Raw genomic sequence first — 57671 nt, 5'->3', positions numbered from 1 at the left:
TCAGTTGGATAGTGACGACCTTTATTCCTCAGAGAAAACTTTGCAGACTATTGTCAATGCTTTCCACGAACAGAGGGCAGCGATGATAGTAGGCTCTTATCGTATGTGTGACTTCGATCTTAACACCCTTCCACCGGGCTTGATAAGCCATAATGAATGGACAGAGGATAATGGTTGCAACAACGCCCTACGTATCAATGGACTCGGTGCACCACGTGCTTTCTTCACTCCTTTGGTTCGTCAGCATCAGTTCCCGAACACAAGTTATGGCGAAGACTATGCGATGGGCTTGGCTTTTAGTCGTCGTTTTCGTATTGGAAGGATATACGATGAGCTTTATCTCTGCCGTCGATGGGGTGGAAATAGTGATGCCGTACTGAGCATTGATAAGGTTAATGCCAACAATCATTATAAAGATCAGCTGCGTACAGTTGAGATTCTTGCACGTCAAAAGCAGAATAGAGACAGAGAGAAAGGGCTAACTGATTTTTTTCATAACCAGCTGAACCAATGGAAAGACGTTGCAAAACGTTTTGAAGAGTTGGTGGGTGTGCAGACACGTGAGGTGGGTTCAGCCCTTGCGCAATTCAATCCTGCACGCTTGGTGAGTACAGGAGCGAAGATTGATAAGGCTACGCTGGCCAAGCGTCCTTGCTTCCTTTGTGAGAAGAATCGTCCAAAAGAACAGATTATTCTACCTTTTGGGGATGACTTCGATATCCTTGTCAACCCTTTCCCAATCCTTCCAGTACATTTTACGATACCTTCTCGTCATCATCAACTGCAGGCAATAGCCGAGAATTACGTACAGATGCATCGCTTGCTGAGAGCTTATCCGCAGCTAATGGTGTTCTATAACGGACCGAAGTGTGGAGCCAGTGCACCTGACCACCTGCACTTTCAGGCAGGAACAAGTGGTATTCTCCCTTTACAACGTGACTGGCAACGGCTTTATGAGACCTCTCTTCCACTCTTAAAACTGAATGGTACAGAGGGTATCTACGAGATAAAGGACTATATTTGCCCGGCTTTAGCTATCGTGAGCCATACTGAGAAACACGATGTTGAGCTATTCAGTCGTTTATATGAAGCACTTCCAATAAAGGAAGATGAGACTGAGCCGATGATGAATGTCGTGGCTTGGCGCAGTGGAGATGCGTTTATTTCAGTTGTATTCCCACGTGAGAAGCATCGCCCTGATTGCTATTCAGCAGAAGGAGAGGCACAGTGTTTGGCCAGTCCGGGTAGCTTGGATATGGCAGGATTGCTGATATTGCCCCGTCAGAGCGACTTTGAAGGGATGACGTCAGAGCGTGCTAAAGCCGTTTTGCGTGAGGTGTCACTGTCAGATGAGGCGCTGTCAGAAGTCGTTAAGCGGATTCGTAATAAGGCGGTTGACCTTGCTTTCGATGATTGGAAGTACGAACCTATAGTTTCTGTAGGTATCGTTAGCGGCGACGAAATTCGTTTCCAGCTGAATGGTACTTATACAATAGGAAACAAAGAGGTGACTGGTAAACAGATTGTAAAGTTCAAAGACGGACAGATTCTGTGGGATTCTGCGGTCTATCAGGAACTTTGCTTTACCCCACAAGATGATGAAATATCCTTTACTTTAGAAGATGTTACTATCGGAGTAGACTTCCATTGGGAGCGCAAAGAGGCACAAACCTTCCTCGGAAAGCTACGTTTTGTCGTCGATGGAGATAAACTTTGGGCTATTAATGAACTACCTGTAGAATGTTATTTAGCAAGTGTTATCTCAAGTGAGATGAGTGCAACATCTTCTCTTGAGCTTTTGAAGGCACATGCTGTAATCTCTCGCAGTTGGCTTTTGGTACAGATGAGAAGACGAAAAGCCATCGAAATGGGCGTTCAGACAGCATCTGCACCTGTAAAAGTGTCGGATGAAGAAGGCGTGGTATGGTATGATAGCGATGCACATACCTTGTTTGATGTCTGTGCAGACGACCATTGCCAACGTTATCAGGGTATTACGAAGGCAACGAGTCCTCATGTTGAAGAGGCAATAAAGGCTACCCGTGGACAGTTGTTGATGAATGGAAAGGAAATTTGCGACGCTCGTTTCAGTAAGTGTTGCGGAGGTGTTTCGGAGGAATATGAGTACTGTTGGGATAATATCCATAAACCTTACCTGCTCTCTGTAGTCGATAATGCACCTTTGGGAACAGCCCCTACGATTGATCTCACTGATGAGAAGACGGCACAGGAGTGGATTCTGTCGTCTCCAGAGGCTTTTTGCAATACAAAGGATGCGGCAGTCTTGGGTCAGGTGCTTAATAACTATGACCAAGAAACGCAAGACTTTTATCGCTGGACAGTAGACTTCACACAGTCAGAACTTGCTGAGCTAATCCGTCGTAAGAGTGGTCTTTATTTCGGAGAGATTATTGACCTCCAACCTTTAGAGCGTGGTAAGAGTGGTCGTATCACGCGTTTGAAGATTGTAGGGACAAAGCTCACACGTATTATAGGTAAGGAATTAGAGATAAGACGCACGTTAAGTGAGAGTCATCTCTACAGTTCTGCTTTCGTGGTAGAACGTAGTGAGGTCGTGAATGGTGTCCCACAGCACTTCCGTCTTATTGGTGCAGGGTGGGGACATGGTGTTGGCTTGTGTCAGATTGGTGCTTCTGTAATGGGCGAGAAAGGCTATCGATATGACGAAATCCTCCATCATTACTATCAGACAGCAGCTATTCAAGCACAATACAAATAACGCATACGAAGATGCACGAGGAGCAGAAGATAATCAATGGAATTCCTATTGTAGACCAGTGGCGTAGCTATTGGCTCTGGCTTCCTACGCTCTATTTGACACGTGGACTACCGTATGTTATCTTGTTGATGACTTCATTAGTCTATTTCAACAGAATGGGCTTGTCGAATGGTGCTATCACGCTGACGACATCGTGGTTAATACTGCCCTTTATCCTCCGACCTTTGTTAGGTAGATTGGTCGTTGGCTATTGGAGTAAGTATGCATGGGTAATTCTGACAGAGTTTGTTATGGCACTGAGTCTTGGTGGATTGGCGTTTATGGCATCATCTGTTGATTGGTTTGAGTGGACAGTCTTCTTCTTAATGATAATCGCAACGATGGCTGCCTTGCATGATGTGGCTATCGAAAGACTGTATAAGCGTGAAACGGCCTTGCATAATCGTCCTGCTTTTATTGGTACGCGTGCCATTTCTTATATGCTTTCTATCATTGTGGGAATGGCTATCCCTGTTACGATAGCAGGAAACTTAGAGGTCATTTATAGGACGGTAGCCCCTTCATGGGCAACTATTTTTAGGGTTTTGTCAGTCTTATTGGCCTGTTTGATGCTACTTCATGCTATCATACTTCCCAAAGATAATATTCATGAGAACCTCCCTATATGGACAGGGGTGACACGTCAATGGTGGCATGATGTCAAGGCTGCCTTTGTCCGCCGTCCTCATTATGTGGCAAACTTGTGTTTCCTTTTTGCCTTTCTCATACCCGAAGGGATGTTTTTTAGAATAGCACCACTCTTCTTGATAGACCCAGGAAGTAATGCAGGATTGGCTCTTTCACCACAGGAGTTAGGATTAGTCTTGGGAACAGTGGGTACGTTCTCGTTAATTGGAGGAAGTGCCTTAGGTGCTAATTTGGTACGTCGTGACGGCTTGAAGCGTTGGTTGTGGCTGTTTGTTATAGCCTTGACCTTGCCAAAGTTTGTTTTTGTTTATCTCAGTTATTACTTTGTCTCCACCTTATCAATTATCAATTTGTGTGTGATTATCGAACAGTTTGGAGCAGGTTTGGGATTAACGTTTTATGTTGTATGGCTCGCTCATTGTACGAAAGGGGAGCACTCCACATTTACTTATTCAATAGGTACGGCAATAACAGCCTTCTCGTTGGTGATGACAGGATGGTTTACAGGTTTCTTGCAGGAGTATGTGGGCTATCGTCTATTCTTCCTTCTTGTGGCAATGTTGGGTGTTATCAGTTTTATAGTGACCTACTTTCTCCCTGTAACAAAGGAGATAGGAAAACGAAAAAGGATGGTTTAAATCCATTTAAAACGATGGTTCTGATGTTTTGTTTTCAGCCGTTAACCTTTATAAAAAAGTCATGATTTTATTTGTACCTCACGAAAAATGTTGTACTTTCGCAAATAGATAGTTGTAAAAAACAGTAAATAAAATGAAGATTAAGTATTTCTTAATGGCAGCTGTTGTCGCTTTGATGACAGCCTGTGGTACGGCTTCTAAAGTTCCATTAACGGGTCGTACACATCGTATCAGTATTTCTGATGCGCAGCTTCTTAGCCTCAGTAATCAGGAATATACAAAGTTTATGGCATCTGCAAAACGTTCTACTGATGCAAAGAATACTGCTATGGTTCAGCGTGTAGGTCGCAACCTTGCCAATGCGGTGGAGACTTACTTACGTAATAATGGTTATGCTAATGAGATTAATAACTTCAAGTGGGAGTTTAATCTTGTTCAAGACAAGCAGGCTAACGCTTTTTGTATGCCTGGAGGTAAGATAGTTGTTTACGAAGGATTATTGCCTTACACACAGAATGAGGCAAGTCTGGCAATCGTTTTAGGTCATGAGATTGCGCATGCTGTGGCTAAGCACAGTGCTGAGCAGATTACGAAGCAGATGAATCAGCAGATGGGAACCAATATATTGGGTACTGTCTTGAACTCTACTGTTGGTAGTGGAGTAGGCGATATCGCTTCACAGGTAGCGGGAGGATACTTCTCTTTCCGTAACTTGAAGTACAGTCGCGATAATGAAAGTGAAGCTGACTACATGGGACTTATCTTTGCTGCGATGGCTGGATATGACCCTGCGAATGCCGTAACATTCTGGCAACGAATGGCTGCAGCAACGAATAGTAGCCGTTCTGAGATCCTGAGCGACCACCCTTCAGATGCTCGTCGTATTGAGAATATCAAGAAGTGGCTGCCAGAAGCAGAGAAATATTATCGTGGTCGTGGCTCTAATCGTGTTTCTTCTACGGGATATTCACAGTCATCAAGAACATTGCATATAGGTGGTTCTTCGTCTTCTAAACGTTCAAACAGACATTGATAATTTGAACGACCATCATTTTATGATACCTTATTACGGCTATTTGCCTTTTCAAGAACGAAGGCACATAGCCGTAATTTTTATATAGTCAATACTGTTTGATAAAAAATGTAATGACATTCTTTAGCATATGAAATTTCTATCAAATAAACTTAGTCGTTTTAGGCTCTGAAAAGTAATATTCTTCTGACCGAACAAGTCGTGCTGTTTTATGCTTGAATAACTCCCTTTTGACGGTATATTATAAGCTGATGAGTACTCCGCACCATTGGTGCTAAGCACTAACACGACATGTGCTAAGTATCAGCACGTCATGTGCTAAGCACAAATACGTTGGTTAGATATATGTAAATACAAGCATAATACTCATCACAAAGAATATCAAAAGCCACAAACGGCTATGTTATGCGAAATGTTTATTAGGCGTTATGATTTGTGTTATATCGTTATCTTCCAAAGAAATACTTTTCTGATAGTGGTAAGTAGCTGTTATAGTGTTATTTTTTCATTGAAAGATTTGATAGAATCATCTTTTTTATTATCTTTACAAGCGAATTTAAACCTTTATAGCTATGATGGATTATCTGATACAAAACCTGTGGTTAACATGGTTGTTAGTGGGTCTTGTTTGTCTGATTTTAGAGATGATGAACGGAGATTTCTACATTATGTGTTTTGCAATAGGCAGTTTCTGTGCTTCACTTGCTTCTGCATTTACGGATAGCATAGTTGTTCACGTGATAGTCTTTGTCATTTTTTCGGTATTGAGTATATTCTTAGTACGACCGATTGCGCTTAAATATCTTCATCAAGGTGCAGATAAAAGATTAAGTAATGCTGAAGCATTGATTGGTCGTGAAGGAAAGGTAACAGATACGATTGAGGCTGGTGGATACGGCAGAGTAAAGGTAGACGGTGACTCATGGAAGGCACAGTCTGTTGATGGAATGGAAATAGATTCGGGTGCTGCTGTGCGTATTTTACGACTTGACTCTATTATCGCAACGGTAGAACGTTGTTAAACAGTAATCTGAAAATAATTAAATAACAAATAATAACCTTCGGTTTCTTGCCTCATTAAGATAATAAAATACCTGGGGTGGGGAATTAAAAACTTTAATGCTTATGGATATAATAGCTTATGTGCTGATTGCATTTGTTGTGTTAGCACTCGTTTTTGCTAAGATGTCAATCGTGATTATCTCACAGAGTGAGACAAAGATTATCGAACGTCTTGGTAAGTATTATGCAACCCTTCAACCAGGTATCAATATCATTATCCCTTTTATTGACCATGCAAAGGATATTGTGGCATTGCGTGCAGGACGTTATACTTATACAAACTCAATTGACTTGCGTGAGCAGGTGTACGACTTTGATCGCCAGAATGTGATTACAAAGGATAATATTCAGATGCAGATAAATGCACTGCTTTATTTCCAAATCATCGATCCATTCAAGGCTGTGTATGAGATTAATAACTTGCCAAATGCTATTGAGAAGTTGACACAGACTACACTTCGTAATATCATTGGTGAGATGGAACTTGATCAAACACTGACTTCTCGTGATACGATTAATACTAAATTGCGTGCCGTTCTTGATGATGCTACAAATAAGTGGGGTATCAAGGTGAATCGCGTTGAGCTTCAGGATATTACTCCTCCAGCAAGTGTTTCTGAGGCAATGGAGAAGCAGATGCAGGCTGAACGTAACAAACGAGCAACTATTCTTACCAGTGAAGGACAGAAACAGTCAGCTATCTTACAGTCTGAGGGTGAGAAGGAGGCTGCCATCAACCGCGCTGAAGCCAAGAAGCAACAACAGATTCTTATAGCTGAAGGTGAGGCCGAGGCTCGTATCCGTAAGGCTAAGGCTGAGGCTATTGCAATTCAGAAGATAACGGAAGCTGTAGGGCAGAGTACCAACCCAGCGAACTATCTCATCGCTCAGAAGTATATTCAGATGCTTTCTGAACTGGCCCAGAACAACAACCAGAAGACTGTTTACCTACCATTCGAAGCAAGCAATTTGATGGGTTCTATTGGTGGAATTAAAGACATGTTTAAGTAAAGCCAAGGGTTATTTCTATTTCAAATAATAAATTTAAACACTAATATAGCTATCTACTCTGTAAGGTTCTCATGAATGATAGAGTCTTATAGAGTAGGTCTTTCAAGAAATGAAAAAGCTTTGTATCTTTTGTGGTGCACGTCCTAATTTCATAAAGGTAGCACCGATTATCAGGGTAATCGATAGACTTTCTGAGGGTAACAACCCTCATCAGGTTTCATATTCATTGGTTTATGCAGGTAGTGAGACTGACCCTACACTTGAGGACCAGCTCTTTGAGAATCTTTCTATACGTAAGCCAGATGTTTACCTTGGCGTTGAATGTGAGAACCTGAACGAGCTTACGGGTCAAGTAATGTCTAAGTTTGAGAAGTATCTACAAGAGAATCCATCGGATGTAGTCATCGTTGTGGATGATCTTGCCTCTACTATGGCAGCTGCTATAGTAACTAAGAAACAGGCGATAGCACTTGCCCACATTGCAGCAGGTACTCGTTCCTTTGATATAACGATGCCGAAGGAAATCAATCGATTGGTGATTGATGGTCTTTCTGATATACTCTTTACAGCAGGATTTAGTAATAACAGTATTGCTAACAAGGAGGGTGCCGAGCTGTCAAAGGTTTATATGGTGGGTAACATCCTCATTGACAATATCCGTTTCGACCGTGAGCGTATCAGCGGAATGACGTTATCTGATATTGACGAGTTGGCTGGCTTACCATTAAAAGAAGGTAACTACCTCGTCTTCACATTAAACCGTAAGGCTTTGTTGGCCGACCAAGATAATCTTGAACAGATGTTACGTGTGTTGAGTGAGACAGCAGGCGAGATGCCTATCATTGCTCCGCTTCGTGACTCAGCAGTGCAGGTTATCATGGCACTCAGCTTGAAGAAGAACATCAAACTCCATAACCTCCATATCGTAAAACCATTGGGTTATCTTGAGTTTGCCTATCTTACTGCCCAAGCTAAGGGTATCATTACTGATTCAGGCAATGTTGCAGAGGAAGCAACATTCAATGGTGTACCCTGTATCACGCTCAACAGCTATACAGAACATATAGAGACAGTAAAGGTGGGCTCCAACGTTTTGGTTGGTGAAGACCCTGAATTGCTTCGTTCTGCATTAACTGATATGGTGGCAGGAACGTGGAAGAAGTGTGGTGTACCAGAGCGTTGGGATGGTCGTTCGGCTGAACGTGTCATCCAAATCTTGCTTGAACGTCAGTAAGCACCTTATATATAGAGGGCAAGCGTAGACCTTCTAAAACAAGGACAGATAGTTTCGTTGTCTGCAAAGGTTATGTATTTGGCAGACTGGCGAAGCTATCTGTCCTTTTCGTTTCTATGCGATAACAGTATAAAAGGATAACGATTGTTTTAGTACTTAAACTCATCTGATATCAAGACAAAAACTACATTCCCACAAAGCACAGTTTGAGTATAATCCCTTTCATTGTTTTCTTTCAAAGAACATACCTTAGTCAAGAACTGTAATTATGATTTACTATTTTAGAATTACCACTTGATAGACGTTATAATTATGGTTATTAAAGACTCAATTCTGAATTATTTAGTACCTTTGCATGAGTCTTTTAAATAGCAAAGGTTTATGCACAAACATATAGATAACTATACTTATCTGACGCAGGCACCTGTCCATCATGTCATTATCACAATGGCCATACCGACAATCATCTCCATGCTTGTGACAGGATTATACAATATTGCCGATACATTCTTTGTCGGTAAGATTGACACTCAGGCTACAGCAGCAGTAGGAATTGTGTTTTCTCTGATGTTCTTTGTGCAAGCAATGGGCTTTTTCTTTGGGCATGGTTCGGGCAATTACATCTCTCGTGAGTTAGGAGCACGCCGTCATGAGAATGCGATAAAGATGGCATCAACAGGCTTCTTTAGTTCGTTCTTCGTAGGAGTCATTGTCCTTATCCTTGGCGAAATATTCCTCACTCCCCTCTCCTTGATGCTTGGTAGTACACCTACCATTCTCCCTTACACAGAAGACTATATGCAAGTCATCCTCCTTGGTGCACCCTTCTTAACATCTTCACTCACTCTGAACAACCAGATGCGACTGCAAGGAAATGCCAAGTTTGCCATGTTTGGAATTGTTACGGGAGCTATATTGAACGTGATACTCGACCCACTTCTTATCTTTACTTGCGGTCTGGGTGTCAGCGGAGCAGCGTGGGCAACGGTGATAGGACAGGCTGTGTCCTTCGTTATCCTTTTCTTAATGACACACAGAGGAGAGAATATAGCCATTCACTTTCGCAATTTCTCACCCTCATTACAGCGTTATAAGGAGATATTCTATGGCGGTAGTCCTTCCATGATGAGGCAAGGCTTAGCTTGTATCGCTACTATGTCATTGAACTTAGCAGCAGGTGTTTATGGCGATTCGGCTATTGCTGCGATGAGTATTGTGGGTCGTATCGCAATGCTTTGCTTTGCTGTTGTCATCGGATTGGGGCAGGGTTTTCAGCCAGTTTGCGGCTTTTGCTATGGTGCAGGATTATATGATAGACTGAAAGAGGCTTATAAGTTTACTGTAACTATTGGTACGATTTTTCTTATCGTGTTAGCTATTATTGGCTGGATGATAAGCGGAACGTTGATAGGTGTTTTCCGTGATGACCCCGAGGTGATTGCTATTGGTGTTGTAGCCTTGCGATGGCAGCTTTGTGTTTTTCCTGTTAATGCTCTTATTTTGGCAAGCAATATGCTTGCTCAGACCTGCCGCAAGCCGTGGCGTGCGAACATTTTGGCAGCAGCCCGACAAGGTTTGTTCTTTATTCCGCTGATATTTATTCTTCCATCTTATTTTGGGCTGTTAGGTGTTGAGATGTGTCAAGCCGTCAGTGATGTCCTCTCTTTCACGCTTACAGTACCTATTGTTATTTATACCTTCCGTGAGTTTTCACGTGAAGCAGCAGCAAAGAAAACAACAGTATGAGTACACTTTATATTAAAAATATGGTTTGTGATCGCTGTAAAATGGCTGTTAGCCAGACTTTGCAGCAGGTTGGACTACACCCCCAAAAGGTTGAATTAGGTGAGGTTAGTATTGAGGAAGACCCTTCTTCTGTCCAACTTTCTACCCTTCGGACAGCCCTTAAAGAGCTTGGTTTCGAACTTCTTGACGACCGTCGTCAGCAAACCATCGATCACATCAAGTCTGCTTTAATCAGACTTGTGCATTACCATGATAATCAAAGTTCAACTAATCTTAGTGATTATCTGTCATCTGAACTTCGTCAAGACTATAGTGCGCTTTCAAAACTCTTCTCTGAGGTCGAAGGAAAGACTATCGAAAGATATTATATTGAGTTGCGTATAGAACGAGTGAAAGAGTTCATTCGTTATGATGAGTTGACTTTGACGCAGATAGCGCTTCGTATGAATTATTCTTCTGTGGCTTATCTTTCCAGCCAGTTTAAGTCAGTAACTGGTATGACTCCCAGTCAGTTCAAGGGGATGAAAGATAATCTTCGAACGTCCTTAGATGAACTTTAGGCTGCTATTTATAAAGTTAAGTCTACTGCTTATAGGTGGAATATAATTTTTGTTCTTACTTTCGGGATGGGAAATAGACAGATGTTAGGAAGAAAGTGAGCATATGTTTAATGATGCAAAGAAGAATGTTTTGTTGTAATATTTTACTTGTCATATTTTAATAAAGCACTAATAGCGTTTCAATTAAGCCTTAATTGGCTTCTTAAAGACGCCCTTTAGGAAGTGAACTAACGCCCTTTTGAAGCCTTATTAAGCACCTTTTGAAATGCGATTTTGTAACTAATTGATTTGCTGTTGGTTATAAACTCGACTTTTATATCTATCTTTTAGCATTATTCTAAGGCTTTAGTTTGAAATTATGTAATAATTTTTCAACACTTGGATGATGATATTTCAGACTCTTTTCTTACCATGTTATGAATGAACCTCTTGTAGAACCGATGCGAGAAGTTATAATCTTTATCCATAATTCTATAAGACATGATAGATAATATATGTGTATCTTTGCAAGCGTTAAGAATAAAGCAGAATAGTAACAACATAATATTAATAGAAAGGAAAGACTTATGAAAAAGAATGTTTATGCAGTAAGCGGTATGAAGTGTGTACATTGTAAGGCAAATGTTGAGAATGCCTTAAAAGCACTCAATGGTGTAGTGTCTGCTGAAGCTAATCTTGATGATGCTAATGTCACAGTAGAATATGACGAAAGTAAGGTTAATCCTTCTGAAATCAAGGAAGCTGTAGACAACAGCGGACGCTATGAGCTGAGTTTGTAACAGCTTATTTATGCTCTTTTCATTTGTAGAATCATTCCCCTTCGTTGGTAAGGGGAAGATAAAAATAGTATTATTATGAAACAAACAATTCCAGTTATAGGTATGGCTTGTTCCTCCTGTTCAGCCAATATAGAGAAGAAGTTGAATACACTCAAGGGTGTTAATTCTGCTTCTGTTTCACTACCTGGTCGTTCAGCTTTGATAGATTTCGACCCTCAGGTGATTTCTCTTGAGAAGATGAAGGCTGAAATCAATGCGCTCGGATATGACTTAGTGATAGATAAGGAGACGTCGGTAGACGAGATAGAGAAGCGTGAGTATGTACTCTTAAAGCGTAAGACGGTGTTGTCATGGTTGTTCTCAATCGCTGTGATGTGTGTGTCTATGCGATGGATAGACTTGGGTTCACGTGATATAGCCAACCAGGTTGCGTTATTGATAGCCTTGGCAAACATGCTTTATTGCGGTCGCCAGTTCTATGTATCTTCGTTTAGACAGTTGCGTCATGGCAGTGCAAACATGGATACATTGGTGGCTTTGTCTACGGGTATTGCCTTTCTTTTCAGTGCGTTTAACACGTTTTGGGGAGACGCCGTATGGGCAAGTAGGGGAGTTGTATGGCACACCTACTTTGATGCTTCGGTAATGATTATAACCTTCGTTTTGACTGGTAGACTGTTAGAAGAGAAGGCTAAAGACGGTACGGCATCTTCTATTCGCCAGATGATGGGTATGGCTCCGAAGACAGCACATATCGTTGATGACGACAAGATAGAGGAGGTTCCACTCTCAACCATTGAGGTTGGGGATGTTTTGGAGGTTCGCCCTGGTGAGAAGGTACCTGTAGATGGTGAGGTGATGTGGGCAGAAAGCTTTATGACAGCTGATGCAGCCTACGTTGATGAGAGTATGATAACGGGTGAACCAACGCCTGCGGAGAAGAAAAAAGGCTCAAAGGTGTTGGCAGGAACAATACCAAGTCAAGGTAAGTTCCGCATGCGTGCTCGTCAAGTTGGTGAGGACACAGCCTTAGCTCACATAATTAAAATGGTGCAAGAAGCACAAGGTTCAAAGGCTCCAGTCCAACGAATCGTTGATAAGGCAGCCTTAGTATTTGTGCCAGTGGTAGCTTGTATTGCTCTTGCGACCTTCCTTTTATGGTGGTTGATAGGAGGGAATAGTGCTTTACCACAGGCAATCATGTCAGCTGTAGCCGTCTTAGTCATTGCTTGTCCATGTGCAATGGGATTGGCAACACCTACTGCCCTGATGGTTGGTATTGGTAAAGCTGCCCAGAAACAAATCCTTATTAAGGATGCTGCAGCCTTAGAGAGTCTGCGTAAGGTTGATGTGTTGGTGACCGATAAGACGGGTACTTTGACCATTCCAAATAAGAATATTGATTTTACAAAAGCTGATAACCTTCCTTTTGAAGAGCGTGAAACATTAAAACCTAATGCTCGTGAGGCAATGGATGAGCTGCAGAAGAAGGGGATTGAGGTCTATATGATGAGTGGAGATAAGGACGAGGCGGCTCGTTATTGGGCTGAAAAGGCTGGTATAAAACACTATCATAGTAAGGTGTTACCACAAGACAAGGAGAATCTTGTTAGACAGCTGCAAGCCGAAGGGAAGCGAGTCGCAATGGTAGGTGACGGTATTAACGATACACAAGCCTTGGCTTTGGCAGATGTAAGTATTGCTATTGGTAAGGGAACGGACGTAGCTATGGATGTAGCACAGGTGACACTCATGGGAGATGACTTGTCGGCTATACCTGAAGCAATACAGTTGAGTCGCAATACAGTACGTATGATTTGGGAGAATCTCTTCTGGGCTTTCATCTATAACATTGTCTGCATCCCGTTAGCAGCCGGTTTGCTGTATGCTTTTGGCATTGATTGGCAGATTACTCCATCGTGGGCAAGTGCCTTGATGGCCTTCTCCAGTGTTAGTGTTGTACTTAATAGTCTTCGCTTAAGATGGATGAAGTAAGACTGATTTAGGCTTATAAAAAATAGAGTTTACTAATTACTTGTTCTGCAATGAACGATAGTAAATAGTAAACTCTATTTGTTTTCTATGTATTTGTAATACCTCTTTATCTCACAGGATAATCATATCGACTGGTATTATAGAAGCCGTTATTTTGTGTTGGAAGACGGTCGAACTCTACGCTAACAGAAACTGAATTCTGATTATTAGAGCCCCATTGATAAGTCACACCACCACCAATTCTGTCCATGTAACGACTTACTCCAGTGCCGTAAGCCCATCCCATCGGTCCGTATCCGTATCCCATTGATGCATAACCATAACCGAAAGGAGAATAGCCGAAGCCACCGTAGCCTGCCCAATAAGGTGAACCGTAGGCTCCATAACCAAAGGCTTGACCGAAGTTGTTGGATGTGAAGGCCTTTTGAACAAATGCGTATGCACTCCAATGTTCATTGAACTGATAGCCAAAGACAGCATTGACACCACCGACGAAATAGTTGTCGCCACGATAGGTAAGATGGTTTACATATCCTCCAACAGCCAAGGTAGCTTTCTTAGAGAGGTTTGTCACATACATCAACGATACGTCCTGTGAGAAACCTGCACCATGATTGTTACCATGTCCAAAGCTCGCAAAGGCCGAAGCGCCAAGGTTGATGTTCAGACCCTTATGTAATCTCCATGGTCCAAGACCATACCCCCAAGCAGGATAATAGTAGTCGTTTGGCGTAACGGTCTGTCCGTTCTCCATAATAAGGGGTAGATTATTGTCGATTTGTGCCTGTTGTGCACGGTCTTCAGCCATTTGTCTGGCATATTCCTTCTCTGCCTCAGTGGCTTCACGTGGCCCTTGTAGACGTGCCGACTCGATGGGCTCCACTGTAGAAGTGTTCCCATTGTGATTCTCTTTAGTATTCTGTGCATGTAAAGGCATGCAGAGAATAGCCGCTATTATGAAACTATATTTCCTCATTTGGTTGCAAATATAAATATTTGAAGGCCAATCACCAAGTCTTTTAATGATAATTAGCGCTTTTTCAAGATGTTGATATAACGCTGAACTATGCTCATGACGTTAGCACATGTGTGTTATCTCGTACGCATAATCAGTGGTGGATCAGTTGTGAAGAAGAAGACTGTGGCACTGTGGAGTACCTGTCCAGGCTGTAGTTCATTACTTACTTTCTCCATACCGCTATTGTATCCCGTGTGAATCGGTTGTAATGTAATCCCCTGACTATCTTTTCCGTAGGTGTTGATGTTGAGGGTTGGTTCACTTGAATAGACTGTCATTGCACGCCCACTCTGTGCATCAAAGAGGATGGCAGCCGGCTTCTGCATATTATCAGGGTGTCGCAACTGATAGGCATTGTCGTATCCATTCCTTGTACTTCTAATTCTTTCGCCAATTTCTCTTGGTTTAGTAAAATCGAAAGGAGTATTTTTAATACGTTGAAGAACGCCTGTCAGCTGTCTTTGTGCATTGTATGTGTTCATCTGAACAGCATCAACCCAAAGATGTTGTTTGATGATGGAGCGGTGCATCTCACCTGAAAGGTTAAAGCAAATACCGTTTGTTACTTCCAAGTTAGTCTTAGCTGTCGTCGCAACTCGGTAGTCTATGTCAAGTGCGTTTTGGTCGGATAGGGTATAGGTAACGGTAACGTTTAACTTTCCATCTAATCCGTTCTCACCTTCTGAAGTCACATATCGTAGCGTAACCGATTGGTTGTCAGAACTAACAAGTTCCCACATCTTCCCAGACAGCGTCTCTTCATGATTCTTACCAAAGAAGAGGAGTGTTGCTCCCAAGGCTCTGTCTTTCATATACTCCTCCTTATTAGTATATGTCTTAACGACAGGCTCCAGTCTACCGTTCCAGTTATGAGCAGTAAGAGAGACAAGACGTGCACCATAGTTACTGATGACAGCCTCCATACCATTGCTATTCACAAGTCGAGTTTGAACCTGATCTTGTGCGTGTGAACAGAGAACAACGCTAAGCATTGCTACTGTCAGTATTGCATATAACTGTTTCATAGGTCATTCTATTATGTATGCAAAGATAGTGCAAACGAGTACAATGAATGCTTGCATTCGTATTGTCGAGTGCAGCCTATCTTATGCAAAGATAGTGCAAACGAGCACAAAGAGAGCTTGCTTTTATTTTGTCGAGTGCAGCCTATCTTATGCAAAGATAGTAAAAAAGTTTATATGTTGCTTAGAATTTCCTTATTTTAATAGAAGGGCATGACGTATTTAAGTGATGTTATATCCTAAGTCGATAGGAAATGCTTGTTTTAGTGTGTTAAGATAGATGTAAATAGATATGAGTTTGAGCGTTTTTTTTGTCAGAGAACGATAAGAAAGAAACAGCTAAAAACATAAGATAATGATGGAGAAAAAGTAATTTTTTCTCAAAATATTTGCTTGTAAAGAGTAAAAGTAATATATTTGCAGGCGAATATAAACGAAATCGAAGATATGAAAAAGCTTTATGTATCTTTCCGTTACTTCTATTTTTACTTTGCAGAAAAGTGCAAAGTGGGAAGTTGCGTATAGATTTCAACTTAAGAGAATAAAGTTTTTTTAGAAATACATAACGAAACGGTCCCGCTCAATACAGAGTGGGATCGTTTTCGTTTTAGTACATATTAGTTGATAACCAACAGACAGAAGAAGCGAATGAAACGAATAGCTATACAAGGAGAGTATGGGAGTTTTCACGATATTGCAGCCCATCTATATTTTGCAAATGAGCAGATACAACTCACTTGCTGCGCTACCTTTGAGGATGTATTTGCTGAGGTGAAGGGTGATTCAGCTGCTATTGCTATGCTTGCAATAGAGAACACGATAGCAGGGGGCCTGTTGCACAATTACGATCTACTGCGTCAATCAGGTACAATGGTTGTTGGTGAGCAACGTCTACATATCCAACATTGTATCTGTTGTTTGCCAGATGATGACTGGTCAACCATTGTTGAGGTACATTCTCACCCTGTAGCCCTTATGCAATGCCGTTCTTTCCTTAGTAATCATCCTAATATAAAGGCAGTAGAAGCTGACGATACCGCTGGTTCAGCAGCTTATATTGTAGAGAACCAATGCCATGGTTGTGCTGCAATATGTTCTGCTGATGCCGCAAGACTTTATGGTCTGAAGATTTTGGAAGACTCAATTGAAGACAATAAACATAATTTCACACGTTTCCTTGTGGCTTGTCATCCACAGAAAGCCGACCTCCTTCGCTCCTTGACAGAGGTGGATAAGTCGAGTATAGTCTTCTCTCTCCCACATGAAGAAGGCTCTTTAAGTAAGGTGTTAACCATCCTCTCCTTCTATGACATCAATCTTACGAAGATTCAGTCATTGCCTGTAATCGGTCACGAGTGGGAGTATCTCTTCTATGTAGACTTGACCTTCGATAACTTTACACGTTATCGTCAGGCAATAGATGCCATCACTCCTTTGGTGAAAAGTATCAAGATCTTGGGGGAGTATAAGGAGAATTAGAGGGAAGGAGTACTGAGGTAATGCCTCAGTAGATGGAACACAAGGACACAATATAAACTAAGTAGCTTATGATACAGCCAGCAAATAGAGTGCAAGAAGTGCAGGAATACTACTTCTCACGCAAACTGAAGGAGGTGGCGAAGATGAACGCTGAGGGAAAGGATATCATCTCCTTGGCCATTGGCAGCCCAGATATGCCACCGTCAAAACAAACTGTTGATAAACTCTGTGAGGTAGCCTGCCTATCGTCAGAGCATGGTTATCAGCCTACAATAGGTACGTCAGAACTCCGTACGGCTATGGCTGGCTTTTATAAACGGTGGTATGATGTAGAGATAGATGCTGCTACAGAGGTACAACCTCTCATTGGCTCTAAGGAAGGAATCCTACATGTCACCTTGGCCTTCGTAAATCCTGGCGAGCAGGTGTTGGTTCCTAATCCAGGTTATCCTACCTACACAGCACTCTCCCGACTATTAGGAGCAGAGGTGGTCACCTATGACTTGAGGGAAGACAAGGGTTGGCAACCTGATTTCGACGCATTAGAGCAAATGGACCTGAGTCGAGTTCGGCTGATGTGGACCAACTATCCGAATATGCCAACAGGTGGGAATGCTTGTCGAGAGACCTATCAACGCTTAGTAGACTTTGCTCGTCGACATGGTATAGTTGTCGTTAACGATAACCCCTATTCGTTTATTCTCAATGAAGGGGAGAAGTTGAGCCTGTTACAAGTACCTGGCGCAAAGGATTGCTGTATTGAATTTAACTCCCTTTCGAAGTCATATAATATGCCAGGCTGGCGTGTTGGAATGTGCGTTACCAACCCAACATTCATCTCATGGATACTGAAAGTGAAGAGTAATATCGACTCAGGAACCTTCAGAGGTATTCAGTTAGCAGCAGCCGAAGCTATGAACACGAATACAGATGAGTGGCATCAGCACTATAACATAGCCGTTTATCGCTCCCGTCGAGTTATCGCAGAAGAGATAATGTCACTATTAGGTTGCACCTATGATAAGTCTCAAGTCGGTATGTTTCTATGGGGTAAGATACCAGAGAAGTATGTTGATGCAGAACAACTGACAGAGCGTGTGTTACATGAAGCACATGTGTTTATAGCGCCTGGCTTCATCTTTGGGAGTAATGGTCGACGTTATGTGCGCCTCTCTCTATGTGCAAAAGACGAGCAGATGAAGGAAGCGTACGCCCGTATTGCATCTTTAGACTGGTAAAATAAGGTTATATGCATCATTTATATTACCTTTGGAGAACAATTAAGAAAGTAAAGACTAAAAGATAGATAATTATGGAGTTAGAGTTAGAACCTTTACGACTACCGAGCGATAAGAAACGCCCTATAGTTATTGCTGGTCCTTGTTCGGCTGAAACAGAAGAACAGGTGATGTCTACAGCACGCAATCTTGCAGCCAAGGGGTGCCATATCTTCCGTGCAGGTATATGGAAACCACGGACGAAACCGGGTGGTTTTGAGGGTAATGGTGAGATGGCCTTACCATGGATGAAGCAAGTGAAAGAAGAGACAGGAATGCTGATTGCTACCGAAGTAGCTACACCTGAGCATGTTGAGGCTGCCTTGAAGTATGATATGGACATCTTGTGGATAGGTGCAAGAACGTCTGCTAATCCTTTTGCTGTGCAGGCTTTGGCTGATGCCTTACAAGGAGTAGACATCCCAGTATTGGTTAAGAACCCAGTAAACCCAGACCTTGAGCTGTGGATAGGGGCACTTCTTCGTCTTAATCAAGCGGGCTTGAAGCGACTGGGTGTTATCCATCGAGGTTTCTCAAGTTATGAAAAGAAGATCTATAGAAATGCTCCTATGTGGCAGATTCCTATTGAGTTGCGTCGAAGAATACCTGGTCTGCCAATTATCTGTGACCCAAGTCATATTGGAGGACGGCGTGACTTGATTGCGCCTCTTTGCCAACAGGCGATGGACTTAGGGTTTGATGGTCTGATTGTTGAGAGTCATTGTAGTCCGGAGAAGGCATGGAGTGATGCCGCACAGCAGGTCACCCCTGATATTCTTGATTATATCCTTTCTCTCTTAGTGGTGCGTGATCATAACTCAACCACCGAAGAGCTGCGTTTCCTTCGTACACAGATAGACGAGATAGACAACTCTTTGATGGGTCTACTTGCCAAGCGTTTCCGTATTTGTCGAGAGATAGGAACCTTTAAGAAGGAGCACAACATGACCATTCTTCAGGCTGGTAGATACAATGAAATCCTTGAGAAGCGTGGTGCACAAGCAAGTCTTTGTGGTATGGATGCTAACTTTGCTGCTCAAGTCTTTGAACTCATACATGAGGAAAGTGTACGTCAACAACTGGAGATAGTGAATAAGTAGGGTAGTGGGTGTTGGGTGATGGGTGTTAGGTGTTGATGAATAGTGATGAAGGGGATGTAATGACGTTATGTAAAAATCTCCTAAATATGCTTTTCTTTACTCACCACTCATCATCTAACAGTCACCATTACAATTCGTAAACACCCATCACCCATCATTCACCACCTATCATTTATCACCCAACACCAACCACCTAACACTCAAGCAAACATGAGAATACTAATTATGGGAGCAGGAAAGATGGGGAGTTTCTTCATCGACTTGCTCAGTTTCGACCATGAAGTGGCTGCTTACGAGAAGGATGCACGCCGTCTTCGCTTTACTTATAACTGTCAGAGGTTTACGTCTTTGGAGGAAGTGAAAGGCTTTCTACCAGAGCTTGTTATCAATGCTGTAACAGTGAAATATACGTTATCAGCATTTGAAGAGGTGCTACCCGTATTACCGAAGGACTGTATTTTGTCTGATATCAGTTCGGTAAAGACGGGCCTGAAAGCCTGGTATGACCAATGTGGCCACCCATACGTCTCTACGCATCCAATGTTTGGTCCAACCTTCGCCAACCTCAATCAGCTAAGTGAAGAGAATGCAATCATCATCAGTGAAGGCGATTATATGGGCCGAATCTTCTTTAAGGACCTCTACCAAAGGCTCGGCTTGAATATATATGAGTATAGCTTCGAGGAACACGATAAGACTGTAGCTTATTCTCTGAGTATTCCTTTCGTCTCTACCTTCGTCTTTGCGGCTGTGATGAAACACCAAGACGCACCAGGCACAACCTTCAAACGGCACATGCGGATAGCTAAGGGAGTATTGAACGAAGACGATTATCTGCTTCAGGAAATTCTCTTCAACCCATATACCTATGACCAAGTGGCACAGATACGCACAGAGTTAAAGGAACTGTTACAGATTATCAACGATAAAGATGCAGCTAAAATGAAAGCTTATCTAACCAAGATTCGCAATCATGTGGCACGAGATATCGAAATAAAGAAATAATTGCTATATCCTTAAAACCTAACTACTATGCGCATATTGTTAACCTCCTTTCTTCTGTTGAGTACGCTTCTGTCAGTAGCTCAAACACGTTTAACGATTGTTGAGTTCAATACCGAGAACCTGTTTGATACTCGGCATGATTCCTTAAAAGACGACCATGAGTTCTTGCCAGACTCTCCCCGTCATTGGACACGTACTAAATACTGGCAGAAACTGAATAGGATAGGACAAGCAATCATTGCTTGTGGGGAAGATAGCAGCGGTTGGTCGCTACCCGATATAGTGGGTTTATGTGAGGTGGAGAACGATAGTGTGCTCTTTGATCTTACTCGTCGTTCATTATTACGTAAGGCTCGTTATGAGTATGTGATGACTTCCTCTAATGATGCTCGTGGTATTGACGTGGCTTTATTGTACTCGCCTTTCTCCTTCCGCTTGATTAAAGCGGATACGTTACGCGTCAAGCCAATGAAGAATATGCGTCCGACTCGTGATATCCTACATGTAGAAGGCGAAATAGAAAACGGTGATACGCTACACATCTTCCTACTTCATGCACCGAGTAGAATGGGTGGCGAACTTTATTCCCGACCTTTTAGAAAACACGTGATGGAGCGGTTATGTAATGCTATAGACTCTCTTCGCCGTACTTATACAGAACCGAAACTATTGGTGATGGGCGACTTCAATGATTATGCTGACAGTCCTTCGCTTTTACTCGCATACGAACATGGGTTGTTTAATGTGTCGGCAGGGGTGCAGGGACGTAATGGTGCGAAAGGAACCTATCGTTATCATGGAGAGTGGGGTAGCCTCGACCAGATGCTCATTAGTGATAACCTACGGTCGTGGGTGGCTGGTTGTCGTATCAATGATGCACCCTTCTTGTTAGAAGAAGATACGAAATACGGCGGAGTAAAGCCCCGCCGTAACTATAATGGAATGCGTTTTAACAATGGATTTAGCGACCATTTACCACTTGTTCTACGTCTTCACCATTGAAGCAAACAACTCTCTCTTTGATTTATTTTCATGAAGAAAAATATTTTTCTTCATGAAAATAAATATTTCCGTTCGTGTAAATAAATTCTTCTTTTCATGAAAATAATTCAGAAGGAGAACTTAACTACCAATTACGATACTTATTATTAGGAAGGAGAACTTAGACTTCTAAAACGTAAACAACCACTTACTCTGAAAGAGGAAACAAAGTAATACGGTGATAGATAGCTAAAATATACGTTGAAAAGCTCGTCTACTATCCCCATTCTCCACGTAGATAACACCACAATAAACAAAACCTAACCGAGCCAAGGAGGCTTGCATAGGACGATTGTCTGCATGTGTGTCAATACGAATGGAGGAGGTAAACGACGAACAATAGCTGATGACATCTGCCATCACACCATGTACACCTTCTGCAGATGCCGCACGATGGATAACATAATAAGGTTGATCGTCGAGCCAACTACCATCATCATTACGCTGATAATTAGGCTCTGGCCCCTCTTTGAATACAAATGTTGCAATGGCCTTGCCTCCTTCATAAAGCAGATAACAATCGCCTTGCACAATGTCACGCTCTATGGTCTCTATAGCAGGATAGTTTGCTGACCATTGATTAGGATTGCCAGCTTTTATCATCTTTGCTTTCCCTTGTTCAATAAAGTCTATTACAACCGACAAATCAGCTATAGAAGCCTTCTTAACAGTACGATTATTCGACAGGTTTATTGTTTTCTTTTTTGTCATAAGATATCTCCTTTTATTACTCCAACGATACAAAAGTACAAAGAAAACCTAACATCAAGGTTCTCATAGATAGGAAAAAGACACAAAAAGAAAAAGGACAAGATGGTTACCAATAATGATGTGAAGAAAAATAGTATGTAAAATAATTGCGAATAAAGAAATTAATATGTATTTTTGTCAGCAGAATCGAATACTAACTTTATAAAACCTATGACAATGGAGAATAACCTTTTTACGCGTTCAGCTAATAGGCTGGAAGCACACCTTGGGAAGAATGCACATGAGTTTACGAAAGATGACATCAAACAAGTTGTCGAAGACTTGAACATCAAGATGGTAAACTTTATGTATCCTGCTGGTGATGGACGATTGAAAACATTGAATTTCATGCTCCACACCCCCGACTACTTGGAGACAATCCTTACAAGTGGCGAGCGCGTTGACGGCTCTTCACTCTTCAGCTTCATTGCTGCAGGAAGTAGTGACCTCTATGTAATGCCTCGTTTCTCTACGGCTTTCATCGATCCTTTCTCAGAGATTCCAACGCTTTGCATGCTCTGTTCATTCTTCGATCGTGACGGCAATCCGTTAGCTTCATCACCTGAGTACACGCTCCGAAAGGCTATGGATGCCTTTAAGAAAGTGACAGGCATGGAGTTTCAGGCTATGGGTGAGTTAGAGTATTATGTTATCCGAGAGGATGAGGGAGTGTTCCCTGCTGACGACCAACATGGTTATCACGAGAGTACACCTTTCTCTAAGGGTAACGATTTCCGCATGCGCTCTATGCAACTAATTGCCGAGTGTGGCGGAAAAATTAAGTATGGACACTCTGAGGTGGGCAACTTCGTGGAGAATGGACGCTGCTATGAACAGAACGAAATTGAGTTCTTACCAGTCCCTGCAAACGAGTGTGCGGAGCAATTACTCATTGCTAAATGGGTTATCCGCAGCTTAGGTTATGAGGAAGGACTTGATATTACTTTCGCTCCTAAGATTACTGTGGGCAAAGCCGGGTCTGGTATGCACATCCACATGCGCATAATGAAGGACGGAAAGAATATGATGTTAGACAATGGTAAGTTGTCACTGGACGCTCGTAAGGCTATTGCGGGTATGATGGATTTGGCAGAAAGTATCACTGCCTTTGGTAATAAGAACCCAACATCTTACTTCCGTCTTGTTCCACATCAGGAGGCTCCAACAAATGTATGCTGGGGTATGAGCAACCGTTCTGTGCTTGTTCGTGTACCATTAGGCTGGACTTCTGGCGAAGATATGTGCCATAAGGCTAACAACGTGGAGCCACTTACAGCACGTGACTACTCTATCAAGCAGACTGTCGAGATGCGTTCACCTGACGCTTCGGCTGATATCTATCAGCTCTTGGCTGGTCTTTGCGTTGCTTGTCGCCATGGCTTCGAGATGGCCAACGCTGAGGCAGAGGCAGAGAGAACCTTTGCTGACGGTGACATCCACGATCCAAAGAATGCTGAACGCTATGCTACATTGGCTCAACTGCCTGATAGCTGTGCTGCTTCAGCGGATTGCTTGGAACGTCAACGCAAGGTTTATGAAGAGTATGATGTGTTCTCTCCTGCCATGATTGATGGTATCATCAAACAGCTCCGCTCATACAATGACCGTACACTACGTCAAGAGATAGAGGGCAAGGAGATGATGATGGAAAAACTTGTTCGCCAGTACTTCCACTGCGGATAAAACAAAACATCTATCTAAACTGTAAATAAGATTAGTACTAACATAAAATCCCAGGCAACAAAATGGTTGTCTGGGATTTTTATAATCATCGTCTTTTACCTGTTGCAGTATGATTTACACTGAACGTAAGTCATTTCTATCTATCATTTACACATCTCTATATTTCATATAAACAATAACAAAAGAACACTAAAAAGCTGAGAGGCAAATAAAACAAAGGCAAGAAGGGATTTAGTAAGGATTTTGTCCTTATCCTTTGTAGTATTCAAATAGAAATACGTATCTTTGCATACAAGCTGAACAAAACAATGGATAAGGATATTAAAGACGTAAAGATAGCTGTGGCTGGAACTGGTTATGTGGGTCTCAGTATAGCTACATTGCTGAGTCAACACCACCCTGTAATGGCTGTTGATGTAGTTAAAGAAAAGGTGGAACTGATTAATAATAAGCGTTCGCCTATTCAAGACGATTATATAGAACAGTATTTGAGCGAGAAGGACTTAAACCTCACCGCTACGATGGATGCAGAGACGGCTTATAAAGATGCTGACTTTGTAGTCATTGCCACACCAACTAATTACGACCCTGTAAAGAACTACTTTGACACACGACATGTTGAAGAAGTCATCGAAATCGTAATGAAGGTGAATCCTAAGGCTATTATGGTGATTAAGTCGACTATCCCTGTTGGATATACAGAGAATATCAGAGCTAAATATAAGTGTGATAATATTCTCTTTGCACCCGAGTTCCTGCGTGAGAGTAAGGCGCTCTACGATAATCTTTATCCAAGTCGTATCATCATTGGTCGCCCCGAAGGTGACGAACGATTGGACTGTGCGGCCCATGTATTTGCCCAGTTATTACAAGAAGGGGCAATAGAAGAGAATATCCCAACCCTTTTCATGGGATTGACCGAGGCTGAGGCTGTAAAGCTATTTGCTAATACTTACCTCGCCCTGCGTGTTAGCTATTTCAATGAATTGGATACTTACGCTGAGGTGAAAGGGCTTGATACATCTAATATCATACAGGGAGTTTGTCTTGACCCACGTATTGGATCATTCTATAATAATCCTTCTTTTGGTTACGGAGGCTATTGCTTGCCAAAGGACACCAAACAGTTGCTTGCCAACTATGCTGATGTCCCAGAGAATCTTATCCAAGCTATTGTCGAGAGTAACCGTACTCGTAAGGACTTTATAGCCGATCAAGTGTTACACACGGCTGGTTATTATGATTACTATGACCGTGGAGACTATAATCCCGACGAAGAGAAAGAATGTATCATTGGTGTTTATCGACTGACAATGAAGTCGAATAGTGACAATTTCCGCCAAAGTTCTATCCAAGGAGTTATGAAGCGCATTAAGGCTAAAGGGGCACAAGTTATTATCTATGAGCCTACACTTGAAGACGGTGCAACCTTCTTTGGTAGTCTTGTTGTCAATAATCTTTCTGATTTCAAACGCCGTTGTCATGCTATCATTGCCAACCGCTATGATAAATGCCTTGATGATGTGAAGGAGAAAGTGTACACCAGAGATATATTTAGAAGGGATTAATATCCTCCTACTCTTCATCCTCAACCAATGTGTTAATACTTGTCACTCATGGTGCTAACAGCTATCACCATGAGTGCTAATGATATACGCCCTCCGAGAAGTGGATAGTGAAGGTTATACCCAATACCTATTATTTGCAGTAAAACCAGTAATCACAATGAATGTTGGTGACTTACACTCTAAAAGATGTGGATAAGGAACGTTATACCCATTTGTTAGTAAATGATACTTACACCACTAAGAATGTATATTTCTTACTTCGTTATATTGAGAATTAACCCTCCAACGTCAAAATAAGATTACCCGTATAAAAGAGAACCTCCAGTGAATTATATACTAACCAAATACTGTTAATATCATCCATTGCCCTTTCATTTAGAATCTTCTACCAACCCTCTATAGGCTAAACATCATCAACTCTGCTTTTAGATAAAACTATTATTCCTGTCATAGCTGTCATAGCTTTTATACTCATAACCTTCTTCTCTTCAACAAGATACAGCACACATTAAATATTAAATGTGCTATCATTTGGAAGATAAATACGCTTATAAGCAGTTTGTCCAGACCTATCACCATACTTACAGTACGCATAAAACAATGGTAACGACTTATATCATATATGCACACTATCGTAAAAGATATCTCAAACAACTATACTTAAGTGTTTAAAGATAAAAAGGCCTGTCTCACGACAAGCCTATTTATAATACAAAAACATTATGAAATAATTTATTTCGCGAACAAGATTATCATTTAATAATTCTGGCTTATGTCGCACATTTACAGGTGCGACACTTGCGTTCACAGTACCGCTCGCACTGTACGCGAATGTCATAACCCAACATTGCACCAAGGATAAAATCCTCTTCGGGCGTTAGTTGGTTAAGAGGTTTGGTTATCATCAGCCGGATGGCATCAAGACACTCCTGTCGACCGAAGAATAGATTCATACGGTCACGACCCACCGGCTGTATGATATATGGGATATTCTGATGCTCAAGACGGAGCGTGGCGAATGACTCATACTTCTTATTACAAGTATATAAGACCATCTGTCGAACACCTTTCTTGTACTCGTAGATGTGATTCATCAGCACCTTCATATCGGCGGACATCATATCTGTCATCATAGTTATCCCTTTGTATGAATAATTATATTGTAAGTTATAAGGCCTTTACAATGCTGGCTTAATAGCTTCTAACCAAGCATCAATACGACCTTCAGTCTTATCATCTTCGTTTACGTCATCCAATGCAAGGCCAACGAACTTACCGTCAACAACAGCCTCACTATCATCAAAGGTATAACCGTCTGTTGAAACACCTGGAAGAATGTTAGCACCTTCAGCTGCATCATATATCTCCTTCATTGCACTACAGAATGTATCTGAGTAGCTTTCGCTATCACCACAACCAAAGATAGCAACAGTCTTACCAGAAAGATCAGCATTCTTCAGTACGTTAATACCATCATACCAATCATCCTGCAGCTCACCTGCGCCCCAAGTAGACGACCCAAGGATAAGGTTATCATTCTCTGCTACTACATCAGCATTAAAGTCTGATACGTTAATAGCTTCAACTCCAAGTTTCTCAGCAATGGTATTTGCAATGCTTTCACATGTACCGGTTGATGAACCGTAAACAACAATTGTCTTCTTCATATTTCTTTTTACTAATTTAATTCATTATTTTCTTTACGCTTGCAAAGATACAATGAAATTATATTACGTGCAATACCTAAAAATGATGGTTTGTGCAAAATACCTACTTTTAGGGAGTCTTTAATTACATTTCATTAACTTCTTTCCATTTCTTATGTATATTCCTTTAGGTAGATTACTATCATCTGTACCCACATAGCGACCATCTAAGAGGAATATACGATTATCTGACGGTTCTTCCTTACGCTCAATAGCATTGATACCCAAAGCCTTTCTACGTAATACCTCTTGTAGTCCAGCCATAACATCAATCTGTCCATATCCATAAAGATTATTCGGATAGCTAAGTGATGAGTCATAATGCGTACATGTCTTGGCAAAGATATCCATGCAATCGGAGGTTGTCAATGTTGGATCAGCTTGTAACCAAAGAGCGATAGCACCTGTCACAACAGGCGCAGACATTGATGTTCCTGCATTAGCATTCCACGAATAGGTACGTCCATTATACTCGAAACGACGAATATCGCTCTTTAAGTCATTCTTTACAGACCCATCCTCTCTATGCGTATTACTGATATAGAAGGAGCTATATGACGATATGATGTTTTGTCCAGGAGCCATTACATCTGGCTTAATTCGTCCATCGAATGTAGGACCCATGGCCGAGAATGGTGTGCGAACACCGTTCGTACCATTGTTATAGACCTTCTTTTCATTTAGATAGTTTATGAACCGAGTACGATATCCAGTGGCTCCAACAGAGATGACATCGGGCGAAGAGGATGGAGAGAAGACCGTTCTACTACAGTCCCCAGCGTTTAGCGTAGGGTCAAGGACATCGGTCAACATCTCACCAGACGTACGATAAAGCTCAACATCAGCATCTCTACCCATGATTTGAAGCGAGACTTTTGGATTATCTCCCAACCTCTGCTTACAACTAAGCCGTAGGTCGTAAGCTGTTTCTTGGCGATTATAACTATTAGGGAAGGCGAGAACGCTCCATTTATACATCTTTCCATCCACGAGAACAGAGTCTGTCAGAAGTGAGTCCTTAGACGAACACACTCGCACCGTACTCACATCAACCGTTTTAGGAGATGCCACCTTATTATATATAGACACACGGAACGTGAAAGGTTGACGAGACTTAGCTGTACAGCCAAAGCTCTTTGATTTACTACGCAAAAATGTTCCAGCACGTTCCTTATCAATACCTTTATGAATATAGGTGGTCTTCGCACCATCATTCCCAGCTGAAGAAACAATGATACGTCCAGGTCCTGTTAATCCAGCAAGCAACTCGTAGTATAATTGATCATCTCCTCGAAAGTCTTGCGGACTTCCCTCACTAAAATTGATGACACATGGTTGATGATGTTGGGTTGCATAATCAAAGATATACTTAAACCCAAGTGCATCCGTAGCATAGGTGTACTTATAGTAATCTTTTGCTTCTATCAATCCGTAATTGTCTGCTGCATTGTCAACAAAGATGAGGTCGGCCTCACATGCTATCCCTCTATAAGGTGATAGCACACCATCCCCTTCTGCGCCACTACCCGCTGCTATACCAGCAGTATGCGTACCATGTGTTTGTGAAGTTCCATCCAAAGGGCATCCTAATCGCAGTAAACTTTCCTCACCAACATAGTCGCGTCCAACAAAGAGATTAGACCCTATTGTGTCTCGTGACAGTTGATCCCATAAGGCTTTAATGCGATATCGACTCATATCAGCCGTATAGAAATTAGGATGTGTTAGGTCGAAGCCTATGTCTTGGACGCCTACAACGACCCCACGCCCAGTATATGACTGTGTTAACCCCGTCCCTCTATAAACTGGCTCAGCATTGACAACCAGTCGCGTCGTATCCATCTGTATGCTACAACGCCTACCTGTTTCAATCTTACTCACTCGACGATGACAAGACAAAGCCCCTAACTGACTGAGTGGAATGGCTGCAATACTAACATTCCCTACCCGTGCAAGTTCTTTACTTCCATATTTATGTAGTAGTTCGGCAGCATTTCCATCAATGCGCACAAAGGCAGTTAGCACTCTATCATCAGAACATGAACGAGTGAGTTGCTTTGCTGTAAGCGAAGACACCATAGCCTCACGTACGAAAGGCGACATCTTGTCATAACGTGGTCGCTGTGCGTTTAGGCTGATAGCGAGGAAGAGCAGAATAGAAAATAGATAATATCTCATTGCCTGGTATAGCGTTTTAATTACTTAATTCAATATGTTTCTGCAAAGGAACAAAAAATAAATGGAGTATGCAAAGCTATTTAGAAAGACATAACCAACCCCATAACTATCTCTTCATCCTATGTCATGACTTATGCTTCTAACACTTCATTCCACACTTGAATGGTATTATCAGAACCGTAAAAATTCATTACATACCTTCAAGCTAATTGCTCTCAAAAAAGGAGCAAAAAGTATTCTACAAACAAGTCTATAACCTACAACGAATCAGCCGATTACAAACAGTCTCAAAGAAGACGCCCTTCTTGCCCCAAGAAGGGCATGTTCAACACGCAAGAAGGGCATGTTCTTGAATGTAGTTAGGCCTCTTCTTGCCCCTTGAAAAGCATGTATTGGAATCGAGGGGAGCGAAAAATATTGACAAGTGGGAAAGGAGTAAAAAACATAATGGGCGTGAATGGAGCTAAGACAACACCGTCTGCTCTATCTTCGTCTATGCTTCCCTACTTGTTAGGTGAATTATTGTCTAAGGCGAACGAAGCATTGGTACAACCCATTCGGAGCTTTAACACAACATAAGCTGATCCTCATCACTACCAGAGAAGATAGGAAGAAAGGGCTCCTAACATGGTCAATAGAATGAGATACCATGCGATGCTAACATAAAAAATATAAGGGCCACTACTAATAAAAACAGAGAGTAACCATCATAAAGTCATTTTCTCTTGATACTCTCGTGGTGTCATTCCAGTCTCTCGCTTGAAGTATTTGGAAAAGGCAGACGCGTTAGGGAAGTTCAAACGGTCTGCTATCTCATATCCCATAGCGTTATTTGTCTTTAAAAGTACTTTTGCCTCTTGGATAGTAGCACGATTAACCCAGTGCATAACACTCTTACCACTTGCCTTCTTGATAATAGCCGACAGATGATGGGGCGTCACATGCAATTGTTCTGCATAGAAGGGAATAGAGCGTTCATGCGTACAGTGACGATGAACGAGACGCTTAAACTGCAAGAAAAGGTCGTGCAAATGTGAGGTCGAATCATGTTTTGTATTCCCTTCTTCAAGGTCGCTTAAATACTGAATATCCGTAACTATCGATTGTAAAAGGTTCTGGATGGTCTTAGTTCTATAGGGTTTAATCTGTATAAAATCCCATGCAAGGTACACGATACGCATCAAACGAGCAAATTCACTTGGTGAGGTACTGACGACAACCTCATCCATAATATCCAAGCCGTCCCTGAACACTATTGCAACAACACGTGCATCTTCTGATATTTCCTTAACTTCTACTATCGTATCTGTCGGCAAGAGCATGACAGAACCTTTCTCAACATGGCAGTCTTGAAGGTTAACACAAATATCAGCATGACCTTTCAACGCCAGTATCAATCGAGGTTCAACCATCTGATAAATCTTTCCCTCCAAGAGAAAACGAGTGTTTTGAAGATGTCCACCCATAACAAATACGATGTCATCGTTCATCAATATCTTTCCTTGTTCGGGTTGCTGATAGACTTCATCAAGGTCAATACTCTCCATAGAGAGCGCATTGATGTTCTTTACTTCCGCCATAATTGCCTTATTGTATGATTAGATTGCAAATTTAACATTATCTTTGTGAATACGAGGTGATATTATATAGAAATCGTACAATATGACAATTTATTCGGTGTAAAGCATTACCACTCTGTATCAGAATAACCTTATCTTTGTCAAATGAAAGTAATTAGACCATAAATGACAGGAAAGTATATGAGAATAAAGGTATTAATCCTCTCCCTGATAGCTTCGGCATCAGTTGTACAAGCACAGACATTAGACGAGTGCCAATGTGCGGCAGAGAAGCACTATCCCATTATCAAGCGTTATGACTTGATAGCAAAGACAACCGACTTAACGGTTAAGAACATTCAGAAAGGGTGGTTGCCACAGGTGACTGCAGCTGCCCAAGCTACTTATCAGAGCGCTGTTGCTGCATGGCCTGACCATCTGCAAAGTATGTTCCAACAGGTAGGACTGAAGATGAAAGGTCTTAGGAAAGACCAATATAAGCTATCTATTGATGTACAGCAACCTATTTATGATGGTGGTGCTATCAGTGGTCAACGTAAGATAGCCAGCCAGGAAGGAAAGGTACAGGAGGCTGAGAACGAGGTTAACCTGTACCAGGTGCGAAGAAGGGTCAATGAGTTATACTTCTCACTCTTGCTCCTTAACGAACAAATCAAGCTCAATGACGATGTCAAAGCACTGCTACAATCGAGCGAGCAGAAACTCTCTGCCATGGTGAAAGGTGGTACGGCAGCAACAAGTGACTATGAGAACGTGAGGGCCGAACGGCTTAGCGCAGAGCAAGCTAACGAGAGTCTGAAAGCACAGAAACTGATGTTAAGTAGGATATTAAGCGTCTTCTGTGGTATTGAAATCACTCATCTGCAGAAACCTCAAGCTCTTGACGCAGTTGTATCAGCGAATACTCGACCAGAGATGAGGCTCTTTGACAATCAATTACGCCTTTCTGAAGTACAAGAGAAAGCCTTAGACGCACGATTGAAGCCACATTTAGGGCTCTTTGCACAAGGCTTTTATGGTTATCCGGGACTCAATATGTTTGAGGATATGATGCAACATAAATGGAGTCTGAACGGCTTAGTGGGCGTAAAACTATCGTGGAACATCGGTGCACTCTATACTCATAAGAATGATAAAGCAAAACTGAGACTACAACGAGAACAAATAGAGAATGCACGAGAAGTATTCTTGTTTAACAACAGTATAGACGAGATACAACAGAAAGAGAATATCAATAGGTACCGTAAAATGATGCAGAACGACGACGAAATCATCGACCTGCGCACCCATATCCGTAAGGCTGCTGAGTCGAAACTGGCTCATGGAATTATTGATGTAAATAGTTTGTTGAGAGAGATTAACAATGAGAACGCTGCCAAGTCACAGCAAGCTATACACGAGATTGACATGCTCAAAGAGATGTATAACCTAAAGTTCACCAACAACGAATAAAACAACTAAAGATATGAAAAAGCTTCTTTTAATAAGCCTCGGTGCTCTGATGATAGCATCATGTGCGAAAGACAAGAAAGACTATGACGCTACTGGGACATTTGAGGCTACTGAAGTGACTGTGTCGGCAGAGTCGACTGGACAGCTTGAGAACTTCAATGTAAGTGAAGGAGAGGTGTTGAATGGAGGTTTGACAGTGGGTCAGATTGATGCCCGACAGCTCACCTTAAAGCGTGAACAACTAACGAGTAGCAACGAACAACTTGCTGCCACACACGGACAATTAGCCGCTAACAAACGCCAGTTGGCTGCTAATCAGCTGGCAACGAGCAGCAAACAACTTGATTTGAAGAAGCAGGTAGCAGCTATCCGACAGCAGATTGCAAACCAGCAACGGGAGCGTCAACGCTTTGCAGAGCTTTTGCAGGACGGAGCCGTCGCTCGGAAGCAAGTTGATGACATAGACTATCAGATACAGGTATTGCTGAAACAACTTGCTGCCACAGAAGAACAGATAAGTAGTCAGAACACTTCTTTAGCCGAACAGAACAAAGGGATTACGGCACAGATGGAGGGTATAGACGCACAACAGGCTGGTATCAATGCTCAACAGGCTGGAGTACGTACGCAACAAGCCCAACTTGACGACCAAATAGCCCATACCTTCGTGCGGAGTCCGATTACAGGAACGGTCTTGGAGAAGTATGTTGAGGCTGGAGAGTATGTCCCTGTTGGTAGGCCTCTCTTCAAGATTGCCGACACCAAGAGGATGTTTCTCCGTGCATACGTTACTTCCGAGCAATTGAAACGTGTGAAGATAGGGCAGAAGGTAAAGGTCATGGCCGACTATGGGAAAGGTCAGAAGAAAACCTATAATGGGGTGGTCACCTGGATATCAAGCCGTTCAGAGTTTACGCCAAAGACCATTGTTACAGACGACGAAAGGGCCGACTTGGTGTATGCCATTAAGATACAATTCACGAACGATGGCTATGTGAAGATAGGTATGTATGGTGAGGTGAAATTTTAACAATGCTGATGAACGCAATAGAAGTAAACCAAGTATCTAAGCGATACGGCAAAGTACAGGCATTACAAGACGTCAGCTTTTCCGTAAGGAAAGGTGAGCTCTTCGGTGTTATCGGCCCAGATGGTGCAGGTAAGACGTCACTCTATCGCATTCTCTGTTCTTTGCTCCTTCCTGACGAAGGCTCCGTAAGGGTTGAGGGGTACGATGTCATACAAGAAATGAAGGAGATAAGAAAGCGGGTTGGATACATGCCTGGGAAGTTCTCACTCTATCAAGACTTAACAGTAGAGGAGAACCTCCACTTCTTTGCGACGCTCTTTGGTACCACAGTTGAGGAGAACTACGATGCTATCAAGGCTATCTATTCGCAGATAGAACCCTTCAAAGACCGCAAGGCTGGGGCACTATCGGGTGGTATGAAGCAGAAGTTAGCTCTCTGCTGTGCTCTCGTTCATAAGCCGAGTGTCCTCTTCTTGGACGAGCCGACAACAGGTGTCGACCCTGTTAGCCGTAAGGAGTTATGGGACATACTCTCCCTACTGAAAAAGCGGGAGATAACCATCGTTGCCTCCACCCCTTATCTTGATGAGGTGAGACGCTGTGAACGGGTGGCTTTCCTATCGGAAGGCAAGATAAGAGGTACTGGTTCGCCAGAGAAGATACTCCATGAGTTTAGCGACATCTTTAGTCCTCCCAACCTTGAACATGATGAAAAGCATGATAACAACAAGGTGGGAAGCACAACAGAAAACGTAATTGAAGTGGAACATCTGGTAAAGGCTTTCGGCACTTTCCACGCTGTTGACGATATCTCTTTCACGGTGAGAAAGGGTGAAATCTTCGGTTTTCTTGGAGCCAACGGAGCAGGTAAGACAACTGCTATGCACATGCTCACAGGACTCAACCAGCCCACAAGTGGGACAGGAAGAGTTGTGGGATACGACATCCGGACAGACTATGAGCAGATAAAGAAGCACATTGGCTATATGAGTCAGAAGTTCTCTCTCTATGAAGACCTTACTGTGGCAGAGAATATCAGTCTGTTTGCTGGTATCTACGGAATGAACGATAAAGAGATTAAACACAAGACCGACGCTCTTCTCCAACGCCTGAACTTCTCAGAACATCGTGACACCTTAGTGTCAAGTCTGCCCTTAGGTTGGAAACAGAAGTTAGCCTTCTCGGTGAGTATCTTCCACTCTCCTGGTATCGTCTTCCTCGACGAACCGACGGGAGGAGTTGACCCTGCTACACGAAGACAATTCTGGGAATTAATCTACGATGCCGCCCAAAGAGGTATAACCGTCTTTGTTACGACCCACTATATGGACGAGGCTGAATATTGCGACCGCATCTCCATCATGGTTGATGGGAAGATTAAAGCCCTCGGAACACCCAACGAACTGAAACAGAAGTTCAATCTACCCGATATTGACCAGGTCTTTACCTACTTAGCTCGACAGGCGAAGAGGAGTTCAGACTAAGTTACATGAGACGCTACGAAATGTTCGCGAAGAGTTTAGAAAATATTCGCGAACAATCTGCAAAAAGTTCGCGAACTAATTTGAGGAAGCTTAGGAACTTTTTGGAAAAAGCTTAGGAGCTTTTGAGAGAAAGCTTAATAGCTTTTGAGAAAATCGCTTAGAACAGCATGACAACATGCAAAAAGGAAACCAACAAGCAATGAAACAATTTATATCATTCATCATCAAGGAAGCTAAACACATTGTTCGAGACAAACGAACAATGCTGATTCTCTTTGGAATGCCTATCATCATGATGCTTCTCTTTGGTTATGCCGTTAGGAATGACGTGCGGAATGTACGGACGGTGATAGTGATGAGTAACACTGATTACGTCACTCAGCAGGCTGTCGACCGCTTATCTGCATCGGAGTATTTCACGATAACGCAGGTTGTTGCTACTCCCGTAGAGGCCGAACAAGCTATCCGAGACCAAAAGGCCGACTTGGCTATCGTCTTTGGAAAGGACTATGCCAGCGGACATTCAGGCCTTCAATTCATAGTAGATGGTGCCGACCCGAATATGGCGCAACAATGGACTCAATACGCCAATGCCGTCATTACGAATCCGAATAACGGCTTAGTAAATACGAAACTACTGTATAATCCGCAAATGAAGTCGGCTTACAACTTCGTTCCTGCTATCATGGGAACACTGTTGATGTTGGTATGTGCCATGATGACTTCTATCTCTATTGTTCGCGAAAAAGAGCGGGGAACAATGGAGGTGCTGCTGGTATCGCCCGTTCGACCAATACTTATCATCATCGCAAAGGCCATTCCTTACTTGGTGCTTGCCTTCATCATCCTAATTGTCATCCTACTTATGGCAAACAGCCTACTCGGTGTTCCCTTGCAGGGGTCGGTGTTCTGGATATTCGTTATCTCTACTATCTATATCCTCTTAGCCCTTTCATTAGGCTTACTTGTATCTAACATTGCCAAAACACAGTTAGTTGCTTTGTTGTTATCAGCAATGGTACTGCTCATGCCTATCGTGATGCTTTCTGGTATGTTCTTCCCTATTGAGTCGATGCCAAAGGTGTTGCAATACGTTTCGGCTATCATTCCGACACGTTACTATACTAGTGCTATGCGCAAACTGATGATTATGGGGGTGGGAGTAAGACAAGTGATGCACGAGATGATAGTCTTAATTTGTATGCTCATCGGCCTGCTCGGACTATCGCTCGCCATGTTTAACAAACGATTAGAGTAACTTCATTATGATACTGAAATATCTTCTACGAAAGGAGTTCACACAGATTCGACGCAACCCGTTCCTCCCCCGCCTCATTGTTATGTTCCCCGTCATGATTATGTGTATCATGCCTTGGGTCATGAATATGGAGGTGAAGAATGTTGTTGTGGATGTAGTAGACAATGATAGGTCTACTCTTTCGCAACAGTTGGTACATGAGATTGCAGCCAATAACTACTTCTCTTTCCACGGACAACAGCCTTCCTATACCGCAGCACTCAATGATATCGAACATTCTGAGGCTGACATTGTTGTGGTGATACCACAACATTATAGTCGTGACCTGACCTTGGGCAACAAGCCACAAGTGCTCATTGCTGCCAATGCAGTGAATGGAACGAAGGGGTCGATAGGGTCTGTTTACCTCTCACAGATGGTGACGACCAATGCAGTCCCTACTTTACAAGCATTGCAAACGAACGTTTCTACGTTCTATCTCTTTAATAGACAGCTGAATTATAAGCGTTATATGATTCCCGCACTATTTGCGATAATAATGATGATGATAACAGGCTTTCTGCCAACATTGAATATTGTCGGGGAGAAGGAGGCTGGTACAATCGAACAGATCAATGTGACACCAGTAAATAAATGGATGTTTATACTTGCAAAGTTAATTCCTTATTGGTTGATTGCCTTCTTTGTTATCACTGTTTGCCTACTGTTGTCATGGGCTTTATACGACATTACTCCTGTGGGTAATGTGACCCTTATCTATCTCTTAGCGATGTTGTTAGCCCTCTTCTTCTCGTCCTTCGGCTTGATAATATCCAACTACTCGGACACAATGCAGCAAGCCATACTTGTCATGTGGTTCTTTGTTGTGATACTCCTCTTGCTCTCTGGGCTCTTTACTCCTACTCGGTCAATGCCAGCTGCAGCTTATCTCACTACATACGCCAACCCAGTAAGCTACTTCATAGATGCGATTCGCACTGTATTCATTCGTGGTGGAAACTTAAAGAGTATCTTACATCAGGTTCTCGCACTCCTTGGCATCGGTCTTGTCATGGGTTGTTGGGCTGTACAAAGCTATAAGAAGAATCATTAGAATAGCTGTTTGAGTTATCATTAAGTTCTCAGTATCTTATAAAGCTCTCCCCATATTCGTTTGTCTTTAACGGCTAATGAAGTATTATTCAATGGTAAGAAAAGCCTTCTTTAACCATTTAATAGCATAGTACAAAAGCTCAGGACGTGTGGCGTTAGCGATTGAGAAAAGTGATTAAAGTTACTTTTAGAGAGGCTTATACTAAACAATTATACTCGATATAAGGCAATAGGCGTGAGTATTACATACTCATAAGTAATAAAGAAAACTAACGAAAAAAGGCTATGAACCAGCATGCTGATTCATAGCCTTCATTATTGTCTTATCTGAATCCTTCCCTTTTAGGAGAGAGGAAACAATTTACTTGTTAAGACCACGATTGTTCAGTGTCACATTGAGGAGCTTAACGTACTCACGATACTGACGGTCGTTCAAAATATAACGCATATAAGAAAGATCCTTCTTGATAGCATTCTGAACCTTTGACTCACGCTCAGAACCCTCAGCGACAGACGCATTCATCATCTCTGTAGCAAATGTGCGATTGATGTCCTCAACAACGTCTACCTGGTCGAAGTCAAGGTTCAAAGCACGACTCAAAGCGTATGTACTAACATTAAACTTATATGCATTTGTGTTTGTAGTTGTGTTGTTGTTATCGTTCTCACCTGCTGCGAAAGCCAAAGTCATACTCATTACCGCTGCTACTGTCAATACAATCTTCTTCATATTAATTATCCTTTCTTTCTTAATTAAAGCCTTTCAGAAAGACTTGTTATTATCTTATATTCTGTAATTAATGTCCTTATTACGTATGCAAAGTTACAAGATTATTCGCATATAATATAACTATTCGTTACTTAAAGTTCGTTTTTATTTATATTTTTGACGCACGTCAATACGTTTGATTTATATCAGTAACAAAAAAGATAATTCTACCCTCCTCTTCCTAACAAACCATACAGAATAGCACAACGAAAAGGAAAAAACAGTAACTAAGCAGGTTTTATTCCATTTGAAATCATTACCTTTGCAGATATACATATTTAATAAGGATAAAAATAACAGTAATGGAGAATAACAAACATCGTTTTGTAGTAGTCAGCTATAAACTATATTGCAATGTAAATGGTGAGGAGAAACTCTTCGAAGAAACAGATGACATGAAGCCTATGGAGCTTTATACGGGTTGCGACTTGTCCTTACCCGCTTTTGAGCAGGAGATTGTTAAGTTTGAGGAAGATGCTGATTTTGAGTTCACACTTGCAAAGGAACAAGCCTACGGAGAGCATGATGCCAGCAGTGTTATAGACTTTGACAAAGAGACCTTCTCACCGAATGGAGTCTTCGATGCCGAGAACATCTATAAAGGTGCCGTCGTTCCTTTGCAGAACGAAGAAGGTCAACGCTTCTTAGGTACGGTCTTGGAAATAGATGACGATAAGGTTACTATCGACCTCAACCACCCTCTTGCAGGCAAGGACCTTATTTTCCGTGGCCATGTCTACGAGAATCGTGAGGCAAGCGAAGAGGAAGTAAAAGACTTCTTCGAGAAGTTGAAGCAGCATCACTGCGGTGGTGGATGTGGCGGAGGCTGCGGTAGCGACTGCGGAAGTGGCTGTGGCTGCGGAGGTCATGAGGAAGGCGAAGAAAGCTGCTGTGGCTGTCATTAAGAATTACGCACCCTTTTCTATTCGTCATTAACAATGTTATAGGAAAAGAGCAAGGTCTGATAAGAGAAAATAAACAACATGTTTCTCTTATTAGACATCCCACTCCACGATAATCATTCATAGACTCTTTGATATGAATACATTCGGAAAACTCTTCACACTAACCACCTTTGGGGAAAGCCATGGGGTTGCCGTGGGGGGTATAGTAGATGGTATGCCAGCAGGCATCACCATTGACACAGACTTCATCCAACGTGAACTGGCGCGTCGTCGACCGGGACAAAGCCACATCACAACAGATAGGAAAGAAGCAGACCAGGTAGAACTGTTAAGCGGTGTGTTTGAGGGGAAGTCAACAGGTGCGCCTATTGGCTTCCTTGTCCGTAATACTAATCACCATTCAAAGGACTATGATAATATCCGTGACATCTTCCGTCCTTCTCATGCGGACTATACTTATTATACGAAATATGGTATTCGTGACTACCGAGGAGGGGGTCGTTCTTCAGCACGTATCACCCTTTCACGTGTCGTAGCAGGGGCGTTGGCCAAACTTGTATTGCGCCAGCAGGGTATCAGCATCTATGCTTATACATCACAGGTGGGCGACATCAAACTTGAAAGAGACTATCATAAATATGATTTAAGTATTATCGAGTCGAATCCTGTTCGCTGTCCCGACCCTCTCAAAGCAAGAGAGATGGAAGCGCTCATCAGTCAAGTGAAGCATGAAGGCGATACGATTGGTGGGGTTATCTCATGTGTTATCAAAGGATGCCCAGTGGGCTTAGGCGAGCCTGAGTTTGGTAAGCTCCATGCACAATTAGGTGCTGCAATGCTTAGCATCAATGCTGTGAAGGGTTTTGAATATGGTGAAGGCTTTGCTGGATCGGCATGGCGAGGTAGCCAGCAAAACGACACTTTCCTCCCTACCAACGATAGTATGCATCACCCAATATGCAATGTAGAGACCAACCATAGCGGTGGCATACAAGGTGGCATCAGTAACGGAGAGGACATCTATTTCCGTGTTGCGTTCAAGCCTGTCGCTACCTTACTCATGGAACAGCAAACAGTAACGATGGAGGGGGAAGCGATTACGATGGATGTACATGGTCGACACGATCCTTGTGTCCTACCTCGTGCTGTCCCTATCATCGAGGCAATGGCTGCGATGACAATACTTGATGCACTGTTAATAAGTAAGACTAACAGACTTTAGATAAGTCTCTTCGTTCAACAGTTGCCATCTACTACAACGAATAAGACAAAGAATAGAAGGAGATAAATCCATATCCTCTCACGCTAATCATCAATAGATAGTAGCTGCGGAGGATATGGATTTAACTCCTTCTAAACGTTTATAGCTCTTTACACTTATAATGGACCAGAGCTAACCAATCATCTTCTCTTTTATTTTAGCGTTTCCACAAAAGCACTTAAAGCGACTCCACCATCCAGAGAAGGGGAATAAGTTTCAAGGACATTAAGCCTTACATCGCCGATGACTTCCTTTAAGTCCTTTGCAGTGTTCAGTACACAGATGTCTCCAGCCAATCCACATACATCTATCTGCGCTATCTTTAACGCCTTAATCAACCTACTAAGGATATTTGCTGATTCGGCGTTCTGCATAATAGAATACTCATCTTTATCTATGCTGTTACCCTTATATAATAAGGTGAAACCACCCTTCGATTCATTAAGTGCAACCAACAAGGAATCCCAGATAGCTGCTCCAACAGAATGCTGCACACAATGGCGTGGCCATAATCCACCTTCATCAGCAAAAGAACTATGATGGTAAGGATGCCAATCTGCTGTTACTATCTTTACTGAATACTCCTCACTCTGTTCCTTTACATACGTTGCCAATGCATCCATAGCCTTGGCAGCTCCCTCTACAGGAAGTGAGCCTGTAATAAAGTCGACTTGTGGATCGACTATTAATAATAGTTTATTCATATATTATAAATCCTTTTTATAATAAGAATTAATATCTTCTTCGTTTCTGTTATAAAGTAGATTAAATCAGAAAGGTTATCCGACATTATTTATCTTAATATCTTACCAAATACCGTTCCGCCACTTAGATGATTACACAAAAATAGTGACACACTTGCCATGTATCACTACTTATATTTCAACCTTTATACTTGTGCGTTATCGGGTTCAATCTCATGGGCTTCTACCTCTACCATTCCACGCTTAACATGGCCATCGTAAGTAACAAAGTAAATACCCCTACCTGGTGTCCACTCCATACAAAAGAGCTCTCCAGGACCTTCAAAACCATTCTTCTTGATGAGACGTAACGCCCATTCCTGCGAACGTCCACTATGCATAAGACCGCTCTCTACAAACTCACCATTGTTTATCAAGAGGAAAGACTCAGATGCTTTACCAGAAGGAAGGACTGTTACTGAACCATTAGCCTCAAACAGTACGTCCTCTACTTCAAACATAGAAAAGATGCCTTTCTGCCTTAATAGCAAACGAAACTGCTCCATTTCAATACTGTTACGCTTGAAGTTTCCGAAGTTGATAACACCGTTCTTCACAAGATAGACACTCTCTCCCTTAATTAAATGACGTAGGCGAGCTGAACGCATAGCAAAGCGCACGAGCATATTAAAGCCTGTCCATACGGCCAAAGCGAAGAGGAGATGCCCGATAGACATGTCTGGATTGTATAAGACACCACCGACTAAGGCACCAATCACAAAGGCACTCACGGTGTCAAGTGGAGTCAACTGTCCCATCTGAGCCTTGCCGGTTATGCGCAAGAAAGCAAGAATACCAATCATACCCGTAATCAACTTTACAGCAATGGCAAGGTAGGGTTGAACAAAATCAAACATTTTTTCGTTGTTTTTAAGACGTTATTATAAATTCTGTTTTCGCTCTTTTTATCGCTGCAAAAATACATCTTTTATACTAAACTTACAAGTAAGACGCCTAAAAAATACTACCAATCAGCCTTTTCAACTTACGGACACCCTACAAGTTAGCCATAAACAGCACCAGAGCTAACTATTAATTCAAAAAAAGAAATAACTCCTTTGTCAGTTCAGAAATAATATATAACTTCGCACCGAACAAACAGATAGAGTTGTGGATAGACTCCTAAACAAAGGAGAAATCCACCTTTGACATTTAATAAAGATAAGAATGGAATACTACATTAAAGTAGGTGACGAGAAGCGAGGGCCTTATAGCCTCAACGAATTAGTAGAGCGAAACTTAGAGTCTACGACATTGGTAATGCCTACAGATGGTACTGAATGGGTGCAAGCAAACCAGATTGAAGAGCTGCGTACGCGCTTCGAAAATAAAGAGTCTACCAACGAGGCTGCTAATAAGGAAGAGATACCTTTTGTAGAAGCAAGACCCATCCTTCAAGCTACACCGCAAGAGGAAAATCAACAATCGCAACCTGCACCAAAGAAGAAGCACCACACTGGTTGTCTCTTGGTTTTGCTGCTTTCATTCGTTGTCTTGATTGCAACGATGATAATTACCTGTCCAAAGGCCGAACAGCACAAGGAAGTTCTCTCAACGGTTATAACTGCCACCGTCAACGACGCTGTCAACGAGAGTGACAATATAACTGGTAATGCTTACCTCGACAATGCCTTCAAAACTGTTAGCAATGCTTTCGCTGGCAAAGTGATACAAGCTGCCGTCAACGAACTTGTGACTGTTGATAATTACGTCGTTTGCTCCTTAGGAAAAGTACGTTATGAGGGTAAGGCCCACGTTGTTTCTGTGGGTGTTTTTGGCCATATCTTCACTGTTGACGAGGACGACCTCCGTGAAGCAGCAGAGGACTATTACAAGAAGAAGGAAATCGACATGAAGGAACAAATCAAGAAGAAAGCACAGAAAATACTGCAAGATAATATCATTGCACCGGCTACGTCCGCCATACAAGGATTATTGGGGAGTGCACTCGATGGGCTCTTAGACAAAGTGGGTGGCGATACTCATGCTTCAAAACCAAGTAAGCATAAGAGAGTGGAAAGCGACTCCCTTCAATAACGGGACGCATTCCAAAAAGACTTAGATGTCTATATTTCTTCTTAAAAATAAAGAAGATTACGATTAAAAAGGTAATTTTACATATTATCATTTGCACAAGAATAATATTTTATATACATTTGCAGCATTAAATTAAATAGTTTATAAGTATGAAAAGATTATTTTTGATTGGGGTAATGGTTCTTACAGCCGTAGCAGGTTTTGCTCAGAGTGGCGAAAGAATCGATACATTGAAGGAGCGGCAGAAGGTGCTCAAGATAACTACAAAGTTAAACAAACTGCAGTTAGATTACGAGAAAGAGAAGGCAAACAATATCGAACTCAGCAAGAAAGCAGCAGATATCAATGTTGAAGCAAATATAGCTACAACAGAATTCAACACTACTAACGCATCAAACACGGTTAAGGATGCGAAGAGTACTATCAAAAGACTGAAAGAAGCTAAGGCTATCAATAAGAAGTTGGCTAAGAGTCAAAAGACCTTAACTAAGATGGAGAAGAAGATTGCTAAGCTTCAGGCAAAGATTGATGACTGTAACAAACGCATCAAGTTTGTTAACAATTAATATCGTAAAAAATATTATCGAGAATAAAGGACGCACATCATGTGCGTCCTCTCTTATATCTGTCAATAGCACAGAAAACTACCTGCTGTAACCTCACAAGCTAATTCCAACGTTGGAAATCCATTATTTTACTCTCTAAAAAAACATTATATAATGATAAAGAAGATACTCCTATCACTATTGATATTATTAGCTCATCTACCAATATACTCCCAAATGCTCTTTTCAGAGAACCTAACAATGAACATTGATAGTACAAAGACTATACAAGGAACATTATTACCTGTATTGGATTTCAAGACTGAACAGGAGAATATACTTACTCTTAAGAACACGGCCAACCTTAATGTTTTGATAAAACATAAGCGTGTCATCAATCTAATCAACAAATTAGAGTTCTCTACATACGGTAAGAAAGTAACGGTAAGTGGAGGATTTGTACACCTTGAATATCGCTATCTGTTAAGCCCTTCGGTAGAGGTTTATCCTTATGCGGAGTCACAATGGGCTGGTAGCCGTGGTATGGAGTTTAAGATTTCATCTGGTTTACTATCACGTTATCAACTCATCAACAAGGAGAAAGTGCAACTTTTTGTTGCAGCAGGATTGTTCTATGAATTTGAGAAGTGGAAAGACTCTACTCCTAATGCCAACCCACTATATGCTTACAGTCGTAGTATAAAGAGCCACCTCTCGGTAAGCTTTAAGCATCATATTAATGATCATTGGGAATTGACGACCACTGCTATTCATCAAGCGAAACCAGATAGTTACACTAAGGAAGCTCGATTTGGTGGTGCAGTTGACTTAAAGTATAACATTACACCAAACATTGGTATTAATGGTGCCTACCGTGTCATCTACGATACAGCACCGATTGTTCCAATCAGAAAGACTTACACCACTGTAGAGGCTGGTCTTAGCGTGTCTTTCTAAGTAAGTTATGCAATAGTAGGAAGCCTATTAACACTGATAATTTAGCGTAAATATGACTCCTAACAACACCCTTCTCTAAGGTAAAACAGCATCTATCAGATTTCTATTCACGAACGAAAAGATTTCTATTCACGAACGAAAAGATTTATTTTCATGAACGAAAAGATTTATGTTCACGAACGGAAATATTTATTTTCATGTAAATAATTCGCAAGCAGTGGTCGAATTGCTGATGACTGGCTGATAAGATGACTCCAACACAAGAACTTTTCTGCTGTTTATAAGGTATGGGTAAGTAGTATAAAAGTTGTACTTAGAAGGATATGGAACTAAGGTTAGGTTTCTTCATAGAGGTAGGTAAACAATAAGGGCACACTTTTCAACTATCTGTATGAAACTTCTTACAGACAAATGAAAGGTGTGCCCTCTAACGATAAAACCTTTTGTTTACTCCATAGTCTCTACTGTTACGCTTTCAAACTCAGCCATGAAATTAAGGAGATGATTCTTATAACGTTTCCGTTTGAACTTCATTTCCATCGTTACAACGTAGTAGTAGCCAGAAGAAGTGTCTTTACGTTTCATCTCGTAGGAGTCGATGATAACTTCTTTGGCACGCAAACGCTGCAAGACAAGTTGGATACTTTCTTCCTTTGGCGTACTGAATGTGACTGTAATATTACGTGTTCCAAAATGCTGAAGTATAAAATAAAGAGCCTCCAAGCAGAGCAGTACGAGGACAGTTGTGGCTATAGATAACACATACATACCTGCACCAGCCGTCATACCGATAGCAGATGTGACCCATAGGCCAGCCGCAGTGGTCAGTCCACGTACCACATGTTTCTGAAAGATAATCGTTCCTGCACCGATGAAACCTATACCCGTCACCACCTGCGAAGCAATACGACTGGGGTCGAGTGATACTTGCTCGTAATTGGAGAGGACATTGTCGAAGCCAAACTGTGACAGAATCATAAACAGACCACTACCTAATGCCACAAGGAAGTGTGTTCGGAAACCAGCTTCCTTTGCACGATACTCACGCTCCAGACCAATCACACCACCCAACATGGCAGCTACGAACAGTCTTAATACAAATTCGTATGTTATTATGTTCATGTTTTCTCTCTATTAAAAGATGAATAAGATTATAATCGCAAATATACGAAAAAGTTCAGTTATCTCACTCTTTTCAACCTTAAAAATCTCTTTTTTGTGAATGAAATCTCCTGTTTCTTAAAAAATGATTTGTATCTTTGTGAACATTATCAATATACTTGAATTTATGACAGAGAGGGAGAAACAGCAGAAAGGGATGCTTTATCAGGCAAATGACCCAGAAGTTTTGAAAGACTTATATTACTGCGAAAACGAGTGCTATGAAATCAATCAGATTCCACCCTCACGTAGGGAGGAACGTATGGAACGTCTGAGAAAGTTGTTTGGAAAGGCTGGCGATGGTATGTTTATCGTTGCTCCGTTTTTCTGTGACTATGGTTATAACATCGAAGTGGGCGAGAATTTCTTTGCTAATACTAATTGTGTCATTCTCGATGAGGCTAAGGTGACATTCGGAGATAACGTGTTTATTGCCCCTAATTGCTCTTTCTATACTGCTGGTCATCCACTTGATGTAGAGCTTCGGAATAAGAAGATTGAGTATGCTCTGCCTATTCATGTAGGGAATAATGTGTGGATAGGAGGCAATGTTGTCGTTGTACCGGGTGTGACGATAGGCGATAATACCACGATAGGGGCTGGCTCTGTCGTTACACATGATATCCCAAGCGGTGTTGTGGCAGCTGGTAATCCTTGTAGAGTGATAAGAAGACTGGAAGAATAGGGTAGCTTTGTTGTTATTTAATGCACAATCCTATTGGAGATATGGATGTGAGAATATGTGGAATGGAGTACTATTGAGGGAGCTGAAGTGTTGTAAGTTAATCGCAGGTAATTACATTATTTAAATGAAAGAAAGTAATATCACGTTTGTCAAGAGTGTTCTTCTTTTATTACTATTGCTCCTTGTTGGGAGAGAGATACAGGCACAAAGTCGCCTTTCGCCTTGTAGTAAGTTGGATTATGAACTCTATACACCTATTCTCAATGAGTTATACAATCCTCTTGCAGCAGAACAATACATTGTTGCAGAAGGCGAGTCGGAGAAGTACGCTTTGCAAGTTATCGATGGTTCTCGGCTCTCTGAACAAACGTATATACTTGCCTATAAGGACTTAAAAGGCAATAAGAAAGAATTGACAGACAGTCTTTGCCAAATGAAAATAGCGTCATTGCTGCGTTATGCTGTACTGTCTTCTACACCCTTTGTACGTAGGAAGCTTGGGATACGACAAAAGACATGTTTCTTCTTTGACCTGCAAGATGGGGCAGAATATACTTTCCGTGAGGAAGAAGAACATGGTCGGGGAGGACTGATAGACGTGTTGGAAACATCGTGTGAAGCGGTGAAGAATAACAAGCCAGAGCTTATTCGACAGCTAATCCCTCAAATTGATTCTTTGACACGACACTTTAAGACATTTGAGTTGGCGGAGAGTTGGAATGTCTCTACGTCTGAGAGTTATGCGTATAGTTTCCCTTGTACGCAATTGTCTACACACTATAGTGGATTTCATGTGTGTTTTCTTCGACCAGTGTTGACGCCCGATGAGCTTAGTAATAAGTATGGACAGTTGACGCAAAGAGTTGCCAGATGGCTGTTCTTAAATTCAAATATATTAGATTTCACAAGGAGTGTATATATTAATGTAAGCCGTGGGAAGGTTGATAAAAACAAGCGATTTTCATATAGCTACGGCCATTATTATATAAATGTAACAGAGGATGAACTGACGGAAAGCAAACTGATTGCTTTATTCAAAACATACTTGTTGAGATAGTCCCATGCTTTTTTGAAACTACTTTCACCTATTTAATAAGGTTCTTCCGTTAAATGTGTAGATTGTTAATAGAGTGAGATTAATCCACATACATGGCATGATTTCATCCAATAAGATTGTTTTATAAAGGCCCAACACCCAACAACCATCACCCAACACTGGTATAATTACCTCCAATAAGATTGTTTTATAAGGGGGGGATAAACTATATGATAAATGTAATTAGGTGTGATGTCTATCTGTCGTCTATAACCTGCTTATTCCCTTATTAAATCATGTTTGTAAACTATTTTTGTACAGCTCAGACCCAATACATGCTCTTTTGGCTTCTAAAAGACGCCCTTTTGGGTTGCAAAAGATGCTCTTTAAGACCCTTGCTAACGCCCTTTTGAAGTCCAACTAAGCACCTTTTACTTTATACTTGGTAACTAATTGATACTCTGTTGATTGTAAACCTGCTTCATGTATGTATTTTTACCGTTAGTTATAGGTGTTTTCTTTGAAATTATGTAATGATTTTTCAATCCTCTTATCTGCAGATTTTCGAAGTCTTAAAACGAAAAGATTTTCAATGAAAGAGGATGAAAATAGGATAGAAAGTTGACTGTCTCAGCTATATTTTTGTTTAATGAATAACTTTGGCTCTTACGTTAAAGCACTACGAAAAGCGTCCACACATTTAATGGAAAAACCTTTAATAATAGGAGGTTTGGATTTTCGTAATAGGTGATATGGTCTTTTATAATTAGGTGATATGCATTCTTATAATAGTTGATTTGGGCGTTTCAGGAAAGGTGATAATTGTGTTTAATAAAGTATCACATTAGTGGTCTCGATGGCATATCGGTTCTGTCAGTTCTCCACGCCATGCGGAGTTCGGTTTTCATTTAGGCTTGCGAAAATACCGTTATCAGCTGTTTCTTAATGCAGAAAAGTGCAAAAGAGATGAAAAAACACGGTTGTTTCTGATACAACAAACCAACCAAAGCACTCTTTTAACAATTTTTATAGGTGTTATTGTAGACCGGACGTTTAATTTGATTTAACTTTGCGACTATAAAACCTAAAATAAGTTTTAATCTAAATATACTTAAAAGCCTATGTACCTAAGGAAGAAAAGGACTACAAGCTTAATGATGATGGCTTTGTTCAGTTCAAGTTTACTGCATGCCAACATTACGTATAAAGCTAATGCAGCTGTTGTTCAACAGCAAGCTGTATGTAAGGGAACAGTTGTTGACAGTAATGGAGAGCCAGTTGTTGGTGCCTCTGTTTTTGCCGTAAGTAATGGACACAAGAAGGGAAGTGTAACTGATCTTGATGGTAATTTCGAGATAGACGGTATCGCTTCAGGCTCTTCACTTACCATCTCTTATGTTGGTTATAAGACTCAGCAGGTGACTTGGAGTGGTAAAGACCTAAAGGTAACACTTCAGGAAAGCAGTGAGATGCTTGATAACGTTGTCGTTGTCGGTTATGGTACACAGAAGAAGGTTAACCTTACTGGTGCTGTCTCTGTTGTATCTTCAAAGACTCTTGACTCTCGACCAGTAACAAGTGTAGCACAGGCATTGCAGGGTGAGGTTCCAGGATTGAATTTCAGCGTAGGTAATGGGGGTGGTTCATTGAAGAGCCGTATGGGACTTAACATTCGTGGTATAGGAACTATTGGTGAAGGTTCTAATGCTGCTCCACTCGTACTTATCGATGGTTCAGAAGGCGATCTTTACTCTATTTCTCCAAATGACATCGAGAGTATCTCTGTATTGAAGGATGCTTCTTCAAGTGCTATCTATGGTTCACGTGCTGCGTTTGGTGTTATCCTCGTTACAACCAAGAGTGGTAAGGAAGGTCGTACGAACGTTTCTTATAATGGTAACGTACGTTTCTCTACAGCAACTCAGATTCCTGAGATGCCTAACTCATACGATTTCGCACGCTATTGGAATGATGCTGCAGCAAACAGTGGCGGTAATGCGCCATTTAGTCAGGATATGCTTAATAAGATTAAGAACCATATCAATGGTACACCAGCGCCAGGTGAAGAGGTAACTACGACTTGGCAGGGTACTGCTGCTAATGAGCCATGGAGTATGTATAATGGTTCTTGGGATAATACTAACTGGTTTAAGGAGATGTATAAGTCTGCTGTTCCTTCAACAGAGCATAATATCTCTGTAAGTGGAGGCGGTAATAAGGTGAACTACTATATCAGTGGAGCTATCTTAAGTCAGCGTGGATTGATCCGTCATGGTAAGGATAAGCTGAAGAGATATAACTTCTCTTCTAAGGTTACAGCAAACCTTACTGATTGGGCAACAGTTACCTATAACACAAAGTGGATTCGCGAAGACTATAGCAGACCATCTTATATGACCGGACTCTTCTTCCATAACATCGCACGTCGCTGGCCTACCAACCCTGTTTACGACCCAAACGGCCACTATGTACATGGAAATGAGATCTTACAGATGGAGAATGGTGGTATTGATGCAACCCAGGAAGATAAGCTCTTCCAGCAGCTTGCTCTTGAGTTCCGACCAATCAAGGGATGGAAGATTAGATTAGAAGGTAACTACAATACCACTAACTACCACAACCATTGGGACGTGTTGCCTATTTACTACTATGATCCAGATCAGCATCCAATAGCTGCAGCATGGAGCGGAGACTATGCAGCAGGAAAGTCTAACGTTGGTGAGGCTATGTCTAAGAATAATTACTATAATGGACGTTTCTTCACTGAGTATAACATGACACTCAATGACAAGCATGAATTTAAGTTCCTTGCTGGTTTGGACATGGAGTCTAATATTTATACTAACCTCAGTGCTTCTCAAGCTGACCTTGTAACACCATTAGTGCCAACCCTCAATAATGCAACTAATAAAGTTGTTGGACGTGGTTTCTCTAACACACACTGGTCAACAATGGGTATGTTTGGTCGTATCAACTATGCTTATGACTCACGTTATTTGGCTGAGTTCTCTATCCGTAGAGACGGCTCTTCACGTTTTATTGGGGATAAGACATGGGGTACATTCCCATCTTTTGCACTCGGTTGGAATATTGCTAACGAGCAGTTCTTCAAGCCTCTTAATAAGACAGTTAATACTCTTAAGTTGAGATTAACATACGGTTCACTTGGTAATACTAATACAGACCAGCTCTATCCTTGGTTCCTCAGACAGCCTATTAGCTCAAACTCTTCAGCATGGCTTGTTAATGGTGAACGTGTTAATACATCAGGCGTTCCTGGTCTTGTATCACCTTTCCTTACATGGGAGAGAGTACAGTCATGGAACATCGGTCTTGACTTCGGATTGTTCAATAACAAACTTCAAGGAACGTTCGATTACTTCGTTCGTACAACAAAGAACATGGTTGGTCCTGCACCAGTTAAGCCATCTATTCTCGGAGCAACACAGCCAAAAGAGAATAATAGTGATATGAGATCAAATGGTTGGGACTTAGAAGTAAGATGGAGAGACAGAGTTGGACAAGTAAACTATGGTATCAAGCTCGTTCTCTCTGATGATTACCAGACTATTACGAACTTCTATAATCCAAACAGACTGCTTTCTCAGTGGTGTGCAGGTAAGCGTATGGGAGATATCTATGGCTATAAAGTAGAAGGTATAGCACAGACTGATCAGCAGATGAACGAATGGTTGGCTAATAATAAGCCTTCATGGGGTTCTGACTGGGCTGCAGGTGATGTAATGTACAAAGACCTTAATGGTGATAAGAAGGTGAACTCTGGTAAGAGCACATACGATGATATGGGTGACTTGACCAAGATCGGTAACTCTTTACCACGTTATCGTTTCGGTATCACTTTGGATGCTAACTGGAAAGGATTTGACTTCCTCATCTTCATGCAGGGTGTTGGTAAGCGTGACTTCTGGGATGCTTCTCCTTATAGCGTAGGTGCTAATACCGGTTTATGGCAGAGTGCAGCATTCAAGGATCACCTTGACTACTGGCGTCCAGCTACCGATACCAACTTCGGACCTAATCCAAATGCTTTCTATCCAAGACCTCTCTTCGGTGCAGGTTCTAAGAACTTCAAGACCAGCGACAGATATCTACAGAATGCAGCATACATGAGAATTAAGAATATTCAGATTGGTTATACGCTGCCAATGTCTATTGCAAGCAAGATAGGAGCTAATAGAATACGTTTCTACTTCTCTGCTGAGAACCTCGCAACATTCACTAAGATGAATAAGATTTTCGACCCTGAAGCAACAGGAGGAGACTGGGGACCTGGAAAGATTTATCCTCTTCAGAGAACTGTTTCATTCGGTTTGAATCTTAACTTCTAAATATACGGAATTATGAAAAAGATTATTTCAGATATACTAAAAGGTGGTCTACCATTGCTGTGCCTTGGAATGACTGTTACTTCATGTGATGATTTCCTTGATAGAAAACCTCTTGACGAGGTTTCACCAAGCGAATATTTCAAAACTGCGGATCAACTTGGTACATTCACTATCAAATACTATACAAATATCTTCCCTAATAACAGTGGCTGGTTTGGGGGTGTTGCTACATTTGATAATGGTACAGATAACCAAGCAGCAAGAGATGGAAACTCTGGAATGTACCTACAGGACCAGTGGAAAGTCCCAACATCTAAAGGTCTTGATGTGTATGCTATCAGAGATGTAGATAAATTCATTAATGAGAACGAAGCAAAGATTGCCAAAGAAGAAGTAACTGGCACGCCAGAACTTATCAATCAATACATGGGTGAAGCTTACTTCATCAGAGCTATGCTCTACTTTGATAAGCTGAAGACTTACGGTGATTTCCCTATCATGCTTAATGAGTTAAACATTGATAAAGACCTCGTAGAAGCAAGTAAGCGTCAGCCTCGTAACCTTGTTGCACGTCAGATTCTTTCTGATATGGATAAGGCTATTGATAAGTTGCAGGTGAACTTTGCCAATAAGGTACGTATCAATAAGTATGCTGCTTTAGCTATGAAATCAAGAATGGCACTCTATGAAGCAACCTTCGAGAAGTATCACAGAGGAACAGGTCGTGTACCAGGTGATGCTAACTGGCCAGGTAAGAACAAGGAGTGGAATAAGAACTTCACTATTAATCAGGATGATGAAGTTAATTTCTTCCTTGATCAAGCGATCGATGCAGCTAAGAAGGTGTGTGATGCTGTACCATTGTCAACTCAGAATAATCACGTAATGAATCCTGGTACTGTTGGTAACTTCAATGGTTGGAATCCATACTATGATATGTTTGCAAGTCCAAACTTGACGAAGTATCCAGAAGTTCTATTGTGGAGAGAATTCAATACTGATATCAACGTAGCTCACCTCACGTCAAACAAACTGCGTGGTGGCTTGTCTTCTGGTTGGACTCGTGGACTCGTAGAGTCATTCCTTATGAAGAATGGTTTGCCTATCTACGCTTCTGGTTCAGGCTATCATGGTGATACTACAGTAGACTTAGCTAAGACTGACCGTGATGAGCGTCTGCAGCTTTTCGTGTTCGGTGAGTCTAATGACCTTGATATTGATCAGAAGAGTATTGATTTAATTAATAAGCAAAGAGTTAAAGAAGGTAAACCTACCATTACTAAACTCTTATTCGATGCGGCAACTCTTTTCGCAACAGACCAGGCAAGTAGAGACGTAACTGGCTATCGTCAGCGTAAGTTCTACAACTATGATCCTGCAATGCAATTGGGTCAGACCTTCTCTGATGTTGATGGTCAGATTATCATCCGTGTTGAGGAAGCTATGCTCAACTATATTGAGGCTTCTTACCTCCGTACAGGTTCATTGGATGCAACAGCAACAGGTTATTGGACTGCTTTGCGTGCACGTGCTGGTATCACTGCTCCAATCTCAACAACTATTGCTGCAACTGATATGACTAAGGAGGCTGATGTAAATCGTCCATCATACGACTGGGCAGCATTCTCAGCTGGTCATCCCGTAGATGCAACACTCTATTCTATCCGTCGTGAGCGTCGCAGCGAGTTTGCTGGTGAGGGTCTTCGTGACGATGACTTGATTCGTTGGGCAGCTTTGGATCAGGTGAAGAACTATCAGATTGAGGGTGTTAACTTCTGGGATCAGATCTATCAGAATCCTTCTTTCGTTGATAAGAATGGTGTGAGTCTGATTATTGCTGATGGCGATGCTAAGGCTACAATGTCTGCTAAGACACTTTCAAAGTATGTTCGTCCTTACCAGATTCAGACGACCAACAATATCCTCTACAACGGTTACACCTTCTATCAGGCACACTACTTGTCTCCATTCTCTTATCAGGAGATGCAGCTCTGTTCACCTGATCGTAATGCAGAGAACTCAAACTTGTACCAGAATATCTACTGGCCAGTTGAGGCAAATGGTGAAGCTATAAAGTAGGCTTTAACTGAATAAGACAGAATTAAATAAGGAGAGAGAGCATGTCAAGCGATTGATATGCTCTCTTTCTTTGTACGCTTACTCGTTGTCTGTGTAATAGAAGTTGCTTTAAGGGACATAAGTTTTATACTATGTCATTAGGTAGAGATGTGTTTCGATGGCCTTAGTACATAATGCTGGTAGAATTATTTACGTGAAAAGAAATATTTATTGTCATGAAGAAAAATATTTTTTTTCATGAATATAATTAGAGGAAGCTTTATTTTATAGAAATGTAACCATGTTTTGTCTGCCAAAGAAGGCTGTTGTTTTTAGTTGTATCCCTTGTATATTAGAGTACAAAAGTTTATCTTTGCAAGATATAATTCTTACTGTTTAGGAGGCAGTTGATGACTGTAATAATAAATTAAGTATGTTCGCTTTTATCATCATTATACTACTTTGTGTTCTTGCTTTTGGTGTTTCACTGTTTGTTGGCCATTGGAATAAGAGCAAGAAGAGTGGGGCAGAGGTCAGTGTTGTTGCTTTTTATAATAAGGATTGGCGGTCTTTATTCTGGATATTCCTCCGTGTGTTGTCTTTCGCTTTGGTTACTATTTTATTGTTCTTAATGGTAATAGCCACTTTTGGTGAGGATGATGCAGGCGAGTGTTTCTTTTGGATTATCATGTTTGTTGTTGGCAGCTGGTTTATTACAATACCTATTCTTGTTATTTATATCTGCTCAGCAGTGCAAGCCATTCGGCACCGTGATTATATGAATAACGTCTTTCTTGGCTTTTATTGTTTCAATGCTCTTCAGTTACTTTGCGTCGTGATATTGAGTAGTCAGCTATAAGTGGTTTGTATGAATAATTGTTATTTCGTCTTCTTTTCCTGTGCAAGTATCATTAGAAACTCTTATCTTTGTGGTCAACCTATAGTCTTTCAGAAAGACGACTATCTTTTTAATACCTATATTAACAACCTATAATCTTTGACTCCCTTGTGGAGAAATGATTTATAATGAGTAGAAACTTACATGATAAAGAATAAAAAGCTTCGGATAGCTATAGCTTCAGTTGTAATGGCTTTGATTTACCCACTTATTTTTATGTTCTTGTTTGCAATGGAGGCAGCTTCTGGAGACAGCACTGATGCGGCTGGACGGGGATATATAGCTTTAGGTATATATATTGAAGGCTTCATGGTTTCCGTGGTATACTTTATAATTAGTATAATCTTCTCACGTATTTTCCTACGTACTCTACTTCCTTCCTTCATTGCTTTATTACTTTTATTATTGGGATATGGGATATTTCTTATACCTGATTACATTAAAACTCTTCCAAGTGAGTACACTGAGTATTATGAAGATGGTAAGGTGAAACAAGTTGGGAAAAAGGAACATAGTTATGATACATGGGTTGGTTGGGTGAAGTCCTATAGGCGAGATGGCACCATTTGGAAGGAAGAGCAATTCCCTTCTATCAAGTCAGATAACCGCTTAATCTATGCTAAGTACTATTATGAGGATGGTACTTTAAAGTCGGAGGGGTACACAACTTTTGATAACTTAGCGCATCGAGAAGGTGAATGGAAGTTCTATAAGCCTGATGGAACACTTGATGATATTCGCAATTATGACGAGAATGCTGTAAGATTAAACTCTTCTGAGAAGTATCAACTATATACAGATGGAGTAAAGATATACAGAGTCGGCTCTGGAAAACTATTTACTGGTACACTCAGTAATACGCCTGTTGTCTACTTGAAAAACTATTTCAACGAATTTCCAGAAGCCTTTTTCCCAAGAGAAAATGAAGACGATGAGGAAGAGATATTCCCCGACTTATATACTTGTAGGGTAAAGAATGGATTAAAGCAAGATAAGGTCGTTATTCGTTATGCTACTCATGGGCATCCTATTGCCTATCAGACTGTTATCTATGACGGTGGTAACTCATGGGTTCCTGCCAATGTTTATTATCCAAATGGACAGATACAAGATAAAGTAACAATACTTGATGATAGTACAAGGCGTTATGATTGCTATTATCAAGATTCAATAAAGCGCCGTCCGCATGGTGTTCTTCGTTTTAAAGTAAAGTACAGGAATGACGATGCTATTGATACGGCTTATTGGTATAATAGTCATGGGAAGCTACGTGCATGGGCTGTTTTCAAGGATGGGGATATCGTTAAACACTGGCCAGAAGAAACGTATTAAGTAATGATAAAAAAATAACTTGGTATTTTTTTCTCTCTCTCCATGAAACCATATAGTTCCATTTCTGGAGTTTTTCATCAATTGAATACACTGCTCAAGACCGATGCCTCGGCTCCGAAAATGTACCAAGTTATTTTTTTAATCATTACTAAGATTATGAAGAAGAATATAATAAAGGTATGCCTGATAGTGCAGGTGATTTGTGTACTACTTTTCTTGATAGATGTTATTTGTTTAGGAAAAGACACCTTCTGCTATTTTATACAACAGGTGGAGATTGTTGGGGCTGTTCTCACTTGTTGGGTATGGGTTTATTACCTTGCTAAACTTATCTCCTTTTGCGCTAATGACTCAAAAGTTGGTAGGTTTCTTCTATGGTCAATATCTGTTATTGTTTTCTTTATCTTCCTAATACCCTCCATGAACTTTATCCTCTCTAATATAGCTCTGGGTTGTGAGTATCGTGATAGTCGTCATGAGATACTTATAAAGGTCCATGATCCCATCTTTTTCTTAAGTTATAATCCGCAGTTTGTGTTCTATAAGAAAGGAATGATTATTAATCATTATATGGGAGAGGACATTGCCTATAACCTTCCAGGCGACCAAAATAAGCGATGGAAGTTCTATGATGACCTCGGAGTGGCTGTGCTTACGGCAGACAAAGACTTAAATGAAGGTTTAGGACTACTGTCTGACAACAAGTTCTATTATATTGATGAAGCCAAGGCCATGACCCACAAGAAGGAGATAAGCCAGTTAGCACAGCAACTCTTCTGTGAGAACGATAAGTATATAGTCTTTGCTGATGGGTATTACCTAAAGAATGGTTTTGATACTCGTTCTATCTATGATACAAAGTCACGCTTGTTGCGTCAACTCTTTTTTAGTGATAGCGTGGGCATAGAAGTACCAGATACACGATATAAGCATTTCTCAAAAGTTGATAATGATAGTATTATAGCTTGTATAAGATCAATTCCTTTATCTGTATTACCCGTCAATGTGGGAAAAGATGATACTTTAGGTATGAGTATTAATGAGCGAGTTGTTACAGATCAGAACGCAAAGTCCAATCCAGCTGTGAAGAGGAAATTAATGTGGCTGTTCTATAAACTAAACTAAGAAGCCGTCTTTATGTTTGCTCTAGTCTAAAGTGAATAATTCAGTAAAACTAATTTTGCTGTCATTACTGTCATGCTTTTTGAAGATGCAATACTTTGTTATACAGATAGTTGCTGCCAAATGTTAAAATGACAGCAACTTGATAATAACATTATTCTTATAATAGTGTGTGATAAAAGACTTCTGTTTTTACCTCAAATCCGCAACTAAGCCCTTGAAGGTTCTTATTGCGTTTACACGTCCTCTCATTACTGAATTTGCAGATAATTTGAACTTGAAGCACCCACTTCTGCCTACAATATCCCCTTACCCCACAATGTGACTTGAGGCAATACACAATATCATTCCCATAAGTTGTAGGCACTATCCAAAATCAGTCTGGAAAACATCTGCGTAAGCATAATTACAGGTATAGATATTCAGCACATACCGCCTTGATGTCTTGATCCACTTGGCTGGTACAGAGATAAACCTGAAGACAAACGCTTTTATGCGACTTGTTACATTGAGTCCGAACTTCTTTACGTCAAGTCTTTGAATAATGGCCTTGTAAAAGTTACGGATAAGTGCTGTAAGAAGAAGGAACACTGTGTTCTCTGCCA

The 57671-nt window shown here is 41.3% G+C and carries 45 protein-coding genes and 1 pseudogene (1 of these 46 running past the window's edge); 34 read left to right on the top strand and 12 right to left on the bottom strand.

The annotated features are described in order from the left end of the window. From HMPREF0666_RS16870 to HMPREF0666_RS13590, 10 genes are all read left to right on the top strand, one after another. Window positions 1-2740: the 3' portion of a DUF4922 domain-containing protein gene (locus HMPREF0666_RS16870; protein WP_009012955.1), read on the top strand. Its footprint begins 1013 nt before the window's first position; the window shows 2740 of its 3753 coding nt (coding positions 1014-3753); its start codon lies beyond the left edge, outside the window; its stop codon occupies window positions 2738-2740. 11 nt (window positions 2741-2751) lie between these two features. Further along, entirely contained in the window at window positions 2752-4065 is a 1314-nt protein-coding gene (locus tag HMPREF0666_RS13630) for a permease (RefSeq protein ID WP_009012954.1), read from the top strand. Between the two features lie 133 nt (window positions 4066-4198). Then, a complete protein-coding gene (locus tag HMPREF0666_RS13625) occupies window positions 4199-5098 on the top strand; it encodes a M48 family metallopeptidase (protein ID WP_009012953.1) in 900 nt (299 codons plus the stop codon). Between the two features lie 572 nt (window positions 5099-5670). Next, a complete protein-coding gene (locus HMPREF0666_RS13620; protein WP_009012952.1) occupies window positions 5671-6120 on the top strand; it encodes an NfeD family protein in 450 nt (149 codons plus the stop codon). A gap of 103 nt (window positions 6121-6223) precedes the next feature. Then, a complete protein-coding gene (locus tag HMPREF0666_RS13615) occupies window positions 6224-7171 on the top strand; it encodes an SPFH domain-containing protein (protein ID WP_042856430.1) in 948 nt (315 codons plus the stop codon). Window positions 7172-7280: 109 nt separating this feature from the next. Then, entirely contained in the window at window positions 7281-8405 is a 1125-nt protein-coding gene (locus HMPREF0666_RS13610) for a UDP-N-acetyl glucosamine 2-epimerase (RefSeq protein WP_009012950.1), read from the top strand. Window positions 8406-8786: 381 nt separating this feature from the next. Beyond that, window positions 8787-10151, top strand: coding sequence for an MATE family efflux transporter (locus HMPREF0666_RS13605; RefSeq protein WP_009012949.1), 1365 nt, complete (start codon window positions 8787-8789; stop codon window positions 10149-10151). After that, the gene (locus HMPREF0666_RS13600; protein ID WP_009012948.1) at window positions 10148-10711 is read left to right on the top strand and encodes an AraC family transcriptional regulator; all 564 of its coding nucleotides are present in this window, start codon (window positions 10148-10150) and stop codon (window positions 10709-10711) included. The genes HMPREF0666_RS13605 and HMPREF0666_RS13600 overlap by 4 nt, the downstream gene beginning before the upstream one ends. A gap of 566 nt (window positions 10712-11277) precedes the next feature. Then, window positions 11278-11490, top strand: a complete 213-nt coding sequence (locus HMPREF0666_RS13595) for a heavy-metal-associated domain-containing protein (protein WP_009012947.1) — start codon at window positions 11278-11280, stop codon at window positions 11488-11490. 75 nt (window positions 11491-11565) lie between these two features. Continuing rightward, entirely contained in the window at window positions 11566-13485 is a 1920-nt protein-coding gene (locus HMPREF0666_RS13590) for a cation-translocating P-type ATPase (protein WP_009012946.1), read from the top strand. 106 nt (window positions 13486-13591) lie between these two features. On the opposite strand, the gene HMPREF0666_RS13585 is transcribed toward HMPREF0666_RS13590, so the two are convergent. Together HMPREF0666_RS13585 and HMPREF0666_RS13580 are read right to left on the bottom strand one after the other, a co-directional pair. Beyond that, window positions 13592-14461, bottom strand: coding sequence for a hypothetical protein (locus HMPREF0666_RS13585; RefSeq protein ID WP_009012945.1), 870 nt, complete (start codon window positions 14459-14461; stop codon window positions 13592-13594). 116 nt (window positions 14462-14577) lie between these two features. Further along, window positions 14578-15528 (bottom strand): aldose 1-epimerase, encoded by a 951-nt coding sequence (locus HMPREF0666_RS13580; RefSeq protein ID WP_009012944.1) that lies wholly within the window; start codon window positions 15526-15528, stop codon window positions 14578-14580. Window positions 15529-16173: 645 nt separating this feature from the next. Here HMPREF0666_RS13580 and HMPREF0666_RS13575 point away from each other — a divergent pair. The 5 genes from HMPREF0666_RS13575 to HMPREF0666_RS13555 all read left to right on the top strand — a co-directional run bounded on the left by HMPREF0666_RS13575 (window position 16174) and on the right by HMPREF0666_RS13555 (window position 21388). Then, window positions 16174-17004, top strand: coding sequence for a prephenate dehydratase (locus HMPREF0666_RS13575; protein WP_009012943.1), 831 nt, complete (start codon window positions 16174-16176; stop codon window positions 17002-17004). 68 nt (window positions 17005-17072) lie between these two features. Continuing rightward, window positions 17073-18242 carry a pyridoxal phosphate-dependent aminotransferase gene (locus tag HMPREF0666_RS13570; RefSeq protein ID WP_009012942.1) on the top strand — a complete coding sequence of 390 codons (1170 nt, stop codon included), beginning with the start codon at window positions 17073-17075 and terminating at the stop codon, window positions 18240-18242. A 74-nt stretch (window positions 18243-18316) separates the two neighbouring features. Next, complete coding sequence (locus tag HMPREF0666_RS13565) at window positions 18317-19381, top strand: bifunctional 3-deoxy-7-phosphoheptulonate synthase/chorismate mutase type II (RefSeq protein ID WP_009012941.1); 1065 nt, start codon at window positions 18317-18319, stop codon at window positions 19379-19381. Window positions 19382-19591: 210 nt separating this feature from the next. Then, window positions 19592-20386, top strand: coding sequence for a prephenate dehydrogenase/arogenate dehydrogenase family protein (locus HMPREF0666_RS13560; protein WP_009012940.1), 795 nt, complete (start codon window positions 19592-19594; stop codon window positions 20384-20386). Window positions 20387-20413: 27 nt separating this feature from the next. Then, window positions 20414-21388: an endonuclease/exonuclease/phosphatase family protein gene (locus HMPREF0666_RS13555; protein WP_009012939.1), complete on the top strand. Its 975-nt coding sequence runs from the start codon at window positions 20414-20416 to the stop codon at window positions 21386-21388. 228 nt (window positions 21389-21616) lie between these two features. On the opposite strand, the gene HMPREF0666_RS13550 is transcribed toward HMPREF0666_RS13555, so the two are convergent. Then, complete coding sequence (locus tag HMPREF0666_RS13550) at window positions 21617-22138, bottom strand: GNAT family acetyltransferase (protein ID WP_009012938.1); 522 nt, start codon at window positions 22136-22138, stop codon at window positions 21617-21619. Between the two features lie 216 nt (window positions 22139-22354). Here HMPREF0666_RS13550 and HMPREF0666_RS13545 point away from each other — a divergent pair, with 216 nt between their 5' ends. Both HMPREF0666_RS13545 and HMPREF0666_RS13540 read left to right on the top strand, forming a co-directional pair. Beyond that, entirely contained in the window at window positions 22355-23860 is a 1506-nt protein-coding gene (locus tag HMPREF0666_RS13545) for a glutamine synthetase family protein (protein ID WP_009012937.1), read from the top strand. Between the two features lie 308 nt (window positions 23861-24168). Then, window positions 24169-25428, top strand: coding sequence for a nucleotide sugar dehydrogenase (locus tag HMPREF0666_RS13540; protein WP_009012936.1), 1260 nt, complete (start codon window positions 24169-24171; stop codon window positions 25426-25428). Between the two features lie 770 nt (window positions 25429-26198). Here HMPREF0666_RS13540 and HMPREF0666_RS13535 read toward each other — a convergent pair. The 4 genes from HMPREF0666_RS13535 to HMPREF0666_RS13520 all read right to left on the bottom strand — a co-directional run bounded on the left by HMPREF0666_RS13535 (window position 26199) and on the right by HMPREF0666_RS13520 (window position 30892). After that, entirely contained in the window at window positions 26199-26558 is a 360-nt protein-coding gene (locus HMPREF0666_RS13535) for a DUF2023 family protein (RefSeq protein WP_176414839.1), read from the bottom strand. A gap of 48 nt (window positions 26559-26606) precedes the next feature. Continuing rightward, window positions 26607-27095, bottom strand: coding sequence for a flavodoxin FldA (gene fldA, locus HMPREF0666_RS13530; RefSeq protein ID WP_009012932.1), 489 nt, complete (start codon window positions 27093-27095; stop codon window positions 26607-26609). A gap of 120 nt (window positions 27096-27215) precedes the next feature. Next, window positions 27216-29312: a S8 family serine peptidase gene (locus tag HMPREF0666_RS13525; protein ID WP_009012931.1), complete on the bottom strand. Its 2097-nt coding sequence runs from the start codon at window positions 29310-29312 to the stop codon at window positions 27216-27218. Window positions 29313-30019: 707 nt separating this feature from the next. After that, on the bottom strand, window positions 30020-30892 hold the full coding sequence (locus HMPREF0666_RS13520; protein ID WP_009012930.1) for an AraC family transcriptional regulator: 873 nt from the start codon (window positions 30890-30892) through the stop codon (window positions 30020-30022). Window positions 30893-31072: 180 nt separating this feature from the next. Here HMPREF0666_RS13520 and HMPREF0666_RS13515 point away from each other — a divergent pair, with 180 nt between their 5' ends. The 5 genes from HMPREF0666_RS13515 (at window position 31073) to HMPREF0666_RS13495 (ending at window position 37209) form a co-directional block, all read left to right on the top strand. Continuing rightward, window positions 31073-32344, top strand: coding sequence for a TolC family protein (locus tag HMPREF0666_RS13515; RefSeq protein WP_042856429.1), 1272 nt, complete (start codon window positions 31073-31075; stop codon window positions 32342-32344). A 13-nt stretch (window positions 32345-32357) separates the two neighbouring features. Beyond that, window positions 32358-33374 carry an HlyD family secretion protein gene (locus HMPREF0666_RS13510; RefSeq protein ID WP_009012928.1) on the top strand — a complete coding sequence of 339 codons (1017 nt, stop codon included), beginning with the start codon at window positions 32358-32360 and terminating at the stop codon, window positions 33372-33374. Window positions 33375-33382: 8 nt separating this feature from the next. Then, complete coding sequence (locus HMPREF0666_RS13505) at window positions 33383-34858, top strand: ATP-binding cassette domain-containing protein (RefSeq protein WP_009012927.1); 1476 nt, start codon at window positions 33383-33385, stop codon at window positions 34856-34858. A gap of 199 nt (window positions 34859-35057) precedes the next feature. Then, window positions 35058-36116 (top strand): ABC transporter permease, encoded by a 1059-nt coding sequence (locus HMPREF0666_RS13500; protein ID WP_042856427.1) that lies wholly within the window; start codon window positions 35058-35060, stop codon window positions 36114-36116. Between the two features lie 7 nt (window positions 36117-36123). Continuing rightward, window positions 36124-37209: an ABC transporter permease gene (locus HMPREF0666_RS13495; protein WP_009012925.1), complete on the top strand. Its 1086-nt coding sequence runs from the start codon at window positions 36124-36126 to the stop codon at window positions 37207-37209. A gap of 360 nt (window positions 37210-37569) precedes the next feature. Here HMPREF0666_RS13495 and HMPREF0666_RS13490 read toward each other — a convergent pair whose 3' ends face one another. Beyond that, window positions 37570-37938 (bottom strand): hypothetical protein, encoded by a 369-nt coding sequence (locus HMPREF0666_RS13490; RefSeq protein WP_009012924.1) that lies wholly within the window; start codon window positions 37936-37938, stop codon window positions 37570-37572. A 341-nt stretch (window positions 37939-38279) separates the two neighbouring features. On the opposite strand from HMPREF0666_RS13490, the gene HMPREF0666_RS13485 reads away from it, so the two are divergent. Together HMPREF0666_RS13485 and aroC are read left to right on the top strand one after the other, a co-directional pair. Continuing rightward, window positions 38280-38882: a peptidylprolyl isomerase gene (locus tag HMPREF0666_RS13485; protein ID WP_009012923.1), complete on the top strand. Its 603-nt coding sequence runs from the start codon at window positions 38280-38282 to the stop codon at window positions 38880-38882. A gap of 133 nt (window positions 38883-39015) precedes the next feature. Next, window positions 39016-40104, top strand: a complete 1089-nt coding sequence (aroC, locus tag HMPREF0666_RS13480; protein WP_009012922.1) for a chorismate synthase — start codon at window positions 39016-39018, stop codon at window positions 40102-40104. Between the two features lie 191 nt (window positions 40105-40295). Here aroC and HMPREF0666_RS13475 read toward each other — a convergent pair whose 3' ends face one another. Further along, window positions 40296-40847 carry an isochorismatase family protein gene (locus HMPREF0666_RS13475; protein WP_009012921.1) on the bottom strand — a complete coding sequence of 184 codons (552 nt, stop codon included), beginning with the start codon at window positions 40845-40847 and terminating at the stop codon, window positions 40296-40298. Between the two features lie 185 nt (window positions 40848-41032). Next, window positions 41033-41743, bottom strand: coding sequence for a DUF421 domain-containing protein (locus HMPREF0666_RS13470; RefSeq protein ID WP_009012920.1), 711 nt, complete (start codon window positions 41741-41743; stop codon window positions 41033-41035). Between the two features lie 310 nt (window positions 41744-42053). Between HMPREF0666_RS13470 and HMPREF0666_RS13465 the strand changes: the two genes are divergently transcribed. The 3 genes from HMPREF0666_RS13465 to HMPREF0666_RS13455 all read left to right on the top strand — a co-directional run bounded on the left by HMPREF0666_RS13465 (window position 42054) and on the right by HMPREF0666_RS13455 (window position 44425). Continuing rightward, window positions 42054-42923, top strand: a complete 870-nt coding sequence (locus HMPREF0666_RS13465) for a GYF domain-containing protein (RefSeq protein WP_009012919.1) — start codon at window positions 42054-42056, stop codon at window positions 42921-42923. Between the two features lie 149 nt (window positions 42924-43072). Beyond that, complete coding sequence (locus tag HMPREF0666_RS13460; protein ID WP_009012918.1) at window positions 43073-43489, top strand: hypothetical protein; 417 nt, start codon at window positions 43073-43075, stop codon at window positions 43487-43489. Between the two features lie 153 nt (window positions 43490-43642). Beyond that, window positions 43643-44425, top strand: coding sequence for a DUF481 domain-containing protein (locus tag HMPREF0666_RS13455; protein WP_009012917.1), 783 nt, complete (start codon window positions 43643-43645; stop codon window positions 44423-44425). A 447-nt stretch (window positions 44426-44872) separates the two neighbouring features. Here the strand turns inward: HMPREF0666_RS13455 and HMPREF0666_RS13450 are convergent, their stop codons facing one another. Next, window positions 44873-45547 (bottom strand): MgtC/SapB family protein, encoded by a 675-nt coding sequence (locus HMPREF0666_RS13450; RefSeq protein ID WP_009012916.1) that lies wholly within the window; start codon window positions 45545-45547, stop codon window positions 44873-44875. Window positions 45548-45713: 166 nt separating this feature from the next. Here HMPREF0666_RS13450 and HMPREF0666_RS13445 point away from each other — a divergent pair, with 166 nt between their 5' ends. The 7 genes from HMPREF0666_RS13445 (at window position 45714) to HMPREF0666_RS13415 (ending at window position 57069) form a co-directional block, all read left to right on the top strand. After that, complete coding sequence (locus tag HMPREF0666_RS13445; RefSeq protein WP_042856426.1) at window positions 45714-46271, top strand: sugar O-acetyltransferase; 558 nt, start codon at window positions 45714-45716, stop codon at window positions 46269-46271. Window positions 46272-46395: 124 nt separating this feature from the next. Then, entirely contained in the window at window positions 46396-47328 is a 933-nt protein-coding gene (locus tag HMPREF0666_RS13440) for a hypothetical protein (RefSeq protein ID WP_009012914.1), read from the top strand. 1100 nt (window positions 47329-48428) lie between these two features. Then, window positions 48429-51656, top strand: a complete 3228-nt coding sequence (locus HMPREF0666_RS13435) for a TonB-dependent receptor (protein ID WP_009012913.1) — start codon at window positions 48429-48431, stop codon at window positions 51654-51656. Between the two features lie 12 nt (window positions 51657-51668). Continuing rightward, window positions 51669-53735, top strand: coding sequence for a RagB/SusD family nutrient uptake outer membrane protein (locus tag HMPREF0666_RS13430; RefSeq protein ID WP_009012912.1), 2067 nt, complete (start codon window positions 51669-51671; stop codon window positions 53733-53735). Between the two features lie 412 nt (window positions 53736-54147). Continuing rightward, on the top strand, window positions 54148-54573 hold the full coding sequence (locus tag HMPREF0666_RS13425; RefSeq protein WP_009012911.1) for a hypothetical protein: 426 nt from the start codon (window positions 54148-54150) through the stop codon (window positions 54571-54573). Between the two features lie 183 nt (window positions 54574-54756). Next, on the top strand, window positions 54757-55944 hold the full coding sequence (locus HMPREF0666_RS13420; protein WP_009012910.1) for a toxin-antitoxin system YwqK family antitoxin: 1188 nt from the start codon (window positions 54757-54759) through the stop codon (window positions 55942-55944). A 156-nt stretch (window positions 55945-56100) separates the two neighbouring features. Beyond that, on the top strand, window positions 56101-57069 hold the full coding sequence (locus HMPREF0666_RS13415; protein WP_042856421.1) for a hypothetical protein: 969 nt from the start codon (window positions 56101-56103) through the stop codon (window positions 57067-57069). Between the two features lie 363 nt (window positions 57070-57432). Here the strand turns inward: HMPREF0666_RS13415 and HMPREF0666_RS13410 are convergent. Beyond that, window positions 57433-57671, bottom strand: a pseudogene (locus tag HMPREF0666_RS13410) (IS1380 family transposase); the annotation flags it as partial.

Source organism: Prevotella sp. C561 (genome assembly GCF_000224595.1).
In the GTDB taxonomy this organism is placed as follows: Bacteria; Bacteroidota; Bacteroidia; order Bacteroidales; family Bacteroidaceae; genus Prevotella; species Prevotella jejuni.
The sequence above is the reverse complement of the archived record's forward strand: the minus strand, read 5'-3'. Positions and strand labels throughout refer to the sequence as shown.

Excerpts from the sequence above, each read along its gene's own strand:
- HMPREF0666_RS13620 (WP_009012952.1), top strand. The coding sequence starts at position 5,671 with ATGATGGATTATCTGATACAAAACCTGTGGTTAACATGGTTGTTAGTG.
- HMPREF0666_RS13455 (WP_009012917.1), top strand. The coding sequence starts at position 43,643 with ATGATAAAGAAGATACTCCTATCACTATTGATATTATTAGCTCATCTA.
- HMPREF0666_RS13600 (WP_009012948.1), top strand. The coding sequence starts at position 10,148 with ATGAGTACACTTTATATTAAAAATATGGTTTGTGATCGCTGTAAAATG.
- HMPREF0666_RS13585 (WP_009012945.1), bottom strand. The coding sequence starts at position 14,461 with ATGAGGAAATATAGTTTCATAATAGCGGCTATTCTCTGCATGCCTTTA.
- HMPREF0666_RS13495 (WP_009012925.1), top strand. The coding sequence starts at position 36,124 with ATGATACTGAAATATCTTCTACGAAAGGAGTTCACACAGATTCGACGC.
- HMPREF0666_RS13570 (WP_009012942.1), top strand. The coding sequence starts at position 17,073 with ATGATACAGCCAGCAAATAGAGTGCAAGAAGTGCAGGAATACTACTTC.
- HMPREF0666_RS13440 (WP_009012914.1), top strand. The coding sequence starts at position 46,396 with ATGAAAGAAAGTAATATCACGTTTGTCAAGAGTGTTCTTCTTTTATTA.
- HMPREF0666_RS13615 (WP_042856430.1), top strand. The coding sequence starts at position 6,224 with ATGGATATAATAGCTTATGTGCTGATTGCATTTGTTGTGTTAGCACTC.
- HMPREF0666_RS13475 (WP_009012921.1), bottom strand. The coding sequence starts at position 40,847 with ATGAATAAACTATTATTAATAGTCGATCCACAAGTCGACTTTATTACA.
- HMPREF0666_RS13590 (WP_009012946.1), top strand. The coding sequence starts at position 11,566 with ATGAAACAAACAATTCCAGTTATAGGTATGGCTTGTTCCTCCTGTTCA.
- HMPREF0666_RS13550 (WP_009012938.1), bottom strand. The coding sequence starts at position 22,138 with ATGACAAAAAAGAAAACAATAAACCTGTCGAATAATCGTACTGTTAAG.
- HMPREF0666_RS13425 (WP_009012911.1), top strand. The coding sequence starts at position 54,148 with ATGTTCGCTTTTATCATCATTATACTACTTTGTGTTCTTGCTTTTGGT.
- HMPREF0666_RS13465 (WP_009012919.1), top strand. The coding sequence starts at position 42,054 with ATGGAATACTACATTAAAGTAGGTGACGAGAAGCGAGGGCCTTATAGC.
- HMPREF0666_RS13535 (WP_176414839.1), bottom strand. The coding sequence starts at position 26,558 with ATGACAGATATGATGTCCGCCGATATGAAGGTGCTGATGAATCACATC.
- HMPREF0666_RS13610 (WP_009012950.1), top strand. The coding sequence starts at position 7,281 with ATGAAAAAGCTTTGTATCTTTTGTGGTGCACGTCCTAATTTCATAAAG.
- HMPREF0666_RS13435 (WP_009012913.1), top strand. The coding sequence starts at position 48,429 with ATGTACCTAAGGAAGAAAAGGACTACAAGCTTAATGATGATGGCTTTG.
- HMPREF0666_RS13430 (WP_009012912.1), top strand. The coding sequence starts at position 51,669 with ATGAAAAAGATTATTTCAGATATACTAAAAGGTGGTCTACCATTGCTG.
- HMPREF0666_RS13595 (WP_009012947.1), top strand. The coding sequence starts at position 11,278 with ATGAAAAAGAATGTTTATGCAGTAAGCGGTATGAAGTGTGTACATTGT.
- HMPREF0666_RS13625 (WP_009012953.1), top strand. The coding sequence starts at position 4,199 with ATGAAGATTAAGTATTTCTTAATGGCAGCTGTTGTCGCTTTGATGACA.
- HMPREF0666_RS13450 (WP_009012916.1), bottom strand. The coding sequence starts at position 45,547 with ATGAACATAATAACATACGAATTTGTATTAAGACTGTTCGTAGCTGCC.
- HMPREF0666_RS13470 (WP_009012920.1), bottom strand. The coding sequence starts at position 41,743 with ATGTTTGATTTTGTTCAACCCTACCTTGCCATTGCTGTAAAGTTGATT.
- HMPREF0666_RS13460 (WP_009012918.1), top strand. The coding sequence starts at position 43,073 with ATGAAAAGATTATTTTTGATTGGGGTAATGGTTCTTACAGCCGTAGCA.
- HMPREF0666_RS13545 (WP_009012937.1), top strand. The coding sequence starts at position 22,355 with ATGGAGAATAACCTTTTTACGCGTTCAGCTAATAGGCTGGAAGCACAC.
- HMPREF0666_RS13540 (WP_009012936.1), top strand. The coding sequence starts at position 24,169 with ATGGATAAGGATATTAAAGACGTAAAGATAGCTGTGGCTGGAACTGGT.
- HMPREF0666_RS13630 (WP_009012954.1), top strand. The coding sequence starts at position 2,752 with ATGCACGAGGAGCAGAAGATAATCAATGGAATTCCTATTGTAGACCAG.
- HMPREF0666_RS13520 (WP_009012930.1), bottom strand. The coding sequence starts at position 30,892 with ATGGCGGAAGTAAAGAACATCAATGCGCTCTCTATGGAGAGTATTGAC.
- HMPREF0666_RS13420 (WP_009012910.1), top strand. The coding sequence starts at position 54,757 with ATGATAAAGAATAAAAAGCTTCGGATAGCTATAGCTTCAGTTGTAATG.
- HMPREF0666_RS13490 (WP_009012924.1), bottom strand. The coding sequence starts at position 37,938 with ATGAAGAAGATTGTATTGACAGTAGCAGCGGTAATGAGTATGACTTTG.
- aroC (WP_009012922.1), top strand. The coding sequence starts at position 39,016 with ATGAATACATTCGGAAAACTCTTCACACTAACCACCTTTGGGGAAAGC.
- HMPREF0666_RS13445 (WP_042856426.1), top strand. The coding sequence starts at position 45,714 with ATGACAGAGAGGGAGAAACAGCAGAAAGGGATGCTTTATCAGGCAAAT.
- HMPREF0666_RS13510 (WP_009012928.1), top strand. The coding sequence starts at position 32,358 with ATGAAAAAGCTTCTTTTAATAAGCCTCGGTGCTCTGATGATAGCATCA.
- HMPREF0666_RS13560 (WP_009012940.1), top strand. The coding sequence starts at position 19,592 with ATGAGAATACTAATTATGGGAGCAGGAAAGATGGGGAGTTTCTTCATC.
- fldA (WP_009012932.1), bottom strand. The coding sequence starts at position 27,095 with ATGAAGAAGACAATTGTTGTTTACGGTTCATCAACCGGTACATGTGAA.
- HMPREF0666_RS13505 (WP_009012927.1), top strand. The coding sequence starts at position 33,383 with ATGAACGCAATAGAAGTAAACCAAGTATCTAAGCGATACGGCAAAGTA.
- HMPREF0666_RS13575 (WP_009012943.1), top strand. The coding sequence starts at position 16,174 with ATGAAACGAATAGCTATACAAGGAGAGTATGGGAGTTTTCACGATATT.
- HMPREF0666_RS13485 (WP_009012923.1), top strand. The coding sequence starts at position 38,280 with ATGGAGAATAACAAACATCGTTTTGTAGTAGTCAGCTATAAACTATAT.
- HMPREF0666_RS13555 (WP_009012939.1), top strand. The coding sequence starts at position 20,414 with ATGCGCATATTGTTAACCTCCTTTCTTCTGTTGAGTACGCTTCTGTCA.
- HMPREF0666_RS13565 (WP_009012941.1), top strand. The coding sequence starts at position 18,317 with ATGGAGTTAGAGTTAGAACCTTTACGACTACCGAGCGATAAGAAACGC.
- HMPREF0666_RS13500 (WP_042856427.1), top strand. The coding sequence starts at position 35,058 with ATGAAACAATTTATATCATTCATCATCAAGGAAGCTAAACACATTGTT.
- HMPREF0666_RS13515 (WP_042856429.1), top strand. The coding sequence starts at position 31,073 with ATGAGAATAAAGGTATTAATCCTCTCCCTGATAGCTTCGGCATCAGTT.
- HMPREF0666_RS13525 (WP_009012931.1), bottom strand. The coding sequence starts at position 29,312 with ATGAGATATTATCTATTTTCTATTCTGCTCTTCCTCGCTATCAGCCTA.
- HMPREF0666_RS13415 (WP_042856421.1), top strand. The coding sequence starts at position 56,101 with ATGAAGAAGAATATAATAAAGGTATGCCTGATAGTGCAGGTGATTTGT.
- HMPREF0666_RS13605 (WP_009012949.1), top strand. The coding sequence starts at position 8,787 with ATGCACAAACATATAGATAACTATACTTATCTGACGCAGGCACCTGTC.
- HMPREF0666_RS13580 (WP_009012944.1), bottom strand. The coding sequence starts at position 15,528 with ATGAAACAGTTATATGCAATACTGACAGTAGCAATGCTTAGCGTTGTT.